50 protein-coding genes (1 of these 50 cut by a window edge) are annotated in these 56,471 nt (G+C 68.4%); 19 read left to right on the forward strand and 31 right to left on the reverse strand.

Going from position 1 to position 56,471, the window contains the following annotated elements; genetic code table 11:
- From DPV79_RS18065 to DPV79_RS18100, 8 genes are all read right to left on the reverse strand, one after another.
- Positions 1–2,027, reverse strand: partial view of a cell wall hydrolase gene (locus tag DPV79_RS18065; RefSeq protein ID WP_113046085.1) — the 5' portion only. It extends 511 nt beyond the left edge of the window; 2,027 of the gene's 2,538 nt are visible here — the first part of the coding sequence; the start codon lies at positions 2,025–2,027; the stop codon falls past the left edge of the window.
- A 14-nt stretch (positions 2,028–2,041) separates the two neighbouring features.
- Positions 2,042–4,129 carry a type VI secretion system Vgr family protein gene (locus DPV79_RS18070; protein WP_113046086.1) on the reverse strand — a complete coding sequence of 696 codons (2,088 nt, stop codon included), beginning with the start codon at positions 4,127–4,129 and terminating at the stop codon, positions 2,042–2,044.
- Positions 4,130–4,403: 274 nt separating this feature from the next.
- Positions 4,404–6,098, reverse strand: a complete 1,695-nt coding sequence (locus DPV79_RS18075) for a cation acetate symporter (RefSeq protein ID WP_059586570.1) — start codon at positions 6,096–6,098, stop codon at positions 4,404–4,406.
- Between the two features lie 11 nt (positions 6,099–6,109).
- Positions 6,110–6,415: a DUF485 domain-containing protein gene (locus DPV79_RS18080; RefSeq protein WP_021157047.1), complete on the reverse strand. Its 306-nt coding sequence runs from the start codon at positions 6,413–6,415 to the stop codon at positions 6,110–6,112.
- A gap of 240 nt (positions 6,416–6,655) precedes the next feature.
- Entirely contained in the window at positions 6,656–7,861 is a 1,206-nt protein-coding gene (locus DPV79_RS18085) for a CaiB/BaiF CoA transferase family protein (protein ID WP_113046087.1), read from the reverse strand.
- 30 nt (positions 7,862–7,891) lie between these two features.
- Positions 7,892–9,028 (reverse strand): acyl-CoA dehydrogenase family protein, encoded by a 1,137-nt coding sequence (locus DPV79_RS18090; protein ID WP_060343235.1) that lies wholly within the window; start codon positions 9,026–9,028, stop codon positions 7,892–7,894.
- Positions 9,029–9,042: 14 nt separating this feature from the next.
- A complete protein-coding gene (locus DPV79_RS18095) occupies positions 9,043–10,251 on the reverse strand; it encodes an acyl-CoA dehydrogenase family protein (RefSeq protein ID WP_113046088.1) in 1,209 nt (402 codons plus the stop codon).
- Positions 10,252–10,280: 29 nt separating this feature from the next.
- Positions 10,281–12,413 (reverse strand): 3-hydroxyacyl-CoA dehydrogenase NAD-binding domain-containing protein, encoded by a 2,133-nt coding sequence (locus DPV79_RS18100; protein ID WP_113046103.1) that lies wholly within the window; start codon positions 12,411–12,413, stop codon positions 10,281–10,283.
- A gap of 249 nt (positions 12,414–12,662) precedes the next feature.
- On the opposite strand from DPV79_RS18100, the gene DPV79_RS18105 reads away from it, so the two are divergent.
- The 3 genes from DPV79_RS18105 (at position 12,663) to DPV79_RS18115 (ending at position 16,176) form a co-directional block, all read left to right on the forward strand.
- Positions 12,663–13,625 (forward strand): LysR family transcriptional regulator, encoded by a 963-nt coding sequence (locus tag DPV79_RS18105; protein ID WP_113046089.1) that lies wholly within the window; start codon positions 12,663–12,665, stop codon positions 13,623–13,625.
- Positions 13,626–13,696: 71 nt separating this feature from the next.
- Positions 13,697–15,574: a gamma-glutamyltransferase gene (gene ggt / locus DPV79_RS18110; RefSeq protein WP_059621161.1), complete on the forward strand. Its 1,878-nt coding sequence runs from the start codon at positions 13,697–13,699 to the stop codon at positions 15,572–15,574.
- 5 nt (positions 15,575–15,579) lie between these two features.
- Positions 15,580–16,176 carry a hypothetical protein gene (locus DPV79_RS18115; protein WP_059856938.1) on the forward strand — a complete coding sequence of 199 codons (597 nt, stop codon included), beginning with the start codon at positions 15,580–15,582 and terminating at the stop codon, positions 16,174–16,176.
- Positions 16,177–16,193: 17 nt separating this feature from the next.
- On the opposite strand, the gene DPV79_RS18120 is transcribed toward DPV79_RS18115, so the two are convergent.
- From DPV79_RS18120 to DPV79_RS18145, 6 genes are all read right to left on the reverse strand, one after another.
- Positions 16,194–17,159, reverse strand: a complete 966-nt coding sequence (locus DPV79_RS18120; RefSeq protein ID WP_113046090.1) for an ABC transporter permease subunit — start codon at positions 17,157–17,159, stop codon at positions 16,194–16,196.
- On the reverse strand, positions 17,159–17,956 hold the full coding sequence (locus DPV79_RS18125) for a taurine ABC transporter ATP-binding protein (RefSeq protein WP_113046091.1): 798 nt from the start codon (positions 17,954–17,956) through the stop codon (positions 17,159–17,161). The genes DPV79_RS18120 and DPV79_RS18125 overlap by 1 nt, the downstream gene beginning before the upstream one ends.
- A 38-nt stretch (positions 17,957–17,994) precedes the next feature.
- Positions 17,995–19,011 (reverse strand): taurine ABC transporter substrate-binding protein, encoded by a 1,017-nt coding sequence (gene tauA / locus DPV79_RS18130; RefSeq protein ID WP_027789032.1) that lies wholly within the window; start codon positions 19,009–19,011, stop codon positions 17,995–17,997.
- 251 nt (positions 19,012–19,262) lie between these two features.
- Complete coding sequence (lipA, locus tag DPV79_RS18135; protein WP_011886137.1) at positions 19,263–20,255, reverse strand: lipoyl synthase; 993 nt, start codon at positions 20,253–20,255, stop codon at positions 19,263–19,265.
- Positions 20,248–21,006 (reverse strand): lipoyl(octanoyl) transferase LipB, encoded by a 759-nt coding sequence (gene lipB / locus DPV79_RS18140; RefSeq protein ID WP_113046092.1) that lies wholly within the window; start codon positions 21,004–21,006, stop codon positions 20,248–20,250. The genes lipA and lipB overlap by 8 nt, the downstream gene beginning before the upstream one ends.
- A gap of 83 nt (positions 21,007–21,089) precedes the next feature.
- On the reverse strand, positions 21,090–21,416 hold the full coding sequence (locus tag DPV79_RS18145; protein ID WP_021157035.1) for a DUF2917 domain-containing protein: 327 nt from the start codon (positions 21,414–21,416) through the stop codon (positions 21,090–21,092).
- 102 nt (positions 21,417–21,518) lie between these two features.
- On the opposite strand from DPV79_RS18145, the gene DPV79_RS18150 reads away from it, so the two are divergent.
- Positions 21,519–22,505 (forward strand): transcriptional regulator GcvA, encoded by a 987-nt coding sequence (locus DPV79_RS18150; RefSeq protein ID WP_059687444.1) that lies wholly within the window; start codon positions 21,519–21,521, stop codon positions 22,503–22,505.
- On the opposite strand, the gene DPV79_RS18155 is transcribed toward DPV79_RS18150, so the two are convergent.
- The 10 genes from DPV79_RS18155 to DPV79_RS18200 form a co-directional block, all read right to left on the reverse strand.
- Complete coding sequence (locus DPV79_RS18155; protein ID WP_011353335.1) at positions 22,489–22,797, reverse strand: HP0495 family protein; 309 nt, start codon at positions 22,795–22,797, stop codon at positions 22,489–22,491. The genes DPV79_RS18150 and DPV79_RS18155 overlap by 17 nt on opposite strands.
- Complete coding sequence (locus DPV79_RS18160) at positions 22,797–23,723, reverse strand: D-amino acid aminotransferase (RefSeq protein ID WP_113046093.1); 927 nt, start codon at positions 23,721–23,723, stop codon at positions 22,797–22,799. The genes DPV79_RS18155 and DPV79_RS18160 overlap by 1 nt, the downstream gene beginning before the upstream one ends.
- A 48-nt stretch (positions 23,724–23,771) precedes the next feature.
- Complete coding sequence (locus DPV79_RS18165; protein WP_021157031.1) at positions 23,772–25,082, reverse strand: D-alanyl-D-alanine carboxypeptidase family protein; 1,311 nt, start codon at positions 25,080–25,082, stop codon at positions 23,772–23,774.
- Between the two features lie 488 nt (positions 25,083–25,570).
- Positions 25,571–26,215 carry an alpha/beta hydrolase gene (locus tag DPV79_RS18170; protein WP_027789027.1) on the reverse strand — a complete coding sequence of 215 codons (645 nt, stop codon included), beginning with the start codon at positions 26,213–26,215 and terminating at the stop codon, positions 25,571–25,573.
- A gap of 13 nt (positions 26,216–26,228) precedes the next feature.
- Entirely contained in the window at positions 26,229–26,546 is a 318-nt protein-coding gene (locus DPV79_RS18175; protein WP_011694422.1) for a (2Fe-2S) ferredoxin domain-containing protein, read from the reverse strand.
- A 317-nt stretch (positions 26,547–26,863) separates the two neighbouring features.
- Complete coding sequence (locus tag DPV79_RS18180; RefSeq protein WP_113046094.1) at positions 26,864–28,015, reverse strand: VanZ family protein; 1,152 nt, start codon at positions 28,013–28,015, stop codon at positions 26,864–26,866.
- A gap of 19 nt (positions 28,016–28,034) precedes the next feature.
- Entirely contained in the window at positions 28,035–28,658 is a 624-nt protein-coding gene (locus DPV79_RS18185) for an ABC-type transport auxiliary lipoprotein family protein (RefSeq protein WP_113046104.1), read from the reverse strand.
- A gap of 38 nt (positions 28,659–28,696) precedes the next feature.
- Positions 28,697–29,626: an MlaD family protein gene (locus DPV79_RS18190; protein WP_021164215.1), complete on the reverse strand. Its 930-nt coding sequence runs from the start codon at positions 29,624–29,626 to the stop codon at positions 28,697–28,699.
- A gap of 18 nt (positions 29,627–29,644) precedes the next feature.
- Positions 29,645–30,559, reverse strand: a complete 915-nt coding sequence (locus tag DPV79_RS18195; protein ID WP_060083211.1) for an ABC transporter ATP-binding protein — start codon at positions 30,557–30,559, stop codon at positions 29,645–29,647.
- Positions 30,556–31,680, reverse strand: coding sequence for an MlaE family ABC transporter permease (locus DPV79_RS18200; protein WP_021164213.1), 1,125 nt, complete (start codon positions 31,678–31,680; stop codon positions 30,556–30,558). The genes DPV79_RS18195 and DPV79_RS18200 overlap by 4 nt, the downstream gene beginning before the upstream one ends.
- Positions 31,681–31,973: 293 nt before the next feature.
- Here DPV79_RS18200 and DPV79_RS18205 point away from each other — a divergent pair, with 293 nt between their 5' ends.
- The 6 genes from DPV79_RS18205 (at position 31,974) to DPV79_RS18230 (ending at position 38,152) form a co-directional block, all read left to right on the forward strand.
- The gene (locus DPV79_RS18205) at positions 31,974–34,043 is read left to right on the forward strand and encodes a bifunctional 2',3'-cyclic-nucleotide 2'-phosphodiesterase/3'-nucleotidase (protein WP_021164211.1); all 2,070 of its coding nucleotides are present in this window, start codon (positions 31,974–31,976) and stop codon (positions 34,041–34,043) included.
- An 8-nt stretch (positions 34,044–34,051) separates the two neighbouring features.
- The gene (locus DPV79_RS18210) at positions 34,052–34,897 is read left to right on the forward strand and encodes a tetratricopeptide repeat protein (protein WP_113046095.1); all 846 of its coding nucleotides are present in this window, start codon (positions 34,052–34,054) and stop codon (positions 34,895–34,897) included.
- Between the two features lie 199 nt (positions 34,898–35,096).
- Positions 35,097–35,648, forward strand: a complete 552-nt coding sequence (locus tag DPV79_RS18215) for a hypothetical protein (protein WP_048023872.1) — start codon at positions 35,097–35,099, stop codon at positions 35,646–35,648.
- Between the two features lie 360 nt (positions 35,649–36,008).
- Positions 36,009–36,929, forward strand: a complete 921-nt coding sequence (locus DPV79_RS18220; RefSeq protein ID WP_048023870.1) for a biotin--[acetyl-CoA-carboxylase] ligase — start codon at positions 36,009–36,011, stop codon at positions 36,927–36,929.
- Positions 36,926–37,711 (forward strand): type III pantothenate kinase, encoded by a 786-nt coding sequence (locus DPV79_RS18225; protein ID WP_113046105.1) that lies wholly within the window; start codon positions 36,926–36,928, stop codon positions 37,709–37,711. The genes DPV79_RS18220 and DPV79_RS18225 overlap by 4 nt, the downstream gene beginning before the upstream one ends.
- Before the next feature lie 198 nt (positions 37,712–37,909).
- Positions 37,910–38,152 carry a hypothetical protein gene (locus tag DPV79_RS18230; RefSeq protein ID WP_027789017.1) on the forward strand — a complete coding sequence of 81 codons (243 nt, stop codon included), beginning with the start codon at positions 37,910–37,912 and terminating at the stop codon, positions 38,150–38,152.
- Positions 38,153–38,168: 16 nt separating this feature from the next.
- Here the strand turns inward: DPV79_RS18230 and rfaE2 are convergent, their stop codons facing one another.
- The 6 genes from rfaE2 to DPV79_RS18265 all read right to left on the reverse strand — a co-directional run bounded on the left by rfaE2 (position 38,169) and on the right by DPV79_RS18265 (position 44,231).
- The gene (rfaE2, locus tag DPV79_RS18235; protein WP_012329309.1) at positions 38,169–38,654 is read right to left on the reverse strand and encodes a D-glycero-beta-D-manno-heptose 1-phosphate adenylyltransferase; all 486 of its coding nucleotides are present in this window, start codon (positions 38,652–38,654) and stop codon (positions 38,169–38,171) included.
- Positions 38,655–38,806: 152 nt separating this feature from the next.
- On the reverse strand, positions 38,807–39,685 hold the full coding sequence (locus tag DPV79_RS18240) for a ferritin family protein (protein WP_048023863.1): 879 nt from the start codon (positions 39,683–39,685) through the stop codon (positions 38,807–38,809).
- Between the two features lie 468 nt (positions 39,686–40,153).
- On the reverse strand, positions 40,154–41,380 hold the full coding sequence (locus DPV79_RS18250) for a patatin-like phospholipase family protein (RefSeq protein ID WP_113046096.1): 1,227 nt from the start codon (positions 41,378–41,380) through the stop codon (positions 40,154–40,156).
- A 24-nt stretch (positions 41,381–41,404) separates the two neighbouring features.
- Positions 41,405–42,205, reverse strand: a complete 801-nt coding sequence (locus DPV79_RS18255; protein ID WP_113046097.1) for a PhaM family polyhydroxyalkanoate granule multifunctional regulatory protein — start codon at positions 42,203–42,205, stop codon at positions 41,405–41,407.
- A gap of 88 nt (positions 42,206–42,293) precedes the next feature.
- The gene (locus DPV79_RS18260; protein WP_021160148.1) at positions 42,294–43,121 is read right to left on the reverse strand and encodes an enoyl-CoA hydratase/isomerase family protein; all 828 of its coding nucleotides are present in this window, start codon (positions 43,119–43,121) and stop codon (positions 42,294–42,296) included.
- A 117-nt stretch (positions 43,122–43,238) separates the two neighbouring features.
- Positions 43,239–44,231 (reverse strand): fumarylacetoacetate hydrolase family protein, encoded by a 993-nt coding sequence (locus tag DPV79_RS18265; RefSeq protein WP_027789012.1) that lies wholly within the window; start codon positions 44,229–44,231, stop codon positions 43,239–43,241.
- A gap of 156 nt (positions 44,232–44,387) precedes the next feature.
- Here DPV79_RS18265 and DPV79_RS18270 point away from each other — a divergent pair, with 156 nt between their 5' ends.
- The 5 genes from DPV79_RS18270 to metH all read left to right on the forward strand — a co-directional run bounded on the left by DPV79_RS18270 (position 44,388) and on the right by metH (position 51,211).
- On the forward strand, positions 44,388–45,263 hold the full coding sequence (locus tag DPV79_RS18270) for an IclR family transcriptional regulator (protein WP_165843529.1): 876 nt from the start codon (positions 44,388–44,390) through the stop codon (positions 45,261–45,263).
- A 113-nt stretch (positions 45,264–45,376) separates the two neighbouring features.
- A complete protein-coding gene (locus tag DPV79_RS18275) occupies positions 45,377–46,669 on the forward strand; it encodes a DUF3108 domain-containing protein (protein WP_113046099.1) in 1,293 nt (430 codons plus the stop codon).
- Positions 46,670–46,923: 254 nt separating this feature from the next.
- The gene (locus DPV79_RS18285) at positions 46,924–47,181 is read left to right on the forward strand and encodes a BTH_I0359 family protein (RefSeq protein WP_006477667.1); all 258 of its coding nucleotides are present in this window, start codon (positions 46,924–46,926) and stop codon (positions 47,179–47,181) included.
- A gap of 202 nt (positions 47,182–47,383) precedes the next feature.
- On the forward strand, positions 47,384–48,451 hold the full coding sequence (locus tag DPV79_RS18290; protein ID WP_060126632.1) for a homocysteine S-methyltransferase family protein: 1,068 nt from the start codon (positions 47,384–47,386) through the stop codon (positions 48,449–48,451).
- A gap of 42 nt (positions 48,452–48,493) precedes the next feature.
- Positions 48,494–51,211 (forward strand): methionine synthase, encoded by a 2,718-nt coding sequence (gene metH / locus DPV79_RS18295; protein ID WP_165843530.1) that lies wholly within the window; start codon positions 48,494–48,496, stop codon positions 51,209–51,211.
- A 114-nt stretch (positions 51,212–51,325) separates the two neighbouring features.
- On the opposite strand, the gene DPV79_RS18300 is transcribed toward metH, so the two are convergent.
- Positions 51,326–51,649, reverse strand: coding sequence for a DUF1840 domain-containing protein (locus DPV79_RS18300; RefSeq protein ID WP_011353361.1), 324 nt, complete (start codon positions 51,647–51,649; stop codon positions 51,326–51,328).
- Positions 51,650–51,849: 200 nt separating this feature from the next.
- Here DPV79_RS18300 and argS point away from each other — a divergent pair, with 200 nt between their 5' ends.
- From argS to DPV79_RS18320, 4 genes are all read left to right on the forward strand, one after another.
- On the forward strand, positions 51,850–53,580 hold the full coding sequence (gene argS / locus DPV79_RS18305; RefSeq protein ID WP_113046100.1) for an arginine--tRNA ligase: 1,731 nt from the start codon (positions 51,850–51,852) through the stop codon (positions 53,578–53,580).
- Between the two features lie 117 nt (positions 53,581–53,697).
- Positions 53,698–54,600, forward strand: coding sequence for an SPOR domain-containing protein (locus DPV79_RS18310; protein ID WP_048026272.1), 903 nt, complete (start codon positions 53,698–53,700; stop codon positions 54,598–54,600).
- A 69-nt stretch (positions 54,601–54,669) separates the two neighbouring features.
- The gene (locus tag DPV79_RS18315) at positions 54,670–55,308 is read left to right on the forward strand and encodes a thiol:disulfide interchange protein DsbA/DsbL (RefSeq protein ID WP_021162606.1); all 639 of its coding nucleotides are present in this window, start codon (positions 54,670–54,672) and stop codon (positions 55,306–55,308) included.
- 19 nt (positions 55,309–55,327) lie between these two features.
- Entirely contained in the window at positions 55,328–56,101 is a 774-nt protein-coding gene (locus DPV79_RS18320; RefSeq protein ID WP_021162605.1) for an SDR family oxidoreductase, read from the forward strand.
- Positions 56,102–56,471 lie beyond the last annotated feature (370 nt).

A 56,471-nucleotide genomic window follows, 5' to 3' on the forward strand; every position in this document is an offset into this window, starting at 1 on the left:
GGGAAGTCTTTAACCTTGCCGGCGACGTTTTCCCACCATACAAGTAGCACAATTCGCGCTTTCTCCGCCTCCCAAACCATCTTCGATGACGGGGGAATCAACGCATCGTAGGCATCCCACGCCTTCTTGTCTGCCTTCCATTCACTCGGATAGCGCAGGATCACACGCGACAGTTGGCGGATGGTGTCACGATCGCGCTGCGCTGCCTTCACTTCGGCCAAGGTGAGCTGACCGTCGTGATTGGAATCGAGCAGCGCTCGCACTTCGCGCAGCGGCACGTCGAGGTCGGCGTCCTTCAATCCCAATCGCCCGCGCTGAAACTCCTCCATCTGCTTGAAGTCGGCAAAATAGCTGCCGTAGGCGGCCGTGGTTGGCTTGGACTCAATCAGTTTGAAGTCCACCCACTCATGCGGCGAGTGCCGGGAAACGCCTGCATGGCCCACTTCGCCTACCCAGCCGATGGCGGTGGTGCCACCGGTTTTCAGTTGCACCTGCCACCATGCGTTACCCGCTTCATCCAGGGCAAACACCTTGGGCAGCTCGGTGGGGATTTGTTTGTCCGGTCTCGATTGCTGCAACATGAGCCGCGACACGTGCTGCGGCTGCGCACCATTCTTGGGGCCGTTGGCTGCGAACGTCAGCGGAAAACTTTCCCACCCTTGCGCCAAGTCCGCTGTCAACAACTTGCCTCCTTGGACACTGACCAGCGCAGTGTATGCATCTTTGGTGATCCAGACCGGTGTTTGGCTGGCAGCCCCGACGAAAACCCCGCGGAAGCGCGTGGCTCCAGGTTGACCGACCGTCCCCTGCCGAGGCACGCGGACGATATCCGCCGCCGTGTACACGGCCCCATCGTTGAGACGGAACAGATTGGCCTCCTTGGCACCAGTCGGCAACTTGGCTTTGCGGTCGATCCACTGCATACCCCCCGTTGGCTTGACTTTGACGTACAGGGCATCGTCAGGCGGCGTACCGTCCAAGGCGACAATGGTATTCACCGGCAGCAAACCGGCCTGCGGCGGCGCGAGTACCGGGTTATGCAATTGGGTATCCGGCGCCACCCGCAGCAGCGTTTTCTGCTGAGGCGTGGCCTTTGCCGCAGCAGCACGACTCTTTTCCAGAAATGCGCGCAGTTCCGGGCCGACGATGATCTCGTGATGCATCAGCTTGCGGCCCTGCTGCGGATCCTGTACTCGCCGATACTCACCCATGTGGCCCAACAGTTCGCCAGCTTTGACCGCCGGCGGGCTCACTGGCGTAACCACGACATCAAAGTCCTCCGGCGCCTGGCCTAGTGCTTCCAGCCAGCTCGTCGAGACCCATCCGTTATGCGCGGCGGCTGGCACCTCCGTCTGCGCAGTCGATGGCGGCACGATCGCTTTCTCGATCACGCGCTTGATCTTGACCCACTGTTTGTCGCGCTGGAGCACCGTGAAGCGAGCACCGTGTGGCAGGTAACCAAGGACGGGGGAGTCTTTGGCAAACGAAGGTTTCGCGCGCACGCTCAGCCCGATGACTGGCTGATCGGTGGCCCCTTTCGGTACAGTTTGTTTTTCTTTGGCGGTTTCCTTGACACGACAGATCTTGGCCGGCCAGTACGCGGGACGCTTGACCACACTCCCCATGCGTTCGTAATCGCCAAACGAGCGCAAGTGCATTGCCAAGCAGAAGTACGTGAGCTTATTGCCGGTCGGGTATTCCAACGTGTGCCGAGTCAGGACAAACCCGGTACTAAAGGCGGCCGAGGTGGATTCGGCGGTCGTCGGCACATTGGCCGCCCCGGCGGAGGTGGGGTATTCGCGATTGATCCGATAGGCGACCACTTCGCCTTTGGTCATGGCGCCAATGCCCTCGTCGAGGGACAGCAGGTTGGCCATCGCCGACTCATAGTGAATGCCACTATGTACGCCCGACGGTCCGAACACGTAATAACCGCCGCTGGCCATACCGAGCGCGCTGTAGTAGACATCGGCGTCGACCACGTCCTTTCCGGCCTTGTCCTTGAAGGGGTATTTGAAGTTAGCCATAAATGTCCGTGTGCTTAGGCATCGCCCGAGAAGGTCAGGTAGAAAGCGTCATCCGGCGAATCACCGAATACCGAGTCGCCAGATAGTGGAAGCACATTCCCTGCACCCTTACGATCCTGGACCATTGGGCCCTTCACGCGGATGGCGACGGCTTCGATCTCCACGCCGCAATCGTCCAGCGTAATCGTGCCGCCGGGGCCGCGCAGGCGGATGACCTCACCAGCTTGCAACTCGACGACCTTGGTGCGATACCGGATAGCCTGCCCCGCCTCCAGCTCGGCATGGCCTGCCACGCGCTGTTTCAGATGCCCGCCAATATCGACCGTGTGGTTGGCTGCGGTCTTGTCGCGACGATGGTTGCCGACTTCCTCCGTGCGGTCCTTGGCCGTCGTAATGGTGTGGTTGCGACCAATGCTCAGGAAGTCGTCCTGCCCGATGTCGTGGCGTCGGTCCTGGCCGATGGTGACCTGCTCATCGTGACCCACGGTTTCGGTACGATCGTTGCCGATGGCAATCGTTTCGTCGTGTTCCACCTGCTCGCTGCGGTCATGCCCGACGAAGATGGTTTCGTCGTGGTTGACGTGGATGTTCTGGTCCTTCTGCGCGTGGACGTAGATTTCCTCTTGATCCTTCTCGTCCTCGAAGCGCAGTTCGTTGAAGCCGTCTCCCTTGTGCGTCTGGCTCTTGATCGTCATCCGCGTCTTGTGCCGCGGCAGTTCGTACGGCGGCAACTGCAGCCGGTTGTATGCCCGCCCGATGATGAGAGGCTGGTCCGGATCGCCATCCAGGTTGACCACGATCACTTCCTGCCCGATACGCGGGATCGCCATGTGGCCCCACGTCGCGCCGGCCCAGTTCTGCGCGACCTGGATCCAGCACGAGCTGTGCTCGTCGTACTTGCCTTCGCGATCCCACGGGAACTGCACCTTTACCCGGCCGTACGCGTCGGTGTAGATCTCTTCGCCTTCGGGGCCGACCACGGTCGCCGGCTGCGGGCCGTCGATGCGCGGGCGCGGCAGCGGCTCGGCGCGCCATTCCGCGTCGTCGGGCACCAGCACCGCTTCGTAGCGGTAGTGCGTGCCTTGCTGCGCGTCAGCACCCTCCTCCGCCTGGCTGGTGTATTGCACGCCGTGATGGACGATGCTGACCGGACGCCAGCCGCGGTTCATGTCCTCACGCGGGTGGCCAATCAAGTCGAACGCGGTGCCCGGCTGCAGGCGTGCATCATCGCCGTTCACCCGCGCGATACGCGCATCGCGACGGTGACCACGCAGGCGGTCCTGCGTAAAGGCCTTGCCGCTGAATTCGTGCTTGTAGCGGCCCGGATAGTCGTAGCGCGCGTAGCCGCGGCCCTGATGATCGAGGTCGGTGCCCTCGCGCGGGTACTCGTGCGGAAAGCGCGGGCTCTTGAAGGTGTAATCGCGCTGCACCTGTCGCGCGGTGCGTACGTTCTCGGTATAGGCGAAGGTGCGCAGGCATGGCTGCGGCTGGTCGCCGCCCGGTGTCGGGTTATACAGCACCGGCTCGCCCTGCTGCCGGCCGAAGATAAACAGCCGATCGCAGTGGATCAACCGATGACCGTCGGCCTTGTGCTGGAAGGCGTAGAAGAAGCCTTCCTCGCGCAGGATGCGCTCGATGAAGTCGTAGTCGGTGTCGCCCGCCTGCACACAGTATTCGCGCGCCAGATGCTCGTTGGTGACACGCTGCTCGTAGTCCAGCGTCTGGTTGTGCGCCTTGAGCACGGCCGTAGCGATCTCGGGTACGCTCAGCGTCTGGAAGATGCGCCAATCAGAGGACAGCTTCAGTCGTGCCAAACGCGGCTCGACCACGGCGGAATAGCGAGTGCGTCGAAAGCCCGTGTCACGCTGCACGAACGATGAGATGGCGCCATGCACGTAACGCACGGGCAAACCGCCCTGCCAGATCGTGAGCAGGCCGTTGTGATCGAGCACTTGGCCGAAGTCGATGGCGGGATTCGTGCTGGCGAGTTCCACCTGCAACAGGAAGGTCTCGGACAGGCCCTCGTGCAGGGTGAACTCGACGACCTCGAACGATTCGATGCCGGCGGTGAAGGTAAAGCGCAGGTCGGATTGGATAGCCATAGTTAAGCTGCTCGCTGAACGCCCAGCGGCAACGATTAACTATTGCGAGATCCCCGTCTATTGGACGAATCCGAAAGTTGCGCTTTTTCCGCGACTTGGCCTCCACCATATTCGTGAGTTGCCCTGGTCCTATCCGCGATCGAGCCAGACTTGCCCCGGCCACCTTGTCGCAAATTCCGTCTCTACTGGCGATTACCTCTGCGCCTCGCCCCCCAAAAAAAGCGAAACCCCGAGAGATCTCGATCCTCGGGGTTTCACCACCCACAATCACGGATCAGTGCTGCACCGCCTCGCCCGCCAGCAGGCCCGTCTGCGCGTAGAACTCCTGCTGCGCGAACGCGTCGCGCTCGCGCCGCGCACGCTCGCCGCGATCCACAAGCGAACCGACGACGATCCCGACAAACGCGAGCGGCACCGACACGAGCGCCGGGTTGTCGAGGAACACCGGCGCGTGCGCGTGATGCAGCACGTCGACCCACACCGACTTCGACAGCACCGTGAGCGTGACCGCCGAAACGAGGCCGAGGCCGCCGCCGAGCACCGCGCCGCGCGTCGTCATCCCGCGCCAGAAGATCGACATCGCGAGCACCGGGAAATTCGCGCTCGCGGCCACCGCCGCGACGAGGCCGACCATGAACGCGACATTCACGTGCTCGAACAGGATCGACAGCCCGATCGCGACCGCCGACAACGCAATCGTCGCCGCGCGCGAGATACGCATCTCGAGGCGCTCGTCGGGCTTGCCGCGCGCCCACATCTGCGCGTAAAGATCATGCGAGATCGTCGTCGCGCCGGCGAGCGTGAGGCCCGCGACCACCGCGAGGATCGTCGCGAACGTGACCGCCGCGATGAACCCGTAGAACCAGTTCCCGCCGACCGCCTGCGCGAGCTTCACCGCGACCATGTTCGAGCCGCCGAGCAGGTCGTGCGTGAGATTGAACGAACCGTCGGCGCCCAGCTTGAAGAATTCCGGATGCTGCGCGAGCAGCACGATCGCCGAGAAGCCGATCACGAAGGTCAGCAGGTAGAAGTAGCCGATGAAGCCGGTCGCATAGAGCACCGACTTGCGCGCCTCCTTCGCGTTCGGCACCGTGAAGAAGCGCATCAGGATGTGCGGGAAGCCGGCCGTGCCGAACATCAGCGCGATGCCGAGCGACAGCGCGTTGGCCGGATCGCGGATCAGCTTGCCGGGGCCCATGATCGACAGCGCGCCCGGATGCACGGCCACCGCGCGGCGGAACATCTCGTCGACGCTGAAGCCGAATTCGGCGAGCGCGAGCACGACGAGCAATGTCGCGCCGCACAGCAGCAGCACGGCCTTGATCACCTGCACCCAGGTGGTCGCGGTCATCCCGCCGAAGAACACGTAGACAACCATCAGCACGCCGACGATCAGCTCGGCCGTCCCGTACGACAGCCCGAACAGCAGCTGGATCAGCTTGCCCGCGCCGACCATCTGCACGACGAGGTACAGCACGACGATGGTCAGCGAATTCGCGGACGTCAGCAGCCGGATCGGCCGCTGTGCGAAGCGGTACGCAACGACGTCGACGAACGTGAACTTGCCGAGATTGCGCAGCGGTTCGGCGATCAGGAACATCACGAACGGCCAGCCGACGAGAAAGCCGATCGAGTAGATAAGCCCGTCGAAGCCGAACATGAACACCATCCCCGACAGCCCGAGGAACGACGCGGCCGACATGTAGTCGCCCGCGATCGCGAGCCCGTTCTGCAGCCCGGTGATGCCGCCGCCGGCCGTGTAGAAGTCGCGCGTCGAGCGCGTGCGGCGCGCGGCCCAGCGCGTGAGCGCGAGCGTCGCGAACACGAACGCGAAGAACATCCCGATCGCGACCGGGTTCAGTTCGACCTTGTCGGGCATCGGGCCCGCGACCGATACCGCATGCGCGGCAGACGAAACGAGGGCCGCGGGAACGGCAAGCGCGCGGAGCGCGATCGAGGTACGTCGCATGTCGGCCTCCTTCACGAACGCTGCAGGAGCGCGTCGACGCGGCGGTCGAACGCACGGTTCGCGCGCAGCACGTAACACGCGGTCAACCCGATCGCGACCAGGATGATCGCGACGCCCGCGGCGATCCCGACCGTCGTCGTCGCGCCGCGATACAGCGGCGCCGCGAGCACGTGCGGCGCGAGCGCGACGAGCAGGATGAAGCCGTAGTACGTGGCGATCATCAGTGCCGTCAGCGTGAAGCTGAAACGGCGCCGTGCACGCACGAGCTGCTGGTAGTCGCGGCGCGCCGTGACCGATTCGATGAAGGAAAGCTCCATGGTGTCTCCTGTCGACCCGAGTTAGCGCTTCAGCGCTTACTCGGGTCCCATGCTTCGCGGTCGACCCGAGTTAGCGCTTTAGCGCTTACTCGGGTCCCATGCTTCGCGGTCGACCTGAGTTGGCGCTTCAGCGCCTACTCAGGCCCCCGCAGGGCAAACCAACTCGTCATTGCGAGGGTGTTGTGTGGAATGGTCGGCGCGCGTCGACTACCCCGCCCGCGCCGTGGCGGAAAAAGCGATCTACACGACGCGATCCGCGCGCAGCCGCGCGACCTCGTCGGCCGACATCCCGAGCCAGCCGCCGAGCACGTCGTCCGTATCGGCGCCGAGCACCGGCGGCGCGCCGCGTACCGGCAGCCGCGCGCCGTCGAACCGGTACGGCGGCGCCAGCACGTCGACGCCGCCCGCGACCGGATGCGGCTGCCGCGTCACGAGCCCCGCGTTCGTCGCGCGTTCCGACGTCAGCGCTTCGTGCAGCCCGAGCACTTCGCCGCACGGAATGCCCGCGTCGGCCAGCGCCGCGAGCAAAGTCGCGCGTGAACGGCGCGCGAGTTCGCGACGAATCTCGGGCAGCAGGTCGGCGCGGCTCTCCGAGCGGCCGAGGTTGGTCTTGTAGCGTTCGTCCGCGGCGAGGTCGGGCCGCTCGATCGCGTCGCAAAAGCGCGCGAACTGCGGGTTGTTGCCGACCGTGATCACGAGCGGGCCGTCGGCCGCGTCGAACACGCCGTACGGCACGATCGACGGATGCGCGTTGCCATAGCGTGGCGGGTCCTCGCCCATCAGCAGCGCGTCGAGCCCGTAGTACGCGGTGATCATCAGCCCGCAGTCGAACAGCGCCATCTCGATGCGCCGCCCGCGCCCCGTCGCATGACGTTCGTACAGCGCCGCGAGGATCGCCTGCGCCGAATACATGCCGGTGAACAGGTCGACCGCCGCGACGCCGAACTTCAGCGGCGGCTGGCCGGCTTCGCCGTTCAGCGCCATCAGCCCGGCCTCGCCCTGCACGACGAGGTCGTAGCCGGGCCGCGCGGCCTCGGCTCCCGAGCGGTCGTAGCCGGAGATCGCGCAATGCACGAGGCGCGGGTTCAGTTCGGCCAGCGCGTCGTAGCCGAGCCCGAGCTTCTCCGCGCCGCCGAACTTGAAGTTGTGAAGCACCACGTCGGCCTGCGCGGCCAGCTCGCGCGCGAGCCGCCGCCCTTCGTCGGTCTGCAGGTCGACGCAGATCGAGCGCTTGCTGCGGTTCACGCTGTTGAAGTAGGTCGTTTCAGTGTCGCCGATCCTCAAGCCCCAGTCGCGCGTGTCATCGCCGCGCGCCGGATGCTCGACCTTGATCACTTCCGCGCCGAAATCGGCGAGCACCATCGCGCACCACGGCCCCGCGAGCACGCGCGAGAAATCGAGCACTTTCACGCCGGCCAGCGGCAAAACGCGCGATTCGTTCGTCATCCTTGTCTCCTCCGTTCGCGTCGTTCGTCTTTACTGTTTCGACAGCGCGATGTAGCGCGCGAGATGGTGATCCTCGTCGCCGAGCTGGTGATCGATCATCACGAGGCGCTTCGCGTAGTGCGACAGCGGCAGCTCCCACGTCATCCCGATCCCGCCGTGCAACTGGATGCTCTCCTCGGCGACGAGCGTGCCGATCCGCCCGATGCTGAATTTCGCCGCGGCCAGCGCGCGTTCGCGCACCACGCGCGGCGCATCGAGCTGCGCGGCCGCGTTGATCACGGCCGAACGCGCCTGCTCGACTTCGAGCAGCAGGTCGGCCATCCGGTGCTGCAGCGCCTGGAAACTGCCGATCGGCAGCCCGAACTGCTTGCGCGTGCGCAGGTACTCGAGCGTGTGCTCCTTCGCAACGTCCATCGCGCCGAGCGCTTCCGCCGACAGCGCGAGCAGCCCGTAGCCGAGCACGCGTTCGAGCAACTCGGCGCCCGCTTCGCCGTCGTGCGCGCCGAGCGCCGCATCGGCCGGCAGCACGACGCGCTCGAAGCGCACTTCGGCCGCACGGCCGCCGTCGATCTTCCGGTAGTCGCGCAGCGACACGCCCGGCGCGTCGGCCGGCACGACGAACAGGCCGATGCCGGCCGCGTCGTCGTCCTGCCCGGACACGCGCGCGCTGACGACGAAGAATGCCGCCTGCGCGGCCTGGTCGACGACACCCTTCGCGCCCGTGAGCACCCAGCCGTCGCCCGAGCGTTCGGCGCGCGTGCGCACGGTCGTCAGTTCGTAGTGCGAGCCCGGCTCGTCATGCGCGAACGCGGCGCTCGCGCTGCCGTCGATCAGCGCGGCGAGCCGCTCGCGATGTGCGTCGCCGCCGGCGAGCGACAGCGCGCGGCCCGCGAGCAGCGCGCCGAGGAACGGCTCGACGACGAGCCCGCGCCCGAGGCATTCGAACACCACGGCGATGTCGAAGCCCGCGCCGCCGAAACCGCCGTCGGCTTCCGCGAACAGCGCGCCGACCGTGCCGAGTTCCGCAAAGCGCTGCCACATCGCGCGATCGAAGCCCTCGGCCGACTGCGCGATGCGATCGCGCACCGGGAACGCATACTGTTCGGTGATGAAGCGGTTCAACGTGTCCGCCAGCATCCGGCGGTCTTCAGTGTGCTGGAAATCCATCGTCGCGCTCCTCGTTACAGCCCGAGCATCATCTTCGCGATGATGTTCTTCTGGATCTCGTTCGAGCCGCCGAAGATCGACAGCTTCCGGTTGTTGAAATACTGCTGCGCGGCGCTCGCGGCTTCGTCCGGGCCGACCGGCTCGCCGTCGTAGTCGGCATCGAGCGCCTCGTCGACGAACGGCTGTGCATACGGCCCCATCGCGCGCCGCATCAGCGCGGTGATCTCCTGGCGGATCTGCGTGCCGCGAATCTTCAGCATCGAGCTTTCCGCGCCCGGCACCCCGCCGCCCGCGACCGCCGCCAGCACGCGCAGGTTGGTCGTGCGCATGTTCTCGAGTTCGATCTCGACACGCGCGACGCGCGCCGCGAAGAACGGATCGTCGGCGAGCGGCCGGCCGTTCTTCGTGACCTTCGCGGCAACCGCGCGCAGCCGGTCGAGCGCGGCCGTCGAAAAACCGATTCCCGCGATGTTGGTGCGCTCGTACGTGAGCAGGTATTTCGCGTAGGTCCAGCCGCGGTTCTCTTCGCCGACGAGGTTCTCCGCCGGCACGCGCACGTCGGTGAAGAACACCTCGTTCACTTCGTGCTCGCCGTCGAGCGTGATGATCGGGCGGACCTCGACGCCCGGCGTGTTCATGTCGATCAGCAGGAAGCTGATGCCTTCCTGCTTGCGCACGTCGGTCGCGGTGCGCACGAGGCAGAAGATCATGTTCGCGTAGTGGCCGAGCGTGGTCCACGTCTTCTGGCCGTTCACGATGTAGTGCTCGCCCTGCGCGTCGCGCCCGCGCACCGCGCTCGTCTTCACCGCCGCGAGATCGGAGCCGGCGCCCGGCTCCGAATAGCCCTGGCACCACCAGTCGGTGCCGTCGAGAATGCGCGGCAGCCAGCGGCGCTTCTGCGCTTCGTCGCCGTACTTGATCAGCACGGGGCCGAGCATGTTCACGCCGAACGGCACGATGCGCGGCGCACCCGCGAGCGCGCACTCGTTGTCGAACAGGAACTTCTGCGCGACGCTCCAGCCGGGGCCGCCGTACTCACGCGGCCAGTGGCTCGCGAGCCAGCCGCGCGCGTTGAGTATCGCGTGCCATTCGCGCATGTCGTCGCGCGTGAGATGCAGGCCGCCCTTCACCTTGCGCGCGATGCGCCCGGGCAGTTCGGCTTGCAGGAAGCGCTGCACTTCCGTGCGGAAGGCTTCCTCTTCGGGAGTGAAATTGAGGTCCATCGTCAGTCCGTGGCGAATGCGGTTGGCGTTCAGTCGAGGCGGTTCAGGCTCGCGAAATCCGCGCCGCGCGCGACGAGATCGACGAGCAGCGGCGACGGCTTCCAGAACAGCGGATCTTCTTTCGCGAACGCGCGGATATCGGCGAGCACGTTCGCGAGGCCGACCGTGTCCGCGTAATGCATCGGGCCGCCGCGATAACGCGGGAAGCCGTAGCCGTACAGGAACACCGCGTCGACGTCGAGCGGGCGCAGCGCGATCTTCTCGTGCACGACGTTCGCGCCTTCGTTGATCATCGCCGCGAGGTAGCGGCGCATGATCTCGTCGTGGGTGAACGTGCGCGGCGCGATGCCCTTCTTCGCGCGCTCTTGCGCGACGATCGCCTCGACTTCCGGGTCCGGCGTGCCGACGCGCGCGCCGTCCGGATACAGGTAGTAGCCGCGCGCCGTCTTCTGGCCGAACCAGCCGCGCTCGCACAGCCGGTCGGAAATCTCCACGTAGCGCGCGCGCGGGTCGCGCGTCGCCGCGCGGCGCTTGCGAGTCGCCCAGCCGATGTCGCCGCCGGCGAGGTCGACGACCTGGAACGGCCCCATCGGGAAGCCGAATTCGCGCACCGCGCGGTCGATCTGGTACGGTGACGCGCCGTCTTCCATCAGGTAGTCGGCCGCCGTGCGATAGACGGCGAGGATCCGGTTGCCGATGAAGCCGTCGCACACGCCGGCGCGCACCGGCGTCTTCTTCAACTGCTTCGCGAGCGCGAACGCGGTCGCGACCACTTCGGCGCTCACGCGCGCCGGCACGACGATCTCGAGCAGCTTCATCACGTTGGCCGGCGAGAAGAAATGCAGGCCGATCACGTCGGCCGGCCGGTCGATGCTCGCGGCGATCTCGTCGATGTCGAGATACGACGTGTTGGTCGCGAGCACCGCACCCGGCTTGCACGCGCGCGCGAGTTCGGCGAACACGGCCTTTTTCACGGCCATGTCCTCGAACACGGCCTCGATCACGACGTCGGCCTGCGCGAGCGCGTCGTACGACGTGCTGCCCTTGAAACGCGCGAGCCGCGCGGCGTGCGCGGCCGGCGTCATCCGCCCTTTCGCGACGAGGCCGTCGTACACCTTCTCGACGTGCGCGCGGCCGCGCGCGAGCGACGCTTCGTCGCGTTCGATCATCGTCACCGGCAGCCCGGCATCGAGCGCCGCGACCGCGATGCCCGCGCCCATCGTGCCGCCGCCGACCACGCCGATCCGCTCGACCGGCCGCGCGCTCGCGCGACGTGCCTCGGGCACCTTCGCCGCTTCACGCTCCGCGAAGAAAGCGTGCACGAGGCCCGCGCGCTGCGGGCTGTCGATGCACTGCAGGAACAGGCTGCGTTCGAGCTTCATCCCCGCGTCGAACGACTGCGTGAGCGCGGCCTCGACCGCGTCGACGATCTTCGCGGGCGAGAACAGGCCACGCGACTTCTTAGGCAATTCCGCGCGCGCCGCGTCGATCGCGGCCTGCGCGGCTGCGCGGTCGGCCAGGCCCTGCGCGTCGCGCGTGCGGCGTATCGGCGCGCCGAGCGACACGAGTTCCTGCGCGTAAGCGAGGCCTTCGGCGAGCGTGTCGTCGCTGTGCGCGACGCGGTCGACGAGGCCGAGCGAGAGCGCTTCGTCCGCGCTCGCGTGGCGGCCCGTCAGCATCAGGTCGAGCGCGGCCTTCGCGCCGATCAGGCGCGGCGCGCGCTGCGTGCCGCCCGCGCCGGGCAGCAGGCCGAGCGTGACTTCGGGCAGCCCGAGCTTCGCGCCGGGCACCGCGAGCCGGTAATGCGCGGCGAGCGCGACTTCGAGGCCGCCGCCGAGCGTCGCGCCATGCAGCGCGACCACGACCGGCTTCGTGCCCGATTCGATCCGCTCGCACACGTCGGGCAGCGACGGCGGCACGGGCGGCTTGCCGAATTCGCGGATATCGGCGCCCGCGATGAAGTTGCGGCCGGCGCCGACGATCAGCACCGCGCGGATCGCGTCGTCGGCCTGCGCGGCGTCGAGCGCGTCGGCAAGGCCGCGCCGCACGTCGGCGGACAGCGCGTTGACGGGCGCGTGGTCGATCGTGACGACGAGCACCTTGTCGCGCCGCTCGCGCGTGACGGTGCCGGCCGGGCCGGTGGGGGAAGCGGGTGAGTTCATCGTGTCTCCTTGACGCGGCGGCAGGCGCGGCGACGCCGGTTCGTGGCTCGCGGCCACGCGAGCGGCGCCGGGGCGCCTGCCCCGGTCCCGCACGAAGCGGGACAAGATCCGGCCGTACGCCGGGCATGACCTGATTCTCGATTGATCGAGATTCATTGACAATTCCCTCCCGCTTTTACAAGCTGTCAAGTCTGACTTGACACTGAATGCTTCCGACCGTTAAACGGGACGGATCAGGAGACGCGACGCATGGACCTGAACACGCTGACGCTGCTCGTTGAGATCCTCGACGCCGGCAATCTCAGCAAGGCCGCGCAGCGGCTCAAGATGAGCCGCGCGAACGTCAGCTACCGGCTGAACCAGCTCGAGCGCTCGATCGGCCAGCAGCTCGTGCGGCGCACGACGCGGCGCATCGAGCCGACCGAAATCGGGCTGAAGCTGTACGAGCACGGGCGGCGCATCCGCAACGAACTGCTCGCCGCGCAGGAGTCGGTGACGACGCTCGGCCAGGATCTGCAGGGCCGCGTGCGGCTGTCGGTGCCGAGCGGCTACGGGCAGATGGTGATGTCCGACTGGCTGCTCGCGTTCAAGCGGCTGCATCCGGGCATCGTGCTCGACGTCGTGTTCGAGAACCGCGTGGAAGACCTGATGCGCGACGAGATCGACATCGCCGTGCGCGTGATGCCCGAGCCGCCGCAGAACCTCGTCGCGCGCGACATGGGCGCGGTGCGCTACGTCGCGTGCGCATCGGCCGCGTTCGCGGCCGAGCACGGGATGCCGGCGAGCCTCGGCGCGTTGTCGGCCTCCCCCGTCGTCACCGCGACGGTGATGGGCCGGCAGCTCAGGATTGCCGCGTATCTCGGCGACGAGCGCCACGAGGTGCTGCTCGAGCCCACGCTGATTTCGGAGAACTTCCTGTTCCTGCGGCAGGCGATCCTCGGCGGGATCGGCGTCGGCATCGTGCCCGACTACGTGGTGCAGGACGACATCCGGCGCGGCACGGTCGTCACGTCGCTCGACGCGTACCGGCTCAGCATCTTCGGCACGCACATGTACATGCTCTACATGCCGAACCGGCACCACACGCGCGCGACGTCGACGTTCATAGAGTTCATCCTCGAACAGGCCGGAAAGACCGGCCGGGGCGGGCCCGGCGCGATGCGTCAGGGTTTCCTGTCGGGTGACAACCCGCCGGCCGCGCGGCGACAATAGCGCGCCGGGGCGGGCAGCCGCGTTGCGCCGGCATCGTCGCCTCCTTCGAATTCACTGCTGCCGAGGGTTCAATGTTCGACCGGATTCGTCCGCATTCGCGCTCCTGGACGCTGCTCGCCGCCGTCGCGCTCGTCGCGTTCAACGCCGGCTGCACGTCCCCGTCCACGCCGCCGTCGGGCGCGGTGGTGCCCGTCGCCGCCGCATCGGGTGCCGCCGTGCCGCTGCCCGGCGTCCATGCGCCCGAGCTGTCGTCCGGCTGGACCGACAAGCCGGGCTGGACCTCGCAGCACTTCATGATCGCGGCCGCGAATCCGCTCGCGACGCAGGCCGGCTACGACATGCTGAAGGCCGGCGGCACCGCGATCGATGCGGCCATCGCGACGCAGATGGTGCTCGCGCTCGTCGAGCCGCAATCGTCGGGAATCGGCGGCGGTGCGTTCCTGCTGTACTTCGACGGCAAGGCGACGCAGGCGTACGACGGCCGCGAGACCGCGCCGGCCGCCGCGACCGACCGCCTGTTCTACGGGCCGACCGGCCAGCCGATGAGCTTCTACGAAGGCGTCGTCGGCGGGCGCTCGGTCGGCACGCCGGGCGTGCTGCGCATGCTCGACGCCGCGCACCGTGCACACGGCAAGCTGCCGTGGCGCCGGCTGTTCCAGCCGGCGATCCGGCTCGCCGAGCACGGCTTCACGATCAGCCCGCGGCTCGCGACGCTGATCGCGAACGACAAGTACCTGAAGAACGACCCGGCTGCGCGTGCGTATTTCTACAACCCGGACGGCACGCCGAAGGCGGCCGGCACGGTGCTGAAGAACCCCGCGCTCGCGACCGTGCTGCGGCAAGTCGCCGACCGCGGCGCGAACGCGTTCTACAGCGGCGCGATCGCGCGCGACATCGTCACGAAGGTGCGCAGGCACCCGACCAACCCGGGCCTGCTGTCGCTCCAGGATCTCGCGCGCTACAAGGCGAAGGTGCGTGCGCCGCTGTGCGCGGATTACCGGCGCTCGGTGGTGTGCGGGATGCCGCCGCCGTCGTCGGGCGGCCTCGCGATCGCGCAGATGCTCGGCATCCTCGAAGCGATGCCCGACTGGCAGCAGATCGGCGCGCAGAAGCCGGTGCGCAACGACGTCGGCTACGAGCCGACGCCGTTCGCCGCGCACCTGTTCAGCGAAGCCGGGCGGCTCGCCTATGCGGACCGCGCGCGTTATGTCGCCGATCCCGATTTCGTGCCGCTGCCGGGCGGCAGCTGGGCGAGCCTCACCGACAAGACCTATCTCGCGCAGCGCGCGCACCTGATCGGCGACAGCAGCATGGGCGTCGCGCAGGCCGGCACGCCGCAGGGCGCGACGCTCGCGATGGCCGACGACCGCAGCCCCGAGTTGCCGTCGACCTCCGACATCGCGATCGTCGACCGCTACGGCCAGGCGCTGTCGATGACGACGAGCATCGAGGATGCGTTCGGTTCGCGGCTGATGGTGCGCGGCTTCATGCTGAACAACCAGCTCACCGATTTCTCGTTCGTGTCGAACGACAACGGCCGGCCGGTCGCGAACCGCGTGCAGCCCGGCAAGCGGCCGCGCTCGGCGATGTCGCCGGAACTCGTGTTCGACAAGAAGACGAAACAGGTGACGATGATCGTCGGCTCGGCCGGCGGCCCCGCGATCATCAATCACGTCGCGAAGACGCTGGTCGGCGTGCTCGACTGGGGAATGACGATGCAGCAGGCGATCGCGCTGCCGAACTTCGGGTCGATGAACGGGCCGACGCAACTCGAACGCGGTCGCGTGTCCGATGCGCTCGCCGACGGGCTGAAGGGCCGCGGGCACGACGTGCGGGTGGTCGAGATGAACTCGGGGCTGCAGGGAATCCAGCGGCTGAACGTGCAGGGTCAGACGGTGTGGTTCGGCGGGGCGGATCCGCGGCGGGAAGGCGTGGCGATGGGGGAATGAGTGCGATGAGCGACAACTTCACCTATCTGGTCGATCCGGTGGTTTCGCTCGCTGAAGCGCCCGCCGAGGCACAGCGCATGATCGCGTGGCTGCAGGCGCGCGGAATCGTCGGCGCGGCGACGCGCGTCGGCGACCTGTATCGCGACTGGGGCACGACCTGGGGGCTCAAGGAGAGCGATCTGACGGCCATCGACCGAACCGGTTACCCACCCGGCCCGCTTTATGCGAACGCCTGCGACGCGCGCGCAAATTTGCCGCCGTCCATCCCGAACTGGCTGGAGGTCGACGTGGAACGCCGCATCTTCGATGCAGGCGGGAACGGCCTCGAGATTTTCTGCCCGGCGTGCAACGCGGAGCAGACCGCGCTCGGCGCCGCATGGGGTGACGCATTTTCCGACTGGTTCGAGGGTGACGATGCGGCTCCGCTCGTATGCGGCGCGTGCGGCCATCGGCAACCCGTCACGCAATGGCGCTACGATCCGCCGTGGGCCTTCGGCCATCTCGGCTTCAACTTCCAGAACTGGCTGCTGAGCGATGCGTTCATCGCCGAATTCACCGCCGCGTACGGCCGGCCGCTGACGGTCGTGCACCAGCACATCTGAGCGCCCTGCGCGCTGCGTCAACCGCGCCCCTTCCACGGCACCACCCGCTGCTCGACCCACCGCATCGCGAGATCGAACAGCCACGCGATCGCGCCGATGAGCAGGATGCCCATCACGACGATGTCGGTGCGCAGGAAGCTCGATGCGTTCAGCACCATCTGCCCGAGCCCGGCCGTCGCGGCGACCATCTCGGCCGCGACGAGCGTCGTCCAGCCGAACCCGATCGCGATCCGCAGCCCGGTGAGGATTTCCGGCAGCGCGGCCGGCAGCACCACGTGGCGCACGATCTGCGCGAAGCTGCCGCCGAGCGAATACGCGGCGTTGATCTGCTCGACGGTTGCCGCACGCACGCCGGCACGCGCGGCCATCGCGATCGGCGCGAAGCACGCGAGGAAGATCACGACGAGCTTCGCGGTTTCGTCGATGCCGAACCAGATCACGACGAGCGGCAGGTACGCGAGCGGCGGCAGCGGCCGGTAGAACTCCAGCAACGGATCGAGCACGCCGCGCGCGATGCGGCTCACGCCCATCAGGATGCCGGCCGGCACGCCGATCGCGGTCGCGAGCGCGAACGCACCGAACACGCGCGCGGCGCTCCACAGCAGATGGTCGGACAACGGCAGGCCGCCCTGGATACGGCCGTGCCACGCATCGACGAACGCGGTCCACACGGCTTCCGGCGCGGGCAGGAACAGCGGCGGCAGCCACTGGCGATGGGTGGCGACCCACCACAGCAGTGCCAGTACCGCGACCGTCGCCGCGCTCAGCCCGGCTGTCTTCCCCTGCCCCGGCAACCGGTAGCGATGCGATGCGCGAGCCGGACGCGCCGCGTGACGCCGTTGCGTCGCGCGTTGATCCTGCCCGGGCTCCGCGGCCGTGCGATCGGCCGCCCAAGAATCCTGCGTGCTCATGCTGTCCTGCCTGTGCAAGGTACTGATCCGACCGCGTCCGACCGACGCGCCCTGTCGCGCGAGTTCGTGCATCACGCCGCCGCCTCGGCGGCCTCGTCGCGATGCAGGTACGCGATCAGCCGTTCGCGCCATGCGATGAAATCCGGTGACGACTTCACCGCGCGCGCATCGCGCGATTCGACGTAGCGGCGCGCGAACGGCAGTTCGAAGGTTTCCGCGATCCGGCCGGGGCCGGGCGTCATCACGACGAGACGCGTCGCGAGGAACAGCGCCTCCTCGACATCATGCGTAATGAAGAACACCGTCTTGCCGGTGCGTGCCCATACGTCGAGCACGAGCGCCTGCATCGTGCCGCGCGTCATCGCGTCGAGCGCGCCCATCGGCTCGTCCATCAGCAGCACGCGCGGGTCGCTCGCGAGCGCGCGCGCGATGCCGACGCGCTGCTGCATCCCGCCCGACAGCTCGTACACGCGCGCATGCGCATGCCTGTCGAGCCCGACGAGCGCGAGCATCTCCCGCGCCCGCGCTGCGCGTTCGGCCTTCGACACGCGTGCGAAGCGCAACCCGAGCGCGACGTTGTCGAGCACGTCGAGCCACGGCAGCAGCGCGTATTTCTGGAACACGACACCACGATCGGCGCCGGGGCCCGTGACCGGCACGCCGTCGACGCGCACGTCGCCGGTCGTCGGCGCGACGAAACCGGCCATACAGTTCAGCAGCGTCGTCTTGCCGCAGCCGGACGCGCCGAGCGCGACGACGAATTCACCGGCCTCGATGCGCAGGTCGACGCGCGCGAGCGCCTGCGTCGTCGGCCGGCCGCGTTCGCCCGGATAGTCGACCGATACCTGACGGACTTCCAGCGTGCTCATGTTCAGGACTCCGCGACGAGTGGGTTGAGCGGCCGCGCTCAGCGCGCGGCCTTCTGCACGAACTGCGGATCGACGCCGGCCGAATAGTCGGCGAGCACCGTCTGGATCGTGCCTTGCGATTTGAGGAACGTGGCGGTGGCCGCGAGCGATTTCGCGGCGCCCGACTGCGCACCGCCGCCGAGCCACGTCGGCGACGCCTGCTCGGCCGGCGTCGGGAACGCGTAGAGCGCGAGGCTGGCCGGTACGTCCTGCGCGTTCGCGCCCGACACCTTCGCGACCGCCGCGACCTGCGGCGAGCCGACCTTCCACGCGGCAGCGTGCGCGCGATAGTCGGCATCGGCGGCCGCGAGCACCTTCACGAAGCGCGTGACGAACTCGGGGTTCTCGCGCGCGAACTTGCGGCTCACGACGAAGCCGTCGAAGGTCGCCTTGCCGCTTTCCTTCGCCACCTGGCCCGACGTCGTGAGCACGGTACCCGACTGCTTGACCTTCGCGAGCACCGGATCCCAGATGTAGGTCGCGTCGATGTCGCCGCGCGCCCACGCAGCCGCGACTTCGGGCGGACGCAGGTTGACGATCTTCACGTCGTTCGGATTGACGCCCGCGGCCTGCAGCGCGACGAGCGTATGGAAATGCGACGTCGACACGAACGGCACGCCGATCTTCTTGCCCTTCAGCGCGGCGATGTTGGTGACGCCCGAGCCGTTGCGCGCGACGAGCGCCTCGGCGTCGTTGATGTTGTCGAGCACCCAGAACAGCGAGATGTCGAGCCCCTGCGACAGCCCGGCCGCGATCGGGCTCGAGCCGGCTTCGCCGAGCTGCACGGAGCCCGATGCGAGCGCGCGGATCACGTCGGCGCCGCTGTCGAGCTTGCGGAACGTGACCTTGTAGCCGGTCGCCTTTTCGACTTCACCGCTCGCCTGCGCATAGCGCCACGGCACGACCATGTCCTGGTACGCGATCACGACTTCGCGCGATTCGGCGTGCGCCGCGCCCAGCGCGGCAAAGGCGGTCAGCGCGACGACGGCGCGGCGGATGAAGCTGAAACGGGACATGCGGCTCTCCTTCGAATGCGGGCATTGCTGCGGGAGAGCCGACTATAGGAGCTTTGCGCACGGCGGGAGCGAACTTATCCTGCGAAGCTATCGATGCCGTTTCAGCTTTGCTTTCCATGCTCGACCGGATTGCGTGTCCGGTCGGGTGACGATTGCCGTGCGAATGCGCGGGCGGCGGCCGCACCAACGAAAAAGCCCGCATCGCTGCGGGCTTTTTTCTGGCTCGTCAGAGGACGACGAAGCAAGCGGGCTCAGACCACCCCTGCGCCATGCGCCTGCAGGTCGGCGTGATAGCTCGACCGCACCATCGCGCCGACGGCCGCGTGCGTGAAGCCCATCTTGTACGCCTCTTCCTCGTACATCTTGAACGTATCGGGATGCACGTACGCGCGCACCGGCAGGTGGTGCTCGGACGGCTGCAGGTACTGGCCGATCGTCAGCATGTCGACGTCGTGCGCGCGCAGGTCGCGCATCACCTGCAGGATTTCCTCTTCGGTCTCGCCGAGGCCGACCATCAGGCCCGACTTCGTCGCGACGTCCGGATGCAGCGCCTTGAAGTCCTTCAGGAGCTTCAGCGAGTGCGCGTAGTCCGAACCCGGGCGCGCTTCCTTGTACAGGCGCGGCACCGTTTCGAGGTTGTGGTTCATCACGTCCGGCGGCGCGGCGTTCAGGATCGAGATCGCGCGGTCGAGACGGCCGCGGAAGTCCGGCGTCAGGATCTCGATGCGCGTGTCCGGCGACTGCGCGCGCGTTTCGCGGATGCACTCGACGAAGTGGGCGGCGCCGCCGTCGCGCAGGTCGTCGCGGTCGACGCTCGTGATCACCACGTACTTGAGCTTCAGCGCCGCGATCGTGCGCGCGAGGTTCTTCGGTTCATCCGCGTCGAGCGGGTCGGGACGGCCGTGGCCGACGTCGCAGAACGGGCAGCGGCGCGTGCACTTGTCGCCCATGATCATGAACGTCGCGGTGCCCTTGCCGAAGCATTCGCCGATGTTCGGGCAGCTCGCTTCCTCGCACACCGTATGCAGGTTGTGCTCGCGCAGGATCGTCTTGATCTCGTTGAAGCGCGAGCTGCCGGTGGCCGCCTTCACGCGGATCCACTCGGGCTTCTTCAGCTTTTCGATCGGAATGACCTTGATCGGGATGCGCGCCGTCTTCGCCTGCGCCTTCTGCTTGGCGGTCGGATCGTAGGCAGGGGTCGCGGCCGGATCGGCCGGTGCGGGGGAAGCGGTAACGTCAGTCATTCGAATGTTGTTCCAGTGCCTGCGGCTTGTCGGCGGCCGCGGATGCGCCGTCGAGGTTGGCGATCAGACGGCGCACCAGCGTATGGGCGACGTCGTTCCAGTCGGCGGCAACCTCGAGGCTCGCCATGTCGACAGTTTCCAGTCCGGCATAGCCGCACGGGTTGATCGCAAGAAACGGGCGCAGATCCATCTTCACGTTCAGGCTCAGCCCGTGATAGCTGCAGCCGTTGCGGATCTTCAGGCCGAGGGCCGCGATTTTCGCGCCCTCGTGCACGCCGGATGCCACGTAGATCCCGGGCGCGCCCGCCTTGCGGACCGAAGCGAGATTATACGCCGCGAGGGTTTCGATCACGGCCTCCTCGATCTTCGTCACGAGCGTGCGCACCATCAGCTTGCGCCGGCGCAGGTCCAGCAGCAGGTAGGCGACGATCTGGCCGGGGCCGTGGTAGGTGATCTGCCCGCCGCGGTCGACCTTCACGAGCGGCACGCCGCTGTCGGCCACCAGCAGGTGGGCCGGGTCGCCGGCCTGGCCGAGCGTGTAGACGGGCGGATGCTCGACCAGCCAGATCTCGTCGCCGGTGTCGGCCGTGCGCGTGTCGGTGAACGCGCGCATCGCGTCGAAGCTCGTCTCGTAGGTCTCGACGCCCCGCCACCGCACGGTGACCGGCGGGGCCGGCTGATCCGGGGACCCGGCGGGCGATACGGAAACGGCAACAGGCGTGGACACGATGGAAACCGGCGAAACGGACATGGGCGGTAGTTTACCGAAAACCCGTCGGTCTCGCCGGCCTCGGAGGGGGACGGATCGCCGGTATCCGTCGGAGGAAATGATGGTCAGACGGTGCGCCATCCGTCGTGGAGCAGTGCGCTCACGCGTTCGCGCAGCCGTGCCAGCCCGCCGAGCGCGACTTCGCGGGGCGGCCGCGACACCGAGAACGCCACGCGCGCGCCCTCCCGGCCTTCCGCGCTGAGCCACAGCCGCTCGCCGCGGCGCAGCTTCAGCGTCTCGCCGTCGACCAGGAAGTAATCGTCGACGTCGTTGCTGCGCGTCGCCCACACCGGCCCGCACTGCACCACCAGCCGCGTGCTGCGCTGTACCTTCAACGGCACGGTTTCGCCCACCGGGATTTCGAACGTGATGCTTGAAGAAATTTCTTGCATGATCGACTCCGCCAATAAGTGCTTCGATGGCTACAATCGTAGTCACTTCAAGGCGTCCGACAAAACGACCAATTTTCACGTCGATGTGAGGAAAATTAGCAAATGGACCTCCGCCAGCTGCCTGCGCTGAACGCGATTCGCGCGTTCGAAGCCGCCGCCCGTCACGAGAATTTCTCGCGCGCCGCCGACGAGCTGTACGTCACGCACGGCGCGGTCAGCCACCAGGTACGCGCGCTCGAGGAGGAGCTCGGCGTGCAGCTGTTCACGCGCAACGGCAAGCGGCTGTGCCTGACCGACGCCGGCATGCGCTACGCGCAGCAGATCCGCACCGCGCTGATGGTCATCGCCGACGCGACGCGCGACGTGCGCGCGAGCGACCGCGACCGGCGGCTCGTGGTGTCGATGCTGTCGTCGTTCGCCGCGCGCTTCATCACGCCGCGCATCGGCTCGTTCATCGAACGGCATCCGGAAATCGACGTCGAGCTGCAGTCGACCAACTCGCTCACCGATTTCGCGCGCGACGACGTCGATCTCGCGATCCGCTTCGGCCACGGCAGTTATCCGGGGCTGCATGTCGAGCCGCTGTTCGACGAAGTGTTCTTTCCGGCTTGCGCGCCGACGCTGAACGGCGGCAAGCTGCCGCAAACGCCCGCCGATCTCGTGCACTACAACCTGCTGCGCTCGGACGACGAGCTGTGGCGGCCGTGGTTCGACGCGGCCGGACTCAAGACGCTGACCGAGCCGAAACGGGGGATTCTGTACCAGGATTCGTCGAACCTGCTGCTGGCCGCGATCGACGGCCAGGGCATCGCGCTCGTGCGCCGCTCGCTCGCGGTGCACGACCTGCTCGACGGGCGCATCGTGCGCCTGTTCGATATCGACGGGCCGAGCCCGTGGCACTATTTTTTCGTGTGTCCGCCGCCGCTGCTGAACGCGCCGCGCGTGCAGGCGTTCAGGACCTGGCTGCTCGAGGAAGTCGCCGAATACCAGCGGCTGTGCGACGAGCTGGACGCGCGGCGCGCGGCGGGGAAGACCCCCGCCGAGTGCGCGCAGGAAGGAGGATGGAAGGCGCTTAAAGTACGACCTTGACCATCGGATGGCCGGTCAGTGCGCGGTAGATGTTGTCGAGCTGTTCCTGGCTGGTCGCCCGCACGGTGATCGTGAGGCCCGTGTAATTGCCGCCGCTCGACGCGCGCTCCTCGATCTTCTCGACGTCGATCTCGTTGTCGTGAACGGCCACGACCTTGAAGATCGTGTCCTTGAACTCGGGGTGCGCCTTGCCCATGATCTTGATCGGGAAATCGCACGGAAACTCCAGCAGCGACTCCTTCCGGGTATCGATCGCGCCGGTCACCTCGATGGTTTTGGTCGGTTCGCTCATCATTTTCTCCGGGTTAGGTCAAACTGTTCAAACTCGCGCGCCTTCGCACGCTGGTACGCGTCATACAACGCCGCGAATACGGGGCCCGGCTTGCCGCCATGGACGGGCAGATCGTCGAGCGACGTGACGGGCAGCACTTCCTTCGTGGCCGACGTGATCATGATCTCGTCGGCCGCGCGCAATTCCACTTCGCTGATCTCGCGCGCGACGAACGGGATCTTGCATTCGTCGGCCAGCTCCTCGATCAGCGCGTAGCGGATCCCTTCGAGGATCTTGTTGCTGCGCGGCGGCGCGAGCAGCTCGCCGTTCTTCACGATCCACACGTTCGACGACGAACCTTCCGTCAGGTTGCCGTCGCGCAGCTGCAGCGTCTCGAACGCATCGCGTTCTGCCGCATGCTGCGCCATCAGCACGTTGCCGAGCAGCGAGATCGACTTGATGTCGCAATGCAGCCAGCGGCGGTCCTCGGCCGTCACGCAGCGCACGCCCTGCGCGCGTTCGTCGGCGGACGGCAGGCGCAGCGGGCTCGTCATCACGAACACCGTCGGCACCGCGTTCGCCGGGAACGCGTGGCCGCGCTTCGCTACGCCGCGCGTCACCTGCAGGTAGACGAGCGCGTTGCCGTCGCCGAGCCCTTCGGCATTCGCCGCGACGACGCGCTCGATCAGCGCGCGCCAGCCCGCGTCGTCGTGCGGGCTCGCGATGCCGATCTTCTTCAGGCTGCGCTCGAGCCGCGCCAGATGCTGCTCGATCCGGAACGGCACGTGCGCGCCGTCGTGCGCATAAACGGGCACCACTTCATACACGCCGTCGCCGAAGATGAACCCGCGGTCGAGCACCGGTACACGGGCTTCCGACAGCAGCACCATTTCCTCCTGCGACGACACGCTGAGGTAGACGATCGGTTCGAATTCGGCTTGGCTCATGGTTATGACAGACGGGGATGAAGTCGTGAAAACAAAGGCCCGTCGTGCTTACTTCTTCTTGCTGAACATCAGCAGGATCGAGTCCCAGATACGCCCGAAGATACCCGCTTCCGGCACGGCCTGCAGTGCGACGACCGGGAATTCGGACAGCGTCTTGCCGTCGGCGACGATCTTCACGGTGCCGACCTGCTGGCCTGCCGCGAGCGGCGCGATCAGCGGCGCGTTGACGTCGACTTCCGTCTTGACCTTGTCGCCGAGGCCGCGCGGCACGGTCGCCCACTGGTCGCCCTTCACGCCCACCTGCACGGTGTTTTCCTTGCCCTTGTAGATGCGCGGCGTCGACATCGCCTGGCCGCCCTTGAACAGGCGCACCGAATCGAACGCGCTGTAGCCGTAGTTCAGCATCTTCATGCTGTCCTGCGTGCGCTCGCTTTCCTTCTGCTCGCCCATCATCACCGACACCAGGCGGCGCTGGCCGTCCACGCCCGGGATCGCGCGCTTCGCCGACGCGATCAGGCAGTAGCCGGCCGCCTGCGTATGGCCCGTCTTCAGGCCGTCGACCGTCGGGTCGAGCCACAGCAGGCGGTTGCGGTTGCCCTGGCGGATGTTGTTGTACTTGAATTCCTTCTCCGAGAAGATGCTGTAGTACTGCGGAAAATCGCGGATCAGGTGCGCGGACAGCTTCGCGAGGTCGCCGGCCGTCGTGTAGTGGTTCGGGTCGGGCATGCCGTTCACGTCGGCGAAGTGCGTGCCCTTCATGCCGAGGCGCGCCGCCTCGTCGTTCATCATCGTGACGAACTGCCCTTCGCTGCCGCCGACCAGTTCGGCCAGCGCGATCGCGGCGTCGTTGCCCGACTGGATGATCATCCCGTACACGAGGTCGTGCACCGACACCGGCTTGTTCGCCTCGATGAACATGCGCGACTCGTCACGGCCGACGCGGCGCACGGCTTCGCTCGGCGTGACGATCTGCTCCATCGAGATCTTCTTCTTGTCGAGCGCCTCGAACACAAGGTACGCCGTCATCAGCTTCGTCAGCGATGCGGGCTCGACGCGTTCATCGGCATTACCCGACGCGAGCACCGTGTTGCTGGTCGCATCGACGAGCACCCACGAGCGCGCATTCACGCCCGGCGGCGGCACCGCGCCCGGCATGTAGGTCGCGGGCGCGCCGGTGAACTGCTCGGCGGCCGGCGCCGCATGCGCGGCCTTGGCCTTGGCGGCCGGCTTGGCCTCGGCGACGACGATCGTCGACGCGAGCGCGACAGGCAGCATCACGCCGAGCGCGACGTTGCGCGCGGCGGTGCCGAAGGCGATGGAGGAAGCGAGGGACTTGAGGCCTTGGGAAGACAGACGCATGATCGATTCAGGCTGATGGCAGAAAGTGCGGTGCGAAACGCGCAGGGTTGAACGGCAAGGCGGCGGGCGTTTCGGGCACTCGCCCGAAATCGTCGGGCGACGCGAAACGCGCCGGTTGGACTCGTGCGGACGCGTTCGGTTCGCGGCCGTCGCGAGCGGGCGGACAGGCGGCGAAACGAGCGCCGCATGGGCCCAGCCGGGCCGCGGGCGACGCGGAATCCGGCCATTATACGTGGCCGCGCAGCGCGTTTTCGCGAACCTGGCGCAGGATCGCCGTCCATCTTCATCGGGCGCGGGGTGCCGGCAAGCTGCGCGTCATCGCACGCGAAGGTGTGCGAAAGGTGTGCGCAGGCAAAGGAGAAGTCGGGTCGCGCCGCACGCCGTGGCGCGATGTCGCGAGAAGGGAAACGCGCATCCGGCGCCGGCCGGAGCACGTGCATGCAACACCGCGCGGGCCGCCGGCGTCGCGCCGGCCTCCCGCGTGCCGGCTAGCGCCAGGCGTCGACGATGATGCGTTTGAGCACGTGCAGCTTGCGATGCAGGAAATGCTCGGCGCCGGGGATCACGACGACCGGCAGTTCCTGCGGCCGCGCCCAGTCGTACACCGACGCGATCGGCACCGTGTCGTCGGTTTCGCCGTGGATCACGAGCGTGTTCTCGGGCACGTCGGCCACCTGCCAGCGGCTCGCTGCCGTGCCGACGAACACCATCCGTTCGATCGTCCCGCCCGCGTCGCGCAGCCGCTTCGCGACATGCGACAGCACGAAGGTGCCGAACGAGAAGCCCGCGAGCACGAGCGGCAGGTCCGCATACGCGGGCTGCGCGCGCATGTGCGCGAGTACCGCGAGCAGGTCGTCGGCCTCGCCGGTGCCGTTGTCGTGCACGCCCTCGGTCGCGCCGACGCCGCGGAAGTTCGACCGGAACACCACGTAGTTCAACTGCACGAGCGTGCGCGCGAGCGTTTGTGCGACCTTGTTGTCCATCGTGCCGCCGAACAGCGGATGCGGGTGCGCGACGAGCGCGATGCCGCGCGGCGCGGCGCCGCCTTCGCGCACGGCATCGGGGAGGTCGACCGCGATTTCGATCTGCCCGACCGGGCCCGCGATCAGCGATTTCTGCGTATGAACGTTCATTCGGCCGGCCCGCTCAGATCTTCAGGCGGTCGACGACCTTGCCGTCGCGCAGGTGCGATTCGACGATCTCGTCGATGTCGGCCTGATCGACGTACGTGTACCACGTGCCTTCCGGATACACGACCATCACCGGCCCTTCCTCGCAGCGGTCGAGGCAGCCGGCCTTGTTGATGCGAACCTTGCCGGGCCCCGCGAGGCCGAGCTCCTTCACGCGCTTTTTCGCGTATTCCTGCATGGTCTGAGCGTCGCATTGCGCGCAGCTCGGGCGTTCGGCGCCCGGTTCGCGCTGGTTCAGGCAGAAGAAGACGTGGTGCTGGTAGTAGGAATCCATGGTGATGGCGAGCTGCCCGGCGCAAGGCCGTGCGGAAAGAGGAGCGGTTGCCGCTGCGCGGGGCAACGGGCGTGTAGGGTTCGGTGCCCGGCGGCGCTTGGGTGCCAGCGGATTCGTGCTCGTGGCGACGCGCGAACCGCAGCGATGCCTGGTGGTATCGCGAGGATTTGCAACGCGGCCACGGGTGCGAAGGCGCCGCACACACGTGCCGATCGGTGCCGAACACTACACTCGTGCGGACGATTATAACGAGGGGCGCACGCCGCTGCCCGCGGTACCGCCGCGGCCGTCGCGGCGCAACCGCCGCAGCCTTCGCGTCAGCGGCGCAGCACGGCCGGCAGCCATGCGTGCTCGACGCGCTGGCCGAGCCAGATCAGCGCCGCGTAGGGCCAGATCCACGCGAGCCAGCGTGCGAGGCTGTTGAAGTGCACGTAACGGCCCTGCCGCCAGCCCGACAGCGTGAAGTCGAAGAACGGGTTGACGGGCAGCAGGTTCACGAGCGCCACGCCGGCCAGCAGCGCGAGCGCCGCCAGCGTCGCGCGCCACGTCGCCGGCACGTGCAGCGCGACGAGCGCGGCCGCGAAGCCGAGCTCGATCCCGAGCCGCGCGCCGGGCGTCGCCCACACGACGACAAGGCCGGTGGCCGACTGCATGAAGGTCGCAGCCGCCTTCAGCACGAGCGTCGCGGCGACGAGCGCGATCAGCAGCCGGATGCGCGGTGCGCGCGGCCGCATCGCGAGCGACGCGATCGCCAGCGCGGCGAACAGCATCAGCCCGCCGAGCGCGGCCTCCCACGCGGAGTCGGACAGCCAGCCGTCGACGCGCTCGGGCCATTCGCCCACGCGCCACGCGGCCGGCAGCCACGCGAGCAGCGTGTCCTGCATCGACGCGTCGGCACGCTCCCACAGCGCGGCCGGCCAGTCGCCGATACCGAACAGGAACGGCGACGGGAACAGGATCGCGAACGGCCACAGCCCGGCGAGCAGCAGCGGCGTCGCACCGTCGTCCTCGAACCACGCGAAGCGCAGCCGGCGCAGCGCGCCGCGATCGAGCAGCGCACCGGTGGCCGGCGCGACGAGCGCCGCCCCCAGCAGCGTGCCGAGCGCGTTGGCCGCGAGATCGAGATTCGACGCGACGCGCGTCGGCAGGTAGGTTTGCAGCGCTTCCATCGCGCCCGACAGCAGCACGCCGAGCCCGGCCGCGATCAGCGTCGCGGCCACGCCGCGCCAGCGCGGGTGCAGCGCGAGCACGCCGAGCGCGCCGAACGGCAGGTAGCCGAGCACGTTCGTGACGACGTCGAATGCGGTCACGTAGCGCTGCATCGGCGCGAACAGGTAGTCGAACGGCCCGATGCCGAGCGATACCCAGCCTGCGAACGGATACAGCGACGCGTAGACGATGAGTGCCGCGTAGGCGGCAAAGGCCTGCCGCGCGAGCGGCGATGCGCGAGGCGTGCCGGTCGCGCTCATCGCGGCTGCGCGGCACGCGTCACGGCGTGCCCGCGTACGCCTGGATGCCGACCCATGCGGCGATCTGCGACACGAGCTCGTTGCTCGCCGCCGCGAGCGCGCGGGCGCCGCCCGCCGCGTCAGGCGTGCTCGACGGCGCGCGCGCGACGAACGTGCGCTGGCCGAGCACCTTGCCGTCCAGCGTCAGCGTCGCGCGCGCGGTGACGGCGCCGTAGCTCTGCGACTGGCCGTCGAACACCTGCTCGAATTCGTTCAGGTCGACCTTGAGGGTCGGCGCGCGCACGCCGTCGGCCCCTTCGAGCACCGTGCCGCGCGACGACAGCGCGCCGCGCAGCCGCTGCGTGAGCAGTTGTGCGGGCGGTGCCGTCCAGCGGCTGTCGCGATAGACGGCCACGTGCTGCGCGTCCACGTATGCGAGGCGGTACGCGAATTTGTCGGAGTCGAGCGCGTCGGGCACGACGACGTCGAGCACCTTCAGCGCGGGGGCCGTGCCCGCGGTCACGACCTGCGTGGCCGGCCCGAGGTCGTAGCGGACATTCGACAGCGCCGCGCTGTTGCCGGCGCAGCCGGCCGCGAGCGACAGCGTCAGCACGGCAAGCGCGGCCGCGGCCGGACGCAGCGCGCGGTCAAGGATTCGTGGCATGGCGTGTTCCTGCATGATGTTTCCGGTTTCGATGGGGGTCACTGCCGGGCCGTCGCGCCGGGCCAGACGAAGCCCGCTTCGCCGGGCCCCGGCGCCGCGCCGGGCGAACCGAACAACAGACTGCGCGGGTTGCGGCCAAGTTCACCAGCCACGTCCTTCAATTGCCGAGACGCATCGCCGACGCTGCCGGCCAGCGCGTTGAAGCGCGGCAACGTGTCGTACTGCACGCGCGCGTTGAGATCGTTCAGCGCGACGCCGACCTGCTCGGCGGCCGTGCCGGCCTTGTTCAGGTTCGACACGAGCGGCCCGTTCGGCTGCAGCAGCGTGTTCGCCGACGCCATCGCGCGGTTCACCTCGTGCATCGTTTCCGGCAGCGCAGTGACCGCCGGGCCGAGCTGCTTCGTCAGCGTGGCGGCCCCGTCGGCCGCGTGCTGCAGGCTTTCGGCGGTCGCGCGCAACTGCTCGCGCATCTCGGGCGACATCAGCGCATTCGCGCTCTTCGCGGCCAGCTCGAGCTGCCGCAGCAGCACGTCGCCGCGCTCCTGGATCTGGTCGAACAGGCTCGGCCGCATCGGGATCTGCGCGATCGCCTTCGGCGACGACGGCAGCGGCGCCAGGTCGCGGCCCGTGTCCTCGAGCTGCACGAATGCGATCCCCGTCACGCCCTGGAAGCCGAGGCTGCCGTAGGTCGACTGCGTGATCGGCGCGTCGTGGTCGACGAGGATCCGGATCCGGATCTGCCCCGGGTGCGCGCGGTCGAAGCCGATCGACTGCACCTTGCCGACGTCGAGGCCGCGAAAGCGCACGGCCGCGTCCGGGAACAGCCCCGTCACGTTGGTGCGCGCGAGCAGGTCGTACGGCACGCGCACGGTGCGGTCGACGTTGAACCAGAACACGGTGCCCGCGATCGCGAGCGTCAGCGCGATCGTGAACAGGCCGGCCCAGAACGCATGTGATTTGTTTTCCATTCGAGGATTCCTTCGTGCCTACAGCTCGACGCTCGACAGCGCCGGTTCGAGGGCCGCCTTCGGCAGCTTCGCGCGCCGCTCGGGCGGCAGCGCCTGCAATGCGCGGCGCCCGCGCAGCCCCAGGAAATATTCGTGGATGAACGGATGGTCGACGTTCGCGGCCTCCTCCACCGGCGCGGCGACCAGCACCTTGCGGTCGGCCAGCACCGCGACGCGCGTCGACAGCGCGACCATCGTGTCGAGATCGTGCGTCACCATCACGACGGTCAGCCCGAGCGTGCGGTGGAGCGTCGCGATCAGCTCGACGAATTCGTCCGACGCCTGCGGATCGAGGCCGGCCGTCGGCTCGTCGAGGAACAGCAGCTCGGGCTCGAGCGCGATCGCGCGCGCGATGCCGACCCGCTTGACCATCCCGCCCGACAGCGCGGCCGGCATCTTCGACGCGTGCTTGCACGGCAGCCCGACCATCTCGAGCTTGAGCATCACGATGTCGTGCAGCAGGTCCGGCGGCACGCGGCCGAGCTCGCGCAGCGGCTGCGCGACGTTGTCGAACACCGTCATCGACGAGAACAGCGCGCCCTGCTGGAACAGCATCCCGGAACGCGTGCGCATCATCCGCGCGCTCGCGTCGTCGATCGTCGCCGTATCCTCGCCGAACACCTTGATCGTGCCGGACGTCGGCCGCTCGAGGCCGAGGATCTGCCGCACGAGCGTGGTCTTGCCGGAGCCCGAGCCGCCGACGATCGACACGATCTCGCCGCGCCGCACGTCGAAGTCGAGCTTCTGGTGGATGATGTTGCGCCCGTAGCGCTTGGTCAGGTTGCGCACCTCGATCACGAGATCGCCGGGATCGGCCGCCGCGGCCGGCCGCTCGCCGACCGACCCGGCACCGATGGCCGCGGCGTGCGCGGTCGTTTCGTTCGATGCGTTCATCCGAGCCCCACGTTCTGGAACAGGATCGCGAACACCGCGTCGGCGAGGATCACGACCGTGATCGACGTCACGACCGACGTGGTCGTGCCTTCGCCGAGACTCTGCGAGTTCGCCTTGATCCGGAAGCCGAAATGGCAGGCGACCAGCGCGATCAGCATGCCGAACACGACGCCCTTGCCGACCCCGATGTACAGGTTCGCGATCGGCACGACGCCCGGCAGCGAGCGCACGAAATAGTTGACGTCGATGCCGAGCACGAGCTTCGCGGCGAGCGCGCCGCCCGTCAGCGCGATGATGTTGGTCCACATGACGAGCAGCGGCATCGCGACGCCGAGCGCAAGCACGCGCGGCAGGATCAGCCGCAGCCCGTGCGGGATGCCCATCACGCGCATCGCGTCGAGCTCCTCGGTCACGCGCATCACGCCGATCTGCGCGGTGATCGCCGAGCCGGAGCGGCCCGCGACGAGAATGGCCGACAGCACCGGGCCGAGCTCGCGGATCACCGACAGCCCGAGGATGTTCACGATGTAGCGGTTCGCGCCGAACATCTGCAGCTGCTGCGCGGACAGGTAGCTGAGCACGATGCCGATCAGGAACGCGACGAGCGCGGTGATCGGCAGCGCCTGGGCGCCCGCGCTGTAGATGTTCGCGGAGGTCTCCTTCCACGGCATCGTCTGCGGACGGCGCAACACCGACAGCGCATCGAGGATCACGAGGCCGAACAGCGCGATGCCGCCCTGCAGGTGCTCGCCGAACCGGAAGATCGCCTGGCCGAGCCGCGTGACGGGATCGACGCGCACGACGCGCTCGGGCGCCTCGCGCTCGCTGTCGAGCCGCTCGATGCGCTCGAAGATCGTGCGCTGCGTGGCGCTCAGTGCGACGCCGTCCGGCAGCTTGCGGCCCCACACGCGCCACAGCGCCTGGCCGCCGACGTGGTCGAGCCGCTCGATGCCGGACAGATCCCATTCGCTCACGCGCCCGGACGCGATGCTCGCGATACGGCGCGCCACCGCGCCGCGATTGCGTGCAAGCGCGAGCGCGGTCCACTGGCCGGTCAGGCGCACCGTCTGGCCCTGGCCGCCGGCGTCGACCGACAGGCCGGGAGGAGTCTCGAAGTCCAAGGGCAGGTTGTTTGCAAAAAGGTGACAGCGGCCATTGTAGCGAACCGCCCGTCGCCGCGACGTGAGGATTTCCGTGCGGGCGGCGAGCTCGGGGCGCGCAGCCGGGGAGCCCGCCCCGGCGTGCGGGAGGAAGCCGCCGCCCGTTGCCCGATGCCGACGTCACCACCTTTCATTCTTCCGTCACGTTTCCTTTCGATACTCTCTCGCGCCGCACATCAGGCCGTCGGCGCCCCGCGCCGCCAATCGTTGCGCACCTCGCGTTTCATAAAACAGAACACCGAACAGGACAACCGATGCGTCTCCCCCTGCTTTCCCGCCGTCGCGTGCCGGCCATCGCCGCGCTCGCCAGCCTCGCCTTCATCCTCGCCGCCTGCGGCGGCGACGACGTGACCTCGCCGCCGGCGACGCCGCCGGCAGCCCAGGCGCCCGTCGGCACGACGGCCACGCTCGCCCTGCTCGAGACGACCGACCTGCACACCAACGTGCTGTCGTACGACTATTTCAAGCTCGCCGCCGACAATTCCCTCGGCTTCGAACGCGTGTCGACGCTGATCGCGCAGGCGCGCAAGCAGTACCCGAACACGCTGCTGCTCGACAACGGCGACACGATCCAGGGCACCGCGCTGTCCGACTACCAGGCGCTCGTGAAGCCGGTCGGCTGCGACCAGACGCTCGCCATCTACAAGGTGATGAACGCCGCGAAATTCGACGGCGGCGGGATCGGCAACCACGAATTCAACTACGGGCTGCCGTACCTGTCGCAGGTGACCGGCAACACGTTCGAGGTCGACGGCCTGCCGGCGCCGGCCCAGCAGAAGAAATGCGCGGGCCCGAACTTCCCGCAGGTGCTCGCGAACGTGATCAGCGCGAAGACCAACGCGCCGCTGTTCACGCCGTACACGATCCTGACCCGCACCGTGACCGCGACCACGCCGGACGGCAAGACGGTCAGCGCGCCCGTGAAGATCGGCATCATCGGCTTCACGCCGCCCGCGATCATGAACTGGGACAAGCGCTGGCTCGACGGCAAGGTCTACACGACCGGCCTGAAGGAAGCGGCCGAGAAGTACATTCCGGAGATGCGCGCGAAGGGCGCCGACCTCGTCGTCGCGATCTCGCACGGCGGCCTCGACAATTCCGCGTATTCGCCGACGATGGAGAACGGCAGCTGGTGGCTGTCGAAGGTGACCGGCATCGACGCGATGCTGATCGGCCACTCGCACCAGGTGTTCCCGGACGCGAACAGCACCGTGTCGCAGTTCAACCTGCCGGGCGTCGACAAGGTCAAGGGCACCGTCAACGGCGTGCCGACCGTGATGGCCAACTACTGGGGCAAGCACCTCGGCGTGATCAAGCTCGGCCTGAAGTTCGACGGCAAGACGTGGAGCGTCGACAAGTCGCAGACGACCGTCGAGGCGCGGCCGATCCAGAACGCCGACAAGAGCTACGTGGCGGCCGATCCGTCGGTTTCCGCCGCGATCGCCGCCGAGCACCAGGCGACGATCGACTATGTGAAGACGCCGATCGGCTCGACCGACTACCGGATGAACTCGTACTTCGCCGATGTCGGCGATCCGGGCGCGATCCAGATCGTCAACGAGGCGCAGGCCGACTACGTGAAGACCTACGTGCAGGCGAACCTGCCGCAATACGCGTCGCTGCCGGTGCTGTCGGTCAGCGCGCCGTTCAAGAGCGGCTTCGGCGGCGGCACCGACTACACCGACGTCGCACCGGGCGCGCTCGCGATCAACAACGCGGCCGACCTGTACCTGTATCCGAACACCGTGTATGCGGTAAAGGTCAGCGGCGCCGACGTGAAGAACTGGCTCGAAACCGCCGCGAAGCGCTTCAACCGGATCGACCCGACCAAGGCGACCGTGCAACCGCTCGTCAGCACCTTCCCCGGCTACAACTTCGACATGTTCACGTCGGCCGATCTCGCGTATGAAATCGACGTCACGCAGCCGGTCGGCAGCCGGATCAGGAACCTGACGTACAAGGGCGCGCCGATCGACCCGAACGCACAGTTCATCGTCGCGACCAACAACTACCGCGCGAGCGGCGGCGGCAACTTCCCGGGCCTCGACGGCAGCAAGACGATCTTCGCGTCGCCGGATGCGAACCGCGACGTGCTGATCGCGTTCATCAAGAAGCGCGGCGCGATCACGCGCACGGCGGACGGCGCGCAGCGCAGCTGGCGCTTCACGAAGCTCGCGAGCTCGGTCGCGCACGTGCAGTTCGCGTCCGCGCCGAATCGCCTCGGCGACGCGGCGGCGGCCGGCCTGACCGGCATCACGCAGGTCGCGGCCGACGACGGCTCGGGCAAGAACCTCGCCACCTACGAAATCGACCTCACGCAATGAGACCCGCGATGCAACCGATCCGGACGATGCGGCCGGCCGAAACCGGCCTCTCCGCCGCCGCGCGGCGCCTGCTGCGCGCGAAACTTCCGCCGGCCGCGCTGCTCGCGGCGGCGGCCGTGACCGTCGCGGCCGTCGTCGCGGCAGCCGGCCTGCGCGGCGCCGGCCCCGCGCCGAGCGCCGCGCAGCTCGACGAGTGGCAGGCGATGGTCACGCAGGCCACCGAGCCGCATGCGCTCGCGCAGTTGCGCACGCTGGCGCGCGGCGGCTCGGGCGACGCGCAGGCGGCGCTCGGCATCGCGCTCGTCGACGCGCGCGAACCGGGCTTGCGCGACGAGGGGCGCGGCTGGCTGGAAACGGCCGCGGCGGCAGACAGCAAGGCCGACGCGCCGGCCGCCCGGCGCGCGCAGCTCGCGCTCGGCAAGGCGTTGCTGCTCGGCAGCAGCGACATGCCGAAGGACTATGCACGCGCCCGCACGCTGCTCGGCGAAGCGGCCGCGCAGGGCGACCCGGCCGCCGCGTATTACCTCGGGCTGATCTATCGCAGCGGCTACGGCGTCGCCGCCGATCCCGTGCAGGCCGCGCACTGGTTCGACGTCGCGTCGCGCGCGGACATCCCGGCCGCGGACTTCATGCTCGCGAACGCGTACCGCGAAGGCAGCGGCGTGCCGCGCGACGAGGCGCGCGCGCTGGCGCTGTATCGCCGCGCCGCCGAGCACGAGCTGCCGGAAGCCGTGCAGACGCTCGCGATGGCCTATCGCAACGGCGAACTCGGGCTCAAGCCCGACGCGGACGAGTTCCATGCGCAGTGGATCGAGACCGCGCACGCGCTGAAGCACCCGGTCGTCGCGCCGTAACGCGAACCCGCATCGCACCGGCTGCCTGACACGCAAGCCCCGACGTGCCGCGCATCGATCATCCGGCAACGGAATCGATCGCGGCGCGCGGGTGCGCGCCTGTTGCATTGCCACCACCCGGCCGCTCCCCGTCGATCGGCCGGCGTGCGGCGATGCATTAACATGCAGCCTCACAATAAAACCTGAGAGAACTGCATTCATGTCCCTTCGCCTGTCCGGGCGTCGCGCCGCTGCCGTCGGCGCCGCCGCCATTGCCATTGCCCTCTCCGCCGCGCCGCTCGCTGCATTCGCCGCGCCGCCCGCGCAACCCGACATCTTCAACGCCGCGATCTGCAATCCGCCGTTCACGTCGGACCTGATGGACTCGATCTACAACACCGTCAAGGCCACCGATCCGAAGCCGGACGAATCGATGCTGGGCGCCGCGGTCTTCCGTCTGCCGGAGCCGATCCACCGGGACGGCTTCACGACGCAGCACGTCGTGTTCACCAGCACCGGGATCGGCGTGCTCGTGGACGGCGAAGTCGCCGGCCAGCTCGCGCAACGCTACAAGCTCGCGCCGGAAAAGGGGCACCTGCTGGGCGCGTCGTCGGCAGGCTATTCGCGCCGCCTGACGGTGCGCGGCCCGGGCGGCGCGCTGATCCTCGTGTCGGCCCGCCAGGGCCCGGCGCTGAAGGGTAAAACGCTGCTTGCGTGCGAAATGACGTCCGAAGAAGACATCAAGGCGCTGGAGCAGATGGAAAAGCATTGAGTCGTGCGGCGGCGCGCCGGCGCCGCGCGCATGCGGGCGGCCGCGCGCCGCCCTGGCGGTAGATGCTGGTCGGTCATTGCTGATTGGTCTCTGCCGGTTGGTCGCGGCCGGTTGGTCATTGCCGATCGGTCGCCGCTGGTCAGTCACTGCCGGTCGGTCTCTGCCGGTTGGTCTCTGCCGGTTGGTCTCTGCCGGTTGGTCTCTGCCGGTTGGTCATTGCCGGTTGGTCATTGCCGATCGGTCGCCGCCGGTCAGTCGCGGCCGGTTGGTCGCCGCCGGTCGATCACTGCCGGTCTATCACTGCCGGTGGCGCGCGCCGCTCGACGCGCGCCACCGCCCCCTGTCGCTACAATAGGCGCCATGAACGCCCCCACCTCCTCCGACACGCCCGATTCCGGCGACGCGCACATCGCGCGCAACCGGCTCGAGGCGCACCTGGACGCCGCGCCGCGTGCGTGGCCGCTCGACATCGTCGCCGCTACCGGCTCGACCAACGCCGACGTCGCCACCCGGCTCAAGGCGCTGCCGCGCCACGCGAACGCGCTGCCCGCGCCGCTCGTGCGCGTGGCGTTCGAGCAGACGGCCGGCCGCGGCCGGCAAGGCCGCCCGTGGTTCGCGCAGCCCGGCAACGCGCTGCTGTGCTCGGTCGGCTGCATCGTGCCGCGCCCCGTCGACGCGCTCGGCGGCCTCAGCATCGCGATCGGCGTCGCGCTCGCGGAAGGGCTGGCCACGCTGCCGCTCGACGCCCGCTCGCGCGTCGCGCTCAAATGGCCGAACGACCTGCTGCTGACGGCCACCGACGACGGCACGCCGCGCATCGTCGGCAAGCTCGCCGGGATCCTGATCGAAACCGCCTGGGCCAGCGCCGACGCGACCGCCGTCGTGATCGGCTTCGGCATCAACGTCCGCGGCGCGGAAGCCGTCGCCGCGCAGGTCGACGCGCTGCGCGCGCGCGAAGCGACGCTCGCGAGCGGGCTGCCGCCCGCTGCGCTGTCGATCGCGTGCGCATCGGCCAACCTCACCGATACGCTCGCCGCGTCGCTGAACGCGCTCACGCCCGCGCTCGCGCAGTTCGGCGCCGAAGGGCTCGCGCCGTTCGTGCCGCGCTGGCATGCGTTGCACGCGTATGCAGGGCGCGAAGTCGTCCTGCTCGAACAGGGCGTCGAACGCGCGCGCGGCATCGCGACGGGCATCGACGCGACCGGCCAGCTGCTGCTCGACACGCCGGACGGCATCCAGGCGATCGCGGCCGGCGACGTGTCGCTGCGCGAAGCGCAATGAACGAGCCGCACCTGCTGATCGACGCCGGCAACAGCCGGATCAAGTGGGCGCTCGCCGATGCGCAGCGCACGCTCGTCGAGACGGGCGCATTCGGCCACACGCGCGACGGCGGCGCCGATCCCGACTGGTCGAACCTGCCGCATCCGCGCGGCGCGTGGATCTCGAACGTCGCGGGCGCCGACGTGGCCGCCCGGCTCGACGCGCTGCTCGACGCGCGCTGGCCGGGCCTGCCGCGCACGACGATACGCTCGCGTCACACGCAATGCGGCGTGACGAACGGCTATACGACACCCGAACAGCTCGGCAGCGACCGCTGGGCCGGCCTGATCGGCGCGCACGCGGCGTTTCCGGGCGAGCACCTGCTGATCGCGACGTTCGGCACCGCGACGACACTCGAGGCGCTGCGCGCGGACGGCCGCTTCACCGGCGGGCTGATCGCGCCGGGCTGGGCGCTGATGATGCGCGCGCTCGGCACGCACACCGCGCAGTTGCCGACGCTGACCACCGATATCGCGAGCGGATTGCTCGCGGGTGCGCAGGCCGATCCGTTCCAGGTCGATACGCCGCGCTCGTTGTCGGCCGGCTGCCTGTACGCGCAGGCCGGGCTGATCGAACGCGCGTGGCGCGACCTTGCCGACGCGTGGCACGCACCCGTGCGGCTCGTGCTGGCCGGCGGCGCGGCGGACGACGTCGCACGCGCGCTGACAGTGCCGCATACGCGGCACGATGCACTGATCCTGTCCGGGCTCGCGCTGATTGCGGCCGAAACCGCCCAGGATTGATGGAACCGGCGCCGGCATCGCGCCGGTGCATGGCGGACGCGGGTCCGGACGGACATGCGGCACGCTGACGAAGCTGTACGCGCGGGGCAGCTGCAACCGCCCGTGCATTCGACCGGCGGAAGCCATGAAAAAGCCGGCCATGCGGCCGGCTCGACTGAATGACGTGAACGACGTCGATGACGACAAGGAGGTTCGACGATGCTGCGCTGGCTGATCGCTGTTCTCTTTCTCGCCAACATGCTCGCGTTCGTGGTGGCGCGCGGCGTGTTCGGGCCGCTGCCGTCGGCCGGCCCGCGTGAACCCGGCGTGCTGTCGCGGCAGGTCCGGCCCGATGCGCTGCGCGTGACGCCGCTCGCGCAAGCGACCGACCAACCCGTCGTCGGTGGCCCGATCGCGCCGCCGGCCGTCACGACCGCCCCGCTCGCGGCGTCCGCGCCCTGACGGCGCCCGGCCGCGCTCAGGACTGCTGCGCGCGCACCTTCTTCAGCAACGCGGTGGTCGAGCGGTCGTGCTCGAACGGAATCGCCAGCGCACGGCCGCCCCAGCCGCGCACGAGCGCCGATTCCGGCAGTGCATCCATGTCGTAGTCGCCGCCCTTCACGAGGATGTCCGGACGGACGGCCTCGATCAGCGACACCGGCGTCTTTTCCCCGAACGTCACGACCCAGTCGACGCTTTCCAGCGCCGCGAGCAGTGCCGCGCGGTCCTCCTCGCGATTGATCGGCCGGTCGTCGCCCTTGCCGAGCATGCGCACCGACGCATCGCTGTTCACGCCGACGATCAGGCACGCGCCGAGCGCTTTCGCGTCGGCGAGATACGTGACGTGGCCGCGGTGCAGGATGTCGAATACGCCGTTGGTGAACACGACGGGCGACGGCAGCGACGCGCGCAGCGCGACGAGGGCATCACGGGTGATCAGCTTGCGTTCGAAGGTGGCGGACATGGTGAAGGTCGGACGGAATGAGCAACGGCGCGCGCGACGGCGGCGCCAGATAAAAAGCCCGCCGGGCTGGCCAGGCGGGCTTCGTGCGTCGGGTACGGCACTGCGGCGCTACCGGCCGGCGCGATTCACGCCGGCGGCGGCGCCTGCCGGCCTTAGGCCGGCTGCGCGGCCGACGACGGGCCGCTTTCGGCCTGCAGGCGGCTGGTGACTTCCTTGCGATAGCGGTTCAGCTCCTGCGCGGTCGCGAACGTGCGCTCGAACAGGATCGACAGGTTGTGCAGGATCCGCTCGACGACCTTCTTTTCCCACTCGCCGTCGAACCGGATCTGCTCGTCGAGCCAGCGCTCGAGCCATTCCGGATCGGGCAGGCGCGACTGCACGGTATCGCGCGGGAACAGCGCCTGGTTCACGTGCAGGTTGGTCGGGTGCAGCGGCTTCTCGGTGCGGCGCGCCGACGCCATCAGCACGCCGATCTTCGCGAACGCCGCGCGCGCGACGTCGCCGCAGTTGTTCAGCGCCTTCTTCATGTAGCGCAGGTAGGCACCGCCATGGCGCGCTTCATCGCGCGAAATCGTTTCGTAGATCTGCTTGATGACCGGCTCGGTGTGCCAGTCGGCCGCGCAGCGGTACCAGTGGTTCAGGCGGATCTCGCCGCAGAAGTGCAGCATCAGCGTCTCGAGCGGCGGCGCCGGGTCGAATTCGAAGCGCACCGCGTGCAGTTCCTCTTCGGTCGGCACCATCTCCGGCCGGAAGCGGCGCAGGTATTCCATCAGCACGAGCGAATGCTTCTGCTCCTCGAAGAACCACACGCTCATGAACGCGGAAAAGTCGCTGTCGTGCTGGTTGTCGCGCAGGAACATTTCCGTCGCGGGCAGCGCCGACCATTCGGTGATCGCGTTCATCTTGATCGTCTTCGCCTGCTCGTCGGTGAGCAGCGAAGCGTCGAACTTGTCCCACGGAATGTCCTTCTCCATGTCCCAGCGGACAGCTTCGAGCGACCTGTAAAGTTCCGGATAAAGCATGGTGTTCATGATGGTCCCACCCCTGTTCTGCGCAATGCGACTTCTCTAAACGTGACTGTTGCCGCAAAGGCGCGCCAAGCGCGCTTTTTGCGGCCAAGACTGTAATTTTACGCGTGAAACCGACCGGCCGGACGCCGATTGCTCGTCCGGCAGCCGGGCGGCCGCGCCGCCGCCGTTGCGGCATGCCGCAGCCACAATCCGTACGAACGGAACCGGCTACGCGCTTGCCTGAGTGGGGGCCGGCGCTGGCCGGCTCGCTGACGAGCCCGTCCCCTGCCCCAGGCGGGTTCCCCGTAGGGCCCCGTGCGGATGCCGGATCGGCGGGCTGTTCGATATGGTGTATACGGCGGCGGCCATGATAGCACGCGTGCATGACGGTTCCGAGACGCCCGCCCGGTCGCGCGCCGCCAATCGCGGTGCGGCGATCGGTCGCGGCCGGGCGTCGCGAAAATGCAACCCCGCCCCTCTCCCGGCGCATCAGACCCGTATTTCGCCGGTCGCGAAACCGTCTTCCGGCGGCATGCCGGCGGCCGGTGCGCTGGCGCCGTCCGCCAGCGCGATCCAGCCGGCCAGCGTGTCGCGCTGCGCGCGCCCGTCGCGGTAGCCGAGCTCGATCAGTTCGCGCGTGAACGCCTCCTCGAACAGCAGGTAGCTCGCAAACGACGCGCCGGCCGGCTGGCTGCCGCCGATCGCGCCGAGCAGCCCGCGCATCGTCGCCGGCATCTGCTTCAGGTGTTTCGCGGCGATCAGCTCGATACGCTCGGACGGCGCGATCGCGAGCACGTCGACGTGCCGCCAGCCGCTGTCCACCTCGACCTGGTGCGGCAGGTGCTCGATCATCCGGTTGATGTGCTCGATGCGCTCGATGTCCGAGCCGATCGAGTCGAGGAACACGCTCGCGAGCACCTGCTGGCCGATCTGCGCGAGCGTCGGGTAGCCGCGTACCAGCCCCGTGCCGTTCACGGCCGGAATCTCGGGCCGCGGGTCGGCCGCACCGACCACGACGATCCGGTGCGCGCCGAAGTGGATCGCCGGCGACAGCGGCGCGATCTGCCGGATCGATCCGTCGCCGAAGTACTCGACCTGCCCGTCGAGCACGAGCGGCACGGCCGGGAACACGAACGGAATCGCCGACGACGCGAGCAGGTGCGACGCCGACAGGTCGACGAGCCGCGCTGTGCGCTGCGCGCGCCGCCACGCCTGGATCGGCTCGGCCGCCTGGTAGAACGTGAGGTGCCGGCCGCTCGAATAGCTGAGCGCCGTGATCGACAGCGCGTGCAGCAGGCGCGCCTCGAGCATCTGCTCGATCCGGTGGAAGCTCAGCTCGCGCTGCAGCAGGTGCGCGAGCGGCGCGTTGTCGAGCAGCCCGCGCGGCGAGCGGCGGGCCGCCCAGCCGAACGTCATCGTCGCGAGCCAGCGCGCACCGGCGGCCGCGATGCCGAGCCAGTCGGTGCGATACACGTAGTCGGCACGCAACGGCTCCCAGAATTCGAGCAGGCGCCGCACGCCGTGGGAAAAGTCGTCCGCGTGGCTCGCGATCGACGTCGCGTTGATCGCGCCGGCCGACGAGCCGCACACGACCGCGAACGGCAGCGTGTGCCGCTGCGGATCGGCCTCGCGCGCGATCTCGGCCAGTGCCTTGAGCACGCCGACCTGATAGGCGGCACGTGCGCCGCCTCCCATCAGAACGAGCGCGAGCCGCATGATCGACCTGCTATCTGCGCCGCGTCACGTCGAACGCTTCGGCGGACGGGTTTCGGGCGACGACGCGGCCGCCGCGCGCGCCGCGGCCGAACCGGTCGCGCCGGTCGCGCCGGTCGCGCCGGTCGCGCCGGTCGCGCCGGTCGATTTGGCACGCTTCGCGGCGGGCTTGCGCGGCGCGGCGGCGGCCGGTGCCGGCTTCGCGGCCTGCTCCGGCGCAGCGGCCGCGTCCGGCGGCGCATCGCCCGGCGCGGCGGGCTGCATGCCCGGCTGCGCCATCGCGAGGCTCGCGAGCTGGTTGAACTGCGACTGCAGCAGGTTCCACCAGCCGGCGGGATCGAAGGCCTGCGCGGCGTCGCCCGCGGCTGCATCCGCGGCGGAAGCATCGGCATCCGCCGCCGGCGGCGCATCGCCCGGCGCAGCCGACGCGGGTTTCGCCGCCTGCGCCGCCGCGACGGCCGCTTCCTCGGCCGCCGACATCGAGCTCTGCGCGAACGCGCCGAACGCACGCAGCGTCGCGAGCGTCGCGCGCTGGACCTCGAGCGCCTGGATCGCCGACTGCAGCATCCCGAGATTGAGCTTCAGCCACTGCTCGACCGCGCGCAGGTCGGTGATGCGCTTGTCGAGTTCCTCGACGCTCGTGAGCGGCGCCATCATGTCGGACATGCTCGACAGCGACGGCGGCAGCCCATGCGCGCCGCCCGGAAACGGCGTCATCGCGCCGAACGGCGACATCCGCATCATGTCCCACATCCGGTCCATCATGTCGGCGGGCTTGAAGCCGGCAAAGCCGGCGAAAGGATTGGAGCCGGAGGCATCGGTCGTCATACGGGCATCCTGGTTGACTGGGTGAGGGCGAGGCGGCCGCCATGGGTCGCGCGAGCCGCGCCTGGATCGATCATAGCGCCGGCGCGTGTCAGAACGGGGCGTCGCCGGGGAACTCGGGCGGGCGCCGTTCGCGCAACGACCGGAGGCCTTCCTGCACGTCAGGCCCGGCAAACCCCATGAATTCGAGCGCAAGCGACGTATCGAAGGTCGGCCCGGCCGTGCGCAGCCAGTTGTTCAATGCGTACTTGGTCCAGCGGATCGCCGACTGCGAACCGTGCGCGAGCCGTTCGGCCACTTCGTACGCCTTCGGCAGCAGGTCGGCCGGCTCGACCGCGAGCGACACCAGCCCGATCCGCTCGGCCTCCTCGCCGCTCACCGGTTCGCACAGCAGCAGGTAGTACTTCGCCTTCGCCATCCCGCACAGCAGCGGCCACACGATCGCCGCGTGGTCGCCGGCCGCGACGCCGAGGCGCGTGTGGCCGTCGATGATGCGTGCGTCCTTCGCGGCGATCGAGATGTCGGCGAGCAGCCCGGCGACGAGCCCCGCGCCGACGGCCGGGCCATGCATCGCCGATACGATCGGCTTGCTGCAGTTGATCACGTTGTAGACGAGGTCGCGCGCCTCGCGCCACACGCGGGAGCGCACGTCGAAGTCGTTCGCCATGTCCTCGACGAGCGCGAGATCGCCGCCCGCCGAGAAGCCCTTGCCCTCGCCGCGGATCACCGCGACGCGCGTGTCGGGATCGCGGTCGACGTCGCGCCAGATGTCGGCGAGCTCGCGATGCATGCGCGCGTTCGCGGTCGCGAGGCCGCTGCGGTTCGCGCCCTCGCCGCTCATCACGATGTCGAGCACGCCATGGTCGCGGCGCGTCACCTTCAGTGCTTCGTAACCGCCGTATGCGGCGAGATCGGCCATGTGCCGCTCCTTCGAGTCGAGGCTCTTGAATCGAGTGTAGCCAAGCCCGCGCGGGCAAACATCAGGCGAAACCCGGCGCGCAGGCCGAAGCCGGGTGTCGCGCAAGCACCGCGCGGCTTACGCCGCGCCGTCGGGCGGGGCGACCGACTGCTCGATCGCACCGAAGATCGACTTGCCGGCCGCGTCGAACATCTCGATGCGCACTGTGTCGCCATAGCGCATGAATTCGGTCTGCGGCGCGCCGTGCTCGATCGTCTCGAGGCAGCGCTTCTCGGCGATGCAGCAGTAGCCGCGCTTCGCGTCCTTGTTCGACACCGTGCCCGAGCCGACGATCGACCCGGCGCGCAGGTTGCGCGTCTTCGCCGCGTGCGCGACCAGCTGGCCGAAGTGAAACACCATGTCGGTGCCCGCATCGGGCTGGCCGACCTTCCTGCCGTTCCAGTGGACGATCATCGGCCGGTGCACGCGGCCTTCGCGCCATTCGTCACCGAGCTCGTCGGGCGTCACGGCGACCGGCGCGAATGCGGTGGCCGGCTTGCTCTGGAAGAAGCCGAAGCCCTTCGCGAGCTCGGCCGGAATCAGGTTGCGCAGCGACACGTCGTTCACCAGCGTGACGAGCCGGACGGCCTTCAGCGCTTCGTCGGGCGACGCGCTCATCCGCACGTCGCCGGTGATCACCGCGACTTCCGCCTCGAAATCGATGCCCCATTCCTCGGACGGGCACACGACGTCGTCGCGCGCGCCCAGGAAATCGTCGCTGCCGCCCTGGTACATCAGCGGGTCGGTCCAGAATTCGGGCGGCATCTCGGCGCCGCGCGCGCGGCGCACGAGCTCGACGTGGTTCACGTAAGCGGAGCCGTCGGCCCACTGGAACGCGCGCGGCAGCGGCGCCATGCAGTTGGCCGGATCGAATGCGAACGCATTGCGCGCGCGGCCGTGATTCAGCGCGTCGTACAGGTCGCGCAGCTGCGGCGCGTAGAACGCCCAGTCGTCGAGGACACGCTGCAACGTCGGCGCGATCGCGTCGGCGATCGCCGCGGTGTGCAGGTCGCGCGACACGACGATCAGCTGGCCGTCGCGCGTGCCGTCCTTCAGCGAAGCAAGTTTCATAAGGGGGACTCTGCCGTTGTAGTGACGATGGAGGGAATCTATTTTACGATGGTGAATCCCGGCGACGCGCCACGATCGTGCACGCCGTTTTCGCCCCGATTTTTCGCCCCGAATTTTCACCCCCATTCCTGCCGCATTTTCGCGCACCTGCCGCCCATGCCCGCCAGCCCGCTTCCCGACGACGATCTCGCCGACTCCGACACCGACGACGCCGCTTCCGGCGAGCACGGCGAAAACAGCGAGAAAGTCCGTTCCGGCATCCAGTCGATCGAGGTCGGCTTCCGCCTGCTCGACGTGCTGACGAGCGAGCCGCGCGCGATGATGCTGCGCGACCTCGCGCGGCGCGCGGGCATGAGTCCCGCGAAAGCGCACCGCTACCTGGTCAGCTTCTCGCGTCTCGGCGTGGTGTCGCAGGACCCCGTCTCGGGCCGCTACGAGCTCGGCGGCTTCGCGCTGCAGATGGGGCTCGCGCGGCTCGCGCGTGTCGACGGCGTGAAGCTCGCGCGGATCGCGCTGACCGAATTCCGCGACCGCCTCGACCAGACGGTCGGCATCGCGGTGTGGGGCAACCAGGGGCCGACGATCGTGCACTGGATGGAATCGAGCCACCCGGCGAAGGCGTCGCTGAAGCTCGGCGACGTGATGCCGCTGCTCGGCTCCGCGACGGGCCTGCTGTTCGCCGCGTACCTGCCGCGCAGCAAGACCGCCGCGATGCTCGAGCGCGAACTCGCCGATACGCGCCGCTCGCCGCACCACGGCGGCCCGCGCACGCTCGACGAGGTCGACGCGGTGCTCGCCGACGTGCGCAAGCACGAGGCCGCGCGCGTCGAGGGGATGCTGCTGCCGACGATCCACGCGTTCTGCATGCCCGTGTTCGATGCGGTCGGCGAACTCGCACTCGCCATCGTCGCGCTGGGCCAGGAAGGCTCGTTCGACATTGCATGGGGCGGCGAGATCGACACGGCGCTGCGCGCATGCGCGCAGAAACTGTCTTACGAACTCGGCTATAGTCCCGACGCGCGCGACGCCTGACGCATTCCGCCCCCGTCACGGCACGCGCGCGAACGCGCGGCGCATTCGACAGTCCGATTCCTGTGGCGCGCGCCGCGCGCCCGACATCACGCGAGCGCCCCGATCCTGTTCCGATGCCCATGCAGCCTGCCGACATCCGCCCGAGTCACGCCTTGCCCCGCCGATGGCTGCGCGTGGGCGTTGCACTCGTCGTCGTGCTGGTGCTGCACACGCTCGCCGCGTTCTGGCTGATGCGCAACCGCGACGCGTTCACGCCGCCCGCGCCCGCCGAAGTCCCCGTGCAGATCGAGCTGCTGAAACCGCAGCCGATCGAGCGCCAGCCCGCGCCACCTGCGCCGAAGCCGGTCGAGCATCCGGCCGCGCCCGCACCGGCGGCCCCCAGGGCCGCCGCGCCGAAACCCGCGCCGGAGCCGGTCTTCACGTCGACGCAAACGGCCGAACACGGCGAGCCGCCGGCCGCCGCGTCCGCAGCGAGTGGCGTACCGGGCGCGTCGGGCGCGCACGCCGCGTCGGCCGCGGGTGCGGCCAGCGCCGCCGGCGCCACGACACCGGGCCCCGCGACGAACGGCGTGAAGTTCATCGCGCCGCCGTCCGGCGACCTGCAGTACGACACGTTCTACAACGGCATGCAGAACATGATCGGCACGATCCACTGGCGTACCGACGGGCGCACCTACGACCTGTCGGTGTCGATGCCCGTGCCGTTCGTCGGCCCGTTCTCCTATCGCAGCGAAGGCCGCATCGACGCGTTCGGCGTCGCGCCCGACCGTTACGTCGAGAAGCGCGGCAAGCGTCCGGAAGACATCGCGATCTTCAATCGCGAGATCCGGCAGGTCGTGTTCACGCGCACGCCGAACAACGCACCGTTGCCCGACGGCATACAGGACCGCTTCAGCATGCTGATGCAGCTGTCGGGGCTCGTGCGCGGCAATCCGTCTGCGTACAGGCCGGGCGTCACGCAGCAGTTCTTCGTGATCGACAACAACAGCGGCGAGACCTGGCCGATCACCGTGATCGGCGACGAGCAGGTGCAGACGCAGGCCGGCACCATCGGCGCGCGGCACTTCATGCGCCTGCCGCGGCGCGACGGCGACACGCGCCGCATCGACATGTGGCTCGCACCGTCGCTCGGCTGGCTGCCCGCGCGGCTCGTGCAGACCGAACCGAACGGCGCGCAGATCGAACTGTTGTGGCACGGCCCGCTCGCGGCGCCGGGTGCGCCGTCCGACGAGACACCGGCAGGCGGCGCCACGCCTGCGCCCGCCGCTGCACCGGCGCCCGAACCGTCGGCCGCACCGGCCGCCGAACCGGCACAACCCGCGCCGCCCGCCGCCGTGCAACCGCCGGCTGCACAACCGGCTGCACCGCCCGCGTCTTCGCCTGTCACATCGCCTGTCACACAGTGAACTCGCACGCGAATGCGCGTGATTCGGCAATTTCGACCGATTACAGATTTCCGTGAAATCGCCGATGACACTCTTTAACAACTATTTCAGTCCACCGGTCGACAATGGGAAACGTTTCATAGACATCGGCTTCTAACCGATACACCCCACGCAAACGGGTACGGGGTGTGCAGCGCAAGCCCCTTGAAACCGGCAAGGCTCGCCCCACCTAGGGGACAACAAGGCCAGATGCCACTGCGAAGAGGAGTGCCGCCATGCAAATGATCTACAACAGCCCCAACTACTGCGTCGTCGAATTCGCGCCGCAGGCCGGCCACCACCTGATGAATGCCGGCGGATACGAAATCGTCGACAAGAACGCGCAGCGCGAGATCTTCATCGACGGCGAACTTGCCGAACGATTCCGCGCACACGTGAAGCAGCTGATCGAAGATGAACCGTCGCTCGATGAAGTCGACGAATTCCTCGGACAATTCGACAGCCTGATGATGATGCCCGTCGTACTGCACTGACGTCCCGCGGCCCGGCGCCTCGCGCGGCCGGGCCATTCGCCGCGCATCGACGCGGCGCCGCGAGCACTCCGATCATGCCCCTGCCCGGTTCGCCGGGCGGGGGTTTTCATTTGGCGGCCCGGCCGGCGCCGCGCAAGGCCGGGCGGCGCCCATGCGCACCGGCTACAATGACGGTTTTCCCGTCTTCGCCGGTCTTTCGCCCATGTCTGCGACTCCTCTCGCCGCTTCCGTCCCGCTCGACGCGCACTACACGCGCGGCGCCGCTCTGCCTGCGCTGCTGAAATCGCGCATCCTGATCCTCGACGGCGCGATGGGCACGATGATCCAGCGCTACAAACTCGACGAAGCCGCGTATCGCGGCGAGCGCTTCAAGGATTTCCCGCGCGACATCAAGGGCAACAACGAGTTGCTGTCGATCACGCAGCCGCAGATCATCCGCGAGATCCACGACCAGTACTTCGCGGCCGGCGCCGACATCGTCGAGACCAACACGTTCGGCGCGACGACCGTCGCGCAGGCCGATTACGGGATGGAAGATCTCGTCGTCGAGATGAACGTCGAATCGGCGAAGCTCGCACGCGAATCGGCCGCGAAATACGCGACGCCGGACAAGCCGCGCTTCGTCGCCGGCGCGATCGGGCCGACGCCGAAAACGGCCAGCATCTCGCCGGACGTCAACGACCCGGGCGCCCGCAACGTCACGTTCGACGAGCTGCGCGCGTCGTACTACCAGCAGGCGAAAGCGCTGCTCGACGGCGGCGTCGACCTGTTCCTCGTCGAGACGATCTTCGACACGCTGAACGCGAAGGCCGCGCTGTTCGCGCTCGACGAACTGTTCGAGGACACCGGCGAGCGCCTGCCGATCATGATCTCGGGCACCGTCACCGATGCGTCGGGCCGGATCCTGTCGGGCCAGACCGTCGAGGCGTTCTGGAACTCGCTGCGTCACGCGAAGCCGCTCACGTTCGGCCTGAACTGCGCGCTCGGCGCGGCGCTGATGCGCCCGTACATCGCCGAGCTCGCGAAGCTGTGCGACACCTACGTGTCGTGCTACCCGAACGCGGGCCTGCCGAACCCGATGGCCGAGACCGGCTTCGACGAGACGCCGGACGTCACGTCGGGGCTCCTGAAGGAATTCGCGCAAGCCGGGCTCGTGAACCTCGCGGGCGGCTGCTGCGGCACGACGCCCGAACACATCGCCGAGATCGCGAAGGCGCTCGCCGACGTGAAGCCGCGCCGCTGGCCGAACCAGTACAGCGACAACGCCTGACCCGACCGCCCCACGCCCTTCATCACCAGAATTCGCACCGCCATGACCGATCACATGATGCGCCTCGCCGGCCTCGAGCCGTTCAACGTCACGTCCGGAACGCTCTTCATCAACGTCGGTGAGCGCACCAACGTCACCGGCTCGAAGGCGTTCGCACGGATGATCCTCAACGGCCAGTTCGACGAGGCACTCGCCGTCGCGCGCCAGCAGGTCGAGAACGGCGCGCAGGTGATCGACATCAACATGGACGAGGCGATGCTCGATTCGAAAGCGGCGATGGTGCGCTTCCTGAACCTGATCGCATCGGAACCGGACATCGCGCGCGTGCCGATCATGATCGACTCGTCGAAGTGGGAAGTGATCGAGGCGGGCCTGAAGTGCGTGCAGGGCAAGGCGATCGTGAACTCGATCTCGCTGAAAGAAGGCGAGGAGGCGTTCGTCCATCATGCGAAGCTGATCCGCCGCTACGGCGCCGCGGCCGTCGTGATGGCGTTCGACGAGCAGGGCCAGGCCGACACGTTCGCGCGCAAGACCGAGATCTGCAAGCGCTCGTACGACGTGCTCGTGAACCAGTGCGGCTTCCCGCCGGAAGACATCATCTTCGACCCGAACATCTTCGCGGTCGCGACCGGCATCGAGGAGCACAACAACTACGCGGTCGACTTCATCGAGGCGACCCGCTGGATCAAGCAGAACCTGCCGTACGCGAAGGTGAGCGGCGGCGTGTCGAACGTGTCGTTCTCGTTCCGCGGCAACGACCCGGTGCGCGAGGCGATCCACACCGTGTTCCTGTACCACGCGATCCAGGCGGGGATGGACATGGGCATCGTGAACGCGGGCCAGCTCGGCGTGTACGCCGAGCTCGACGCGGAACTGCGCGAGCGCGTCGAGGACGTGATCCTGAACCGCCGCGACGATTCGACCGACCGCCTGCTCGAAATCGCCGACAAGTTCAAGGCGGGCGGCGCGAAGAAGGAGGAGAACCTCGAGTGGCGCAACCAGCCGGTCGAGAAGCGGCTCTCGCATGCGCTCGTGCACGGCATCACGAACTTCATCGTCGAGGATACCGAAGAAGTCCGCGCGAAGATCGCCGCGGCCGGCGGCCGCCCGATCAACGTGATCGAAGGCCCGCTGATGGACGGGATGAACATCGTCGGCGACCTGTTCGGCCAGGGCAAGATGTTCCTGCCGCAGGTCGTGAAATCGGCGCGCGTGATGAAGCAGGCGGTCGCGCACCTGATCCCGTTCATCGAGGAAGAAAAGCGCCTGCTCGCGGAAGCGGGCGGCGACGTGCGCGCGAAGGGCAAGATCGTCATCGCGACCGTGAAGGGCGACGTGCACGACATCGGCAAGAACATCGTGTCGGTCGTGCTCCAGTGCAACAACTTCGAAGTCGTCAACATGGGCGTGATGGTCCCGTGCAACGAGATCCTCGCGAAGGCGAAGGTCGAGGGCGCGGACATCATCGGGCTGTCGGGCCTCATCACGCCGAGCCTCGAGGAAATGGCATACGTCGCGTCGGAAATGCAGCGCGACGACTACTTCCGCGTGAAGAAGATCCCGCTGCTGATCGGCGGCGCGACGACCTCGCGCGTGCACACGGCGGTCAAGATCGCGCCGCACTACGAAGGCCCGGTGGTCTACGTGCCCGACGCGTCGCGCTCGGTGTCGGTCGCATCGAGCCTGCTGTCCGACGAAGGCGCGGCGAAGTACCTCGACGAGCTGAAGTCCGACTACGAACGCATCCGCGACCAGCACGCGAACCGCAAGGCGCAGCCGATGGTCACGCTCGCCGAGGCGCGCGCGAACAAGACCCGGGTCGACTGGGCGGGCTACCAGCCGGTGAAGCCGAAGTTCATCGGCCGCCGCGTGTTCAAGAACTACGACCTGAACGAGCTCGCGAACTATATCGACTGGGGCCCGTTCTTCCAGACCTGGGATCTCGCGGGCCCGTACCCGGCGATCCTGAACGACGAGATCGTCGGCGAATCGGCGCGCCGCGTATTCTCCGACGCGAAATCGATGCTCGCGCGCCTGATCCAGGGCCGCTGGCTGACCGCGAGCGGCGTGATCTCGCTGCTGCCGGCGAATACCGTCAACGACGACGACATCGAGATCTACAGCGACGAGTCGCGCAGCGAGGTGCTGCTCACGTGGCGCAACCTGCGCCAGCAGAGCGTGCGCCCGGTGGTCGACGGCGTGATGCGGCCGAACCGCTCGCTCGCCGACTTCATCGCGCCGAAGGAATCGGGCGTCGCCGACTACATCGGGATGTTCGCTGTGACGGCCGGCCTGGGTGTCGACGTGAAGGAAAAGCAGTTCGAAGCCGACCACGACGACTACAGCGCGATCATGCTGAAAGCGCTCGCCGACCGCTTCGCGGAAGCGTTCGCGGAAGCGATGCACGCGCGCGTGCGGCGCGAGCTGTGGGGTTATGCGAGCGGCGAGACGCTCGACAACGATGCGCTGATCGCGGAAAAGTACGCGGGCATCCGCCCGGCGCCCGGCTACCCGGCCTGCCCCGACCACCTCGTGAAGCGCGACATGTTCGACGTGCTGCACGCGGACGAGATCGGCATGAGCGTGACCGACTCGCTGGCGATGCTGCCGGCCGCAAGCGTGTCGGGCTTCTATCTCGCGCATCCGGACAGCACGTATTTCTCGGTCGGGAAAATCGGACAGGATCAGCTCGAGGACTACGCGCAGCGCATGGCACTGTCGCTCGACGACGCGCGCCGCGCGCTTGCGCCGCAGCTCTGACCGGCCCTTCGGCGGGCGCACCGTCGCCCGCTATCGTCAGACAAAAGAAAAAGCCCGCTCGGAAGCGGGCTTTTTTCTGCCTTTCGATCCTTTCGGACCGCCGGGCAAGGACGCTCAGAAGCCCCAGTGCACGTCGGCTTCGCCGGCTTTCGCTTCGCGCAGCATCGTGAGGAACGGCGCGACGCGCTGGGCCAGGCTCGGCGGCACTTCGTGGTGCGCGTGGTCGGCTTCGTCCTCGTGGAAATGGCCGGCATGCTCGGCGCGCTCCTGCTTCGCCTGCGCAACGGCGCCTTCCAGCTTGGCGATCGCGTGGTCCAGCTCGTCGTGCGTAATCACGCCGCGCTCGCCCAGCTGCTTGCCGACGAGACCCAGCACATACACGGCGAAATCCTTCAGCACGTCGAGATCCTGTGCCGCCTTGCTCTTGAACGTAATCATGACAATTCCCTTTTCATCTTGTTGTGCCTGCGCGGCGCGGTTGGGGAACGCCGGCAGACCGGCGTCCGGCCTCGCGGACGCGGGCCGCCTGAGCGGCATATTAGCACCTGTTAAAATTCTGCGATCCCTGAAACGCGCGCTTAAAAAGCGCGCCGGCGGGCCGGCGTTTCCGGCCGCCACCAACGAAGCCTTCTACCAGCATGCTGCCAGCACACAAACAGACCCTCGAAGCCCTGCTCGCGGATAGCGTCAAGCAGGTCGCACACGCGCTGAAAGGCGCCGACGCGGCATTCGTCGCCCCGACCATCACGCTGGAGCGCCCGAAGGTCGCCGCGCACGGCGACGTCGCGTGCAACGTCGCGATGCAGCTCGCCAAGCCGCTCGGCACGAACCCGCGCCAGCTCGCCGAACAGATCGTCGCCGCCCTGACCGCCCAGCCGGGCGCGCAAGGCCTCGTCGACGCCGCCGAGATCGCCGGCCCCGGCTTCATCAACCTGCGCCTGTCGGCCGCCGCGAAGCAGGCGGTGATCGCCGCCGTGTTCGACCAGGGCCGCGCGTTCGGCACGTCGGATCGCGAGAAAGGCAAGCAGGTGCTGCTCGAATTCGTGTCGGCGAACCCGACCGGCCCGCTGCACGTCGGCCACGGCCGCCAGGCCGCGCTCGGCGACGTACTCGCGAACGTGATCGCGAGCCAGGGCTACGCGGTGCACCGCGAGTTCTACTACAACGACGCAGGCGTGCAGATCGGCAACCTCGCGATCTCGACGCAGGCGCGCGCACGCGGGCTGAAGCCGGGCGACGCGGGCTGGCCGGAAGCCGCGTACAACGGCGAGTACATCGCCGACATCGCACGCGACTTCCTGGCAGGCGAAACGGTCGCCGCGTCGGACGGCGAGCCGGTCAAGGGCACGGGCGACGTCGAGGATCTCGACGCGATCCGCAAGTTCGCGGTCACGTACCTGCGTCGCGAGCAGGACATGGACCTGCAGGCGTTCGGCGTGAAGTTCGACCAGTACTACCTCGAGTCGTCGCTGTACAGCGAAGGCCGCGTCGAGAAGACGGTCGACGCGCTGATCAAGGCCGGCATGACCTACGAACAGGACGGCGCGCTGTGGCTGCGCACGACCGACGAAGGCGACGACAAGGATCGCGTGATGCGCAAGTCGGACGGCACGTACACGTACTTCGTGCCGGACGTCGCGTACCACGTGACGAAGTGGGAGCGCGGCTTCACGAAGGTGATCAACATCCAGGGTTCGGACCACCACGGCACGATCGCGCGCGTACGCGCCGGCCTGCAGGGCCTGCACATCGGGATCCCGAAGGGCTACCCCGACTACGTGCTGCACAAGATGGTCACCGTGATGCGCGACGGCCAGGAAGTGAAGATCTCGAAGCGCGCGGGCAGCTACGTGACGGTGCGCGACCTGATCGACGAAGCGACCATCACGCGCGGCCGCGACGCGGTGCGGTTCTTCCTGATCTCGCGCAAGGCCGATACCGAGTTCGTGTTCGACATCGACCTCGCGCTGAAACAGAACGACGAGAACCCGGTCTATTACGTCCAGTACGCGCATGCGCGGATCTGCTCGGTGCTCAACGAACTGAAGGCGCGCTACAACGTCGACGTCGCGCAGCTGCCGGGCGCCGACCTGTCGCAGCTGACGAGCGCGCAGGCGGCGTCGCTGATGCAGAAGCTGGCCGAGTACCCGGACATGCTCACGCACGCGGCGAACGAGCTGGCGCCGCACGCGGTCGCGTTCTACCTGCGCGACCTCGCTGGTGAATTCCACTCGTTCTACAATGCGGAGCGCGTGCTGGTGGACGACGAAGCGCCGCGCAATGCGCGCGCCGCGCTGCTCGCCGCGACCCGGCAGGTGCTCGAGAACGGTCTGGCGGTGCTCGGCGTGTCCGCGCCCGCCAAGATGTAACGACGCAAGCGGCCCGAACCGGGCAGCGAATGGCCGTGGCAGCGCCCGCCGTCGGATACCCGCCGTCGGACGCCCGCCGCAGCCTTTTCACGATTCTTTTTGCAGGTGACTCAAGCAATGGCACAACCACGCCGCACTTCGAAACAATCGAAACAAGCCGGAGGGACATTTCTTGGAATCGTGCTGGGCCTGATCGTCGGCCTCGCGATCGCGGTGGTGGTGGCGCTCTACATCACGCGTTCCCCGTCGCCGTTCGTGTCGAAGGTCGCGCCGCCGCCGGCCGACAACGGCGCGAGCCAGCCGCAGCAGTTCGATCCGAACCGCGCGCTGCAGGGCAAAACGCCCGGCCAGCCGGTGCCGCAGGCCGCCCAGTCGGCACCGCCGAACACCGCGCCGGGCCAGGCTGCGAACCAGACCCAGGGCGGCCTGCTGCCCGAACCGCAGATCGTCGAAGTGCCGCCGTCGGCCAACGGCTCGAGCGGCTCGAACAATACCGGCAGCTCGAACGGCACGACCGCGTCGAACAACACGTCGTCGGGCAACGGCGTCGCCGTCGCGCCGAAGCCGGCCGACACCACGCCGCCGCCGAAGAAGACGCAGCAGGCGCAGCAACAGCAGCAAGGCGGCGAGGACGACCTCGCACGCTTCGCCGCGCAGAAGCAGGCGCAGCAAGCCGCCGCACAAAAGCAGCAACAGCAGCAACTGGCCGCGAACACGCCGAAGCCGACCTCGTCGGCCACGGCCGCCGCGGCAGCGAAGCCGCCGACCGCGAACGACGCGAATACCGGCTACTTCCTGCAGGTGGGCGCGTACAAGACGGAAGGCGACGCCGAGCAGCAGCGCGCGCGCCTCGGCTTCCAGGGCTTCGAGTCGAAGGTGTCGAAGCGCGATGTCAGCGGCGTGACGTACTTCCGCGTGCGCGTCGGCCCGTTCTCGAAGTTCGAGGATATGAACTCGGCCCGCCAGCGCCTGTCCGATGCAGGTGTCGACACGGCGGTGATCCGTTTCACGAAGCAGTAAGCAACCGGCCGAGCCCACTCAGAACCCGTTACGTTCCGTAACCCGAGCAACTGATTCGACGTTCACAACATGAAAAAACTGCTTAGCACGCTCCTTCTTTCCCTGGGCCTGGCCGCCGGCCTCGCGCAGGCTTCGCCCGCCGCGCCGGTCGCCGGCAAGGACTTCGAGGTGATGAAGTCGCCGCAGCCGGTGTCCGCGCCCGCCGGCAAGGTCGAGGTGATCGAGTTCTTCTGGTACGGCTGCCCGCACTGCTACGAATTCGAGCCGACGATCGAGGCCTGGGTGAAGAAGCAGGGCAGCAACATCGACTTCAAGCGCGTCCCGGTCGCATTCCGTGACGATTTCGTCCCGCACTCGAAGCTGTTCTACGCGGTGTCCGCGCTCGGCATCTCCGAGAAGGTCACGCCGGCGATCTTCAACGCGATCCACAAGCAGAAGAACTACCTGCTGACGCCGCAGGCGCAGGCCGACTTCCTGGCCACGCAGGGCGTCGACAAGAAGCAGTTCATGGACGCATACAACTCGTTCAGCGTGCAGGGCGAAGTGAACCAGTCGGCCAAGCTGCTGAAGGACTACGCGATCGACGGCGTGCCGACGGTCGTCGTCCAGGGCAAGTACAAGACGGGCCCCGCTTACGCGAACAGCATCCCGGGTACCGCCCAGGTGCTCGACTTCCTCGTGAAGCAGGTTCAGGACAAGAAGCTCTGATCCCCGCCCGCGCGCCGGCATGACTACTCCGCTGAAGGTCTTCATCACCGGCGCATCGAGCGGCCTCGGCCTCGCGATGGCCGAGGAATACGCCCGCCAAGGCGCCACGCTCGCACTCGTCGCGCGCCGCACCGATGCCCTCGACGCGTTCGCGCGGCGCTTCCCGAAGCTGTCCATCTCCGTCTACTCCGCCGACGTGCGCGACGCCGACGCGCTCGCGACGGCCGCCGCGTCGTTCATCGCGACGCACGGCTGCCCCGACGTCGTGATCGCGAACGCAGGCATCAGCCAGGGCGCCGTCACGGGCCAGGGCGATCTCGCGACGTTCCGCGATGTGATGGACATCAACTACTACGGGATGGTCGCGACGTTCGAGCCGTTCGTCGGCCCGATGACGGCCGCGCGCCACGGCACGCTGGTCGGTGTCGCGAGCGTCGCCGGCGTGCGCGGGCTGCCGGGCTCCGGCGCGTACAGCGCGTCGAAATCGGCCGCAATCAAGTACCTCGAAGCGCTGCGCGTCGAGCTGCGGCCGGCCGGCGTCGGCGTCGTGACTATCGCGCCCGGCTACATCCGCACGCCGATGACCGCGCACAATCCGTACCGGATGCCGTTCCTGATGGACGCCGACCGCTTCGCCGCGCGGGCGGCCCGGGCGATCGCCCGGCAGCACGCGTTCCGCGTGATTCCGTGGCAGATGGGTGTCGTCGCGAAGGTGCTGCACGTGCTGCCGCGCTGGCTCTACGACCGCCTGTTCGAGAAGGCGCCGCGCAAGCCGAAGGCCGGCGCGCACTGATCGCCCAAACGGCCCGCGTGACGCATCGCGGGCCGCTTCTCCGCTTCTCCGCCTCTCCGCCTCTCCGCCTCTCCGCCTCTCCGCCTCTCCGCCTCTCCGCCTCTCCGCACCGACGCCTGACGGCTTCGACACTTCGATTCGCGAGGGCCGGCCCGCAACGCTTCCGCGCCGTCCTCGCCGTGTCGCTGCCCGGCCTCCCCGGCGCCAGCGCTCCGCCGCTCGCCGCCCCAACACCCGTTCCGTCGCGAACGCAGCCGTTTTTCGGTCAATTCACCGCGTTCAGGCGCCTTTTTCCACGCGTCGCGCGCTTTGACGGTATGCTATTCGCCAGCCGCGCCGGCCCTGCCCGCTTCCGGGCCGCGCCCGCATC

The sequence above is a fragment of the Burkholderia reimsis genome (genome assembly GCF_003294055.1).
Lineage (GTDB): Bacteria > Pseudomonadota > Gammaproteobacteria > Burkholderiales > Burkholderiaceae > Burkholderia > Burkholderia cepacia.

Excerpts from the sequence above, each read along its gene's own strand:
- DPV79_RS18070 (WP_113046086.1), bottom strand. The coding sequence starts at position 4,129 with ATGGCTATCCAATCCGACCTGCGCTTTACCTTCACCGCCGGCATCGAA.
- DPV79_RS18075 (WP_059586570.1), bottom strand. The coding sequence starts at position 6,098 with ATGCGACGTACCTCGATCGCGCTCCGCGCGCTTGCCGTTCCCGCGGCC.
- DPV79_RS18080 (WP_021157047.1), bottom strand. The coding sequence starts at position 6,415 with ATGGAGCTTTCCTTCATCGAATCGGTCACGGCGCGCCGCGACTACCAG.
- DPV79_RS18085 (WP_113046087.1), bottom strand. The coding sequence starts at position 7,861 with ATGACGAACGAATCGCGCGTTTTGCCGCTGGCCGGCGTGAAAGTGCTC.
- DPV79_RS18090 (WP_060343235.1), bottom strand. The coding sequence starts at position 9,028 with ATGGATTTCCAGCACACTGAAGACCGCCGGATGCTGGCGGACACGTTG.
- DPV79_RS18095 (WP_113046088.1), bottom strand. The coding sequence starts at position 10,251 with ATGGACCTCAATTTCACTCCCGAAGAGGAAGCCTTCCGCACGGAAGTG.
- DPV79_RS18100 (WP_113046103.1), bottom strand. The coding sequence starts at position 12,413 with ATGAACTCACCCGCTTCCCCCACCGGCCCGGCCGGCACCGTCACGCGC.
- DPV79_RS18105 (WP_113046089.1), top strand. The coding sequence starts at position 12,663 with ATGGACCTGAACACGCTGACGCTGCTCGTTGAGATCCTCGACGCCGGC.
- ggt (WP_059621161.1), top strand. The coding sequence starts at position 13,697 with ATGTTCGACCGGATTCGTCCGCATTCGCGCTCCTGGACGCTGCTCGCC.
- DPV79_RS18115 (WP_059856938.1), top strand. The coding sequence starts at position 15,580 with ATGAGCGACAACTTCACCTATCTGGTCGATCCGGTGGTTTCGCTCGCT.
- DPV79_RS18120 (WP_113046090.1), bottom strand. The coding sequence starts at position 17,159 with ATGCACGAACTCGCGCGACAGGGCGCGTCGGTCGGACGCGGTCGGATC.
- DPV79_RS18125 (WP_113046091.1), bottom strand. The coding sequence starts at position 17,956 with ATGAGCACGCTGGAAGTCCGTCAGGTATCGGTCGACTATCCGGGCGAA.
- tauA (WP_027789032.1), bottom strand. The coding sequence starts at position 19,011 with ATGTCCCGTTTCAGCTTCATCCGCCGCGCCGTCGTCGCGCTGACCGCC.
- lipA (WP_011886137.1), bottom strand. The coding sequence starts at position 20,255 with ATGACTGACGTTACCGCTTCCCCCGCACCGGCCGATCCGGCCGCGACC.
- lipB (WP_113046092.1), bottom strand. The coding sequence starts at position 21,006 with ATGTCCGTTTCGCCGGTTTCCATCGTGTCCACGCCTGTTGCCGTTTCC.
- DPV79_RS18145 (WP_021157035.1), bottom strand. The coding sequence starts at position 21,416 with ATGCAAGAAATTTCTTCAAGCATCACGTTCGAAATCCCGGTGGGCGAA.
- DPV79_RS18150 (WP_059687444.1), top strand. The coding sequence starts at position 21,519 with ATGGACCTCCGCCAGCTGCCTGCGCTGAACGCGATTCGCGCGTTCGAA.
- DPV79_RS18155 (WP_011353335.1), bottom strand. The coding sequence starts at position 22,797 with ATGAGCGAACCGACCAAAACCATCGAGGTGACCGGCGCGATCGATACC.
- DPV79_RS18160 (WP_113046093.1), bottom strand. The coding sequence starts at position 23,723 with ATGAGCCAAGCCGAATTCGAACCGATCGTCTACCTCAGCGTGTCGTCG.
- DPV79_RS18165 (WP_021157031.1), bottom strand. The coding sequence starts at position 25,082 with ATGCGTCTGTCTTCCCAAGGCCTCAAGTCCCTCGCTTCCTCCATCGCC.
- DPV79_RS18170 (WP_027789027.1), bottom strand. The coding sequence starts at position 26,215 with ATGAACGTTCATACGCAGAAATCGCTGATCGCGGGCCCGGTCGGGCAG.
- DPV79_RS18175 (WP_011694422.1), bottom strand. The coding sequence starts at position 26,546 with ATGGATTCCTACTACCAGCACCACGTCTTCTTCTGCCTGAACCAGCGC.
- DPV79_RS18180 (WP_113046094.1), bottom strand. The coding sequence starts at position 28,015 with ATGAGCGCGACCGGCACGCCTCGCGCATCGCCGCTCGCGCGGCAGGCC.
- DPV79_RS18185 (WP_113046104.1), bottom strand. The coding sequence starts at position 28,658 with ATGCCACGAATCCTTGACCGCGCGCTGCGTCCGGCCGCGGCCGCGCTT.
- DPV79_RS18190 (WP_021164215.1), bottom strand. The coding sequence starts at position 29,626 with ATGGAAAACAAATCACATGCGTTCTGGGCCGGCCTGTTCACGATCGCG.
- DPV79_RS18195 (WP_060083211.1), bottom strand. The coding sequence starts at position 30,559 with ATGAACGCATCGAACGAAACGACCGCGCACGCCGCGGCCATCGGTGCC.
- DPV79_RS18205 (WP_021164211.1), top strand. The coding sequence starts at position 31,974 with ATGCGTCTCCCCCTGCTTTCCCGCCGTCGCGTGCCGGCCATCGCCGCG.
- DPV79_RS18210 (WP_113046095.1), top strand. The coding sequence starts at position 34,052 with ATGCAACCGATCCGGACGATGCGGCCGGCCGAAACCGGCCTCTCCGCC.
- DPV79_RS18215 (WP_048023872.1), top strand. The coding sequence starts at position 35,097 with ATGTCCCTTCGCCTGTCCGGGCGTCGCGCCGCTGCCGTCGGCGCCGCC.
- DPV79_RS18220 (WP_048023870.1), top strand. The coding sequence starts at position 36,009 with ATGAACGCCCCCACCTCCTCCGACACGCCCGATTCCGGCGACGCGCAC.
- DPV79_RS18225 (WP_113046105.1), top strand. The coding sequence starts at position 36,926 with ATGAACGAGCCGCACCTGCTGATCGACGCCGGCAACAGCCGGATCAAG.
- DPV79_RS18230 (WP_027789017.1), top strand. The coding sequence starts at position 37,910 with ATGCTGCGCTGGCTGATCGCTGTTCTCTTTCTCGCCAACATGCTCGCG.
- rfaE2 (WP_012329309.1), bottom strand. The coding sequence starts at position 38,654 with ATGTCCGCCACCTTCGAACGCAAGCTGATCACCCGTGATGCCCTCGTC.
- DPV79_RS18240 (WP_048023863.1), bottom strand. The coding sequence starts at position 39,685 with ATGAACACCATGCTTTATCCGGAACTTTACAGGTCGCTCGAAGCTGTC.
- DPV79_RS18250 (WP_113046096.1), bottom strand. The coding sequence starts at position 41,380 with ATGCGGCTCGCGCTCGTTCTGATGGGAGGCGGCGCACGTGCCGCCTAT.
- DPV79_RS18255 (WP_113046097.1), bottom strand. The coding sequence starts at position 42,205 with ATGACGACCGATGCCTCCGGCTCCAATCCTTTCGCCGGCTTTGCCGGC.
- DPV79_RS18260 (WP_021160148.1), bottom strand. The coding sequence starts at position 43,121 with ATGGCCGATCTCGCCGCATACGGCGGTTACGAAGCACTGAAGGTGACG.
- DPV79_RS18265 (WP_027789012.1), bottom strand. The coding sequence starts at position 44,231 with ATGAAACTTGCTTCGCTGAAGGACGGCACGCGCGACGGCCAGCTGATC.
- DPV79_RS18270 (WP_165843529.1), top strand. The coding sequence starts at position 44,388 with ATGCCCGCCAGCCCGCTTCCCGACGACGATCTCGCCGACTCCGACACC.
- DPV79_RS18275 (WP_113046099.1), top strand. The coding sequence starts at position 45,377 with ATGCCCATGCAGCCTGCCGACATCCGCCCGAGTCACGCCTTGCCCCGC.
- DPV79_RS18285 (WP_006477667.1), top strand. The coding sequence starts at position 46,924 with ATGCAAATGATCTACAACAGCCCCAACTACTGCGTCGTCGAATTCGCG.
- DPV79_RS18290 (WP_060126632.1), top strand. The coding sequence starts at position 47,384 with ATGTCTGCGACTCCTCTCGCCGCTTCCGTCCCGCTCGACGCGCACTAC.
- metH (WP_165843530.1), top strand. The coding sequence starts at position 48,494 with ATGACCGATCACATGATGCGCCTCGCCGGCCTCGAGCCGTTCAACGTC.
- DPV79_RS18300 (WP_011353361.1), bottom strand. The coding sequence starts at position 51,649 with ATGATTACGTTCAAGAGCAAGGCGGCACAGGATCTCGACGTGCTGAAG.
- argS (WP_113046100.1), top strand. The coding sequence starts at position 51,850 with ATGCTGCCAGCACACAAACAGACCCTCGAAGCCCTGCTCGCGGATAGC.
- DPV79_RS18310 (WP_048026272.1), top strand. The coding sequence starts at position 53,698 with ATGGCACAACCACGCCGCACTTCGAAACAATCGAAACAAGCCGGAGGG.
- DPV79_RS18315 (WP_021162606.1), top strand. The coding sequence starts at position 54,670 with ATGAAAAAACTGCTTAGCACGCTCCTTCTTTCCCTGGGCCTGGCCGCC.
- DPV79_RS18320 (WP_021162605.1), top strand. The coding sequence starts at position 55,328 with ATGACTACTCCGCTGAAGGTCTTCATCACCGGCGCATCGAGCGGCCTC.